Consider the following 57,671-nt stretch of genomic DNA (forward strand, 5'->3'; position numbering starts at 1 on the left):
ATGTCTAGTTCGCTTCAGGAAATCTGGCAAGACGCGATCGAAAACTTAAAACAAAATCCCCAGGTAGGCCAAGCAGATCTGGCATTTGTGCGCATGTCTAAACCCCTGACAACCTACGAAAATACCATCGTAATCGCTACTCCAAACGATTACTCAAAATCGATTCTAGAATCCCGTTTAGGCCCGTTTTTACGAAAATACCTGTCTAAAGCTACCTCTCGGGAAGTTATTTTGGCGGTTTCGGTCGATCCCTCGCTAGATAATGGAGAAACCATAAATCCCAATGAACAGCAAGTAGTTGCTCCCGCGCCAAAAACTCCCCAAAGTACCTCTGTAGAGAAAAGTGTCGTTTCCCCGCCTAAAAAACCTTTTGATTCTCGCCTTAACTCTAAATACACCTTTGAATCTTTCGTTATCGGCGGCTCAAATCGTTTCGCCCACGCCGCCGCGATTGCGGTAGCCGAAGCTCCGGCTAAGGCCTATAACCCGCTTTTTGTTTATGGAGGTTCGGGGCTAGGAAAAACCCATCTACTCCATGCCATTGGAAACTATGCGCTCAAACTTTATCCTCACATCAAGGTGCGTTATGTAAACTCCGAAGAGTTCACCAACGATTTCATTAACTCCGTATCGGAAGGCAACGCCCACGAGTTCCAACGCCGCTACCGCAATATCGATATCTTGATGATTGACGATATTCAGTTTTTACAGGGTAAAGAGCAAACCATTGAAGAATTTTTCCATACCTTCAACTCTTTACATAATGACAACAAGCAGGTAGTTATTACTTCCGATGTTCCTCCTAAAAAGCTGGAGGGATTCGAGGAGCGGCTGCGTTCTCGATTTGAATGGGGACTGTTAACCGATGTTCAGCCTCCGGATTTAGAAACTCGCATCGCAATTTTGCGGAATAAAATTCGCCAAGAGGGCGTGGGCGCCCCTCCGGAAGTCTTGTCCTATATTGCTTCACGTTTTACTATCAATATCCGCGAACTGGAAGGTGCGCTGCTTCGGGTTACCGCTTTCGCCTCGCTTACAAAGCAGCCCTTAACCTTGCAGCTAGCAGAGATGGTACTCAAAGATATTGTTTCTGACCCCAATGATCAAGAAATTACCCCCGCTTTGATTAAGGCTCAGACCGCCGGGTATTTTGAAACTACCGTTAACGACCTGTGCTCACCTTCGCGTTCACGTTCCCTTACTGAGGCTCGTCAGATCGCCATGTATTTATGTCGGGAATTAACCGAACTATCTTTACCTCAGATTGGCAAAGAATTCGGAGGACGGGATCACACTACGGTAATGCACGCCAACAAGAAGATTACCCAGCTGATGAAGTCTAAACCCCAGATTTTTGATCATGTAAACGAACTAACCAATCAAATTCGCCAAGCTGCGCGCCATGCAAAGTGATTTAAACAATAAAATCTCTCCAGATGTCACTAACCTTAAAGAAGATTTTGGTATTTATTTAACATTATTTTTAACTACTACTACCAGTAGAACTACAAAAATGTAGTTCTCATGATCACAGGTTGTAGCGGGTTTCTCCACACCTGTGAATAAACCTGTGAATAATTGGGGATTTTTTCAAAATTTCTGTGCATAGATCACTACATAATTCACCGTTAGCTCATTCATCCCCAATGCATCCCCAGTTGATCCCCCTGAAATTAACAAGCTCTATTTCCGTTATTACCTGCTGTTTTATCTAATAAAATCAGATATTCCAGGAAGTGATGACTGTGAGAAGAAAAAAATTAGAATCTAAAAAAATTACTAACAGTAACTTCTCACCTGAAACTAGAAAATCTGCCATTAACTATCAGATTGGTGCGGAACTGAGCTCTTACTAGGTTAACCTGTATCTATGACCGAAAAGCACTCCGCAGGAAACGCCGGATTAGGTGATCACGATTTTCCTTCCCGTAAGGAGCGCCGCCGACACGAAAAAGAACAAATACAGGCGCGGGCACAGGCCAATGTTACGCGTTCGGTGGCTCCGATAAATCCGGCGCGCTATGAAAATATCCCAAAAAAGACGGTATCCGGTAAAAAGGCTGCTTCCGGTCGGGGAGGAAATAGTAATATTTCTCCAGTCCCGTCCTCAGCAAAGTTAAAACCCGCAGGTAAACCAGCGAAGAGTGCTAGAAAAAATTCCGGTAAGCCGGTTAAAAAAAGTATGCCCCTAAAGAAGAATTCCGGGGTAAAGAAAGATCGCAAGCCAAGTAACTCGAGGCCAGGTAGCGGAAAAAATTCGAAAGTAACCAGGCCAGGAAAAAATCCAAAGAGAGTTGGTCTATGGGTAAAAAGAATTCTGGGAGTTCTTAGTGGACTGATTCTAGTAGGGATTATCGCCGGATGTTTGACTTTCTTGATTGCCTACTATCGTTTGGAAGTTCCTGAAGCTCAAAAATTTGCTAATGCCCAAGTAACCACGGTTTATTGGGGCGACAACGACACTATGATGGGTAAGTTTGCAGAACGAAACCGTACCATCGTGGATACTAAATCTTTCAAAAATTCCTATATCCGCGACGCCGTGGTAGCCAGTGAAGACCGCACTTTTTATGAAAATAGTGGAATTGACGTTAAAGGTATTGCGCGTGCCCTGTGGAATAACGTGCGCGGGCGACCCACTCAAGGTGCCTCTACCCTCACCCAACAATATGTAGAAAACTACTACACCGGGAAAAATACTGGGTACACCGGGAAATTTAAAGAAACCATTTTGGCGTTGAAAATAAATCGGCAAGTGCCGAAAGAAAAAATTATTAACGATTATTTAAACACTATCTATTTTGGTAGGGGAACCTATGGGATAGAAGCCGCAGCTAACGCCTACTTTGGCAAAAGCGCGAAAGATATGAATCTTTCAGAATCAGCACTGCTTGCGGGGATTATTCCTGCTCCCAATGCCTGGGATCCGCTAGTTAGTCCCGAGCAAGCTAAGTCGCGGTGGAATCGGGTATTGAATCTGATGGTTGCCGACAAAATGATTAAGCCCGAAGAAAGAAAGGCCGCAACTTTCCCGAAGGTACAAGAAAAAAAGCAGGAAGCTACCTACTTTAAGGGAACTACCGGGTACTTATTGCAGCATGTGCGGCAGGAGTTAATAACTGAAATTGGCTATACCGAAGACGAAATAGACCGCGCGGGAATTAAGGTTTACACCACTATTGATCCTGAAAAACAAAAAATGTTGGAGGACGCGGTAGCGACTCTTCCGGAAGATAGACCCCAGGGACTGCGAGTGGCAGCTAGTTCAATAGATACCGCCACCGGAGCAGTTATTGCGGAATATGGGGGAGAGGATTATCAAAAAATTCAGCGGAACGCAGTTACTCAAGATATTGCGCAAGCCGGATCTACTTTTAAGCCTTTTGCCCTGCTAGCTGCGCTAGAACACGGGCACAAATTAAATGAAACCATCAATGGATCGGGACCAATGAAAGTTGGTGATACCTCAATCAAAAACTATGGGGGAGCCTCCTATGGTCAAGTGAACCTGATTCAAGCTACAAAAATGTCCATTAATACCGCCTATGTGAGACTTAATAGTGAAATAGGGATGGATACCACTCGGCAGGTGGCTATTGCCGCTGGATATCCGAAGGATACCGCCGGTTTGGATCAAGATGCGCTAGTGGGCGTTTTAGGTTCAAGTTCTCCCCACAATATTGATATTGCTAATGCCTACACCACTTTCGCTACTGGCGGGATTCGCCGGCCAGCCCACATTGTTGCCAAAATTACCGATTCATCTGGAAATGTACTTTACGAGGCAGACACTACTGGAACCCGCCAGTTCGAAGAAGAAAATATTTCCGAACTTACCAAAGCGCTAGCTGCCGTTACTGAAAGTGGGGGAACCGGATCAACTGCAGGCAAACTGGGAAGGCCGGTAGCAGCGAAGACCGGATCCTCTAATGACAACCGATCAGCCCAATTTGTGGGATATGTACCGCAAATGGTGACCGCGGTTTCTATGTATCAAGTTGGGGAAGATGGATCTGAACAATCAATTACCCCCTTCGCGGGAGTCAGAGAAGTTACCGGCGGTACCCTACCAGCAAAAATTTGGTTGGCTTATATGAAAAATGCCGTTAAAGACTTACCGGCTGAACCTTTGTTTTCCTATAAATCCAAGGGAAATAGGATTAGTCCTAGAGAGAAAGCTACTCCGTACCAAACTGCAGAAGTACCTTCTCCGCCGCCGCCACCTACCACCTCGCGACCCCTGATTGTAACTAGCCAACCTCCAGAAAGTCCCTCTCCGGAAGAAAGTGAACAGCCTGAGCCGTAGATGGAGATTCCTTAAGAATCTGGGGTAAAGCAGTAAAAATTATTTTTACTACCAGGACCATGCGTGTGGAGGGAATTTTTTTAGGGTGAAATCCCAGAAAAAGAGGGGTTCATAACAAAGTTGCGGATCGGCTAGAAATAGCGCTTCTAACTAGGTTATCCTGTAATGCGACCTTCGGGTCGATAGCATATGCCCTCCTGCCACGGAAGGACCGTGGCCGTTAGACCAAAGGAGGTGGGTTAAGATGCGTAAATACGAGATGATGGTGATCCTGAATCCCGAAATCGACGAACGCACAGTAGCCCCGGCGTTAGAAAAGCTACTCAACGTAGTTTCTGCTAACGGGGGAAGTGTGGATGCGACCGATATTTGGGGCAAGCGTCGCCTCGCATATCAGATTGAAAAACATTCTGAGGGGATTTATGCGGTCATCGATATGACCACTACTCCGCAGATTGCTGAAGAGTTAACTCGGCAGCTGACGCTAAACGAATCAGTTTTGCGTACCAAGTTGCTGCGGCGCGATTAAGTTCTAGGAGAACAAAAATGGCTGGAGATACCCTGATAACGGTTATTGGGAATCTGACTGCAGATCCCGAACTGCGCTATACCGCGCAATCGGTGCCAGTGGCCTCGTTTACCGTGGCCTCCACTCCCCGAACCTATAACCGGGCATCCGGACAGTGGGAAGATGGCACCGCCATGTTCCTGCGCTGTTCTGCTTGGCGGGAAATGGCCGAAAATATCGCCGAATCTTTAACCAAAGGAATGCGGGTGATTGTTCGCGGCCGCTTGCAGCAACGCAATTGGGAGCGAGACGGACAAAACCGTTCTTCGCTAGAGCTGCAAGTCGATGAAATCGGGCCATCCTTGCGTTATGCGCAAGCCCAAGTTACCCGGATTCCGCGTGCAGGGGCAGGCGGATTCAACCAGGGAGGACAGGGCGGATTCGCCGGAGGCGCTCCAGCTGGCAATTTCAATCAAGGTGGGGGATTTAACCAAGGCGCTGCTGCAAACCTGGGTACAGGTTCGATGAGTGCGGCGCAACCGTCCGCGGATGACAATCCTTGGACTGCTCCTGCCACCAGCGATAACGATGGTAGTAACGAACCACCGTTCTAAAATTTCAGGATAAGACCCCTAGGGTCACACCATTAAGGAGTTAATATGGCGAAGAAAGTTCTTCGCGCGAAGCCGATAAAGAAAAAGGCTAACCCGCTACGTAATTTGCCGGTTGAAAAAATCGACTATAAAGACACCCCGTTCTTGCGGAAGTTTATTTCCGACCGCGGAAAGATTCGTTCGCGCCGGGTTACCGGAGTTAGCGTACAGCAACAGCGCGCCATCGCTAAAGCAGTTAAGAATGCCCGCGAAATGGCGTTGCTTCCCTACACAAGTTCTGGTCGCTGATAGGAGGGTCTAGTCATGGCAACAGCCAAAATTATTTTGAACATGGATGTACCGGGACTGGGTTCTTCCGGTGACGTGGTAACCGTAGCTCGCGGCTATGCCCGCAACTATCTGGTACCGCGGAAAATGGCGCACCCTTGGACTAAGGGAGCCCAAAAGCAGATCGACGAAATGATTCGCGCACGGCGCCGCCGGGAAATCTCTAATGTAGAGGATGCTCGGGCCGTACGGGATGCTATCGAAGCCCACGATACCGTGGTGATTTCTAAGCGTGCGGGTCATTCCGGCCGCCTCTTTGGAGCAGTATCTGCCCAAGATGTGGCGGCAGCGGTTAAAGAACAGATCGGGCAAACCGTTGATCGGCGCAAGGTTATTATCGAAAAACCGATTAAAGCGGTTGGAAAATATCAGATTCAAATCAATTTGCATGAAGATATTAGCGCCAAACTGTTTGTAAATGTTGAGGGCGGCAAGTAGCAGTAAGCTACTTTCTTAGCAGCACTTAGCTGATAAAAAGTCGGGCGGTCTTAGGAAAAAGACCGCCCGACTTTTTCATGTCTTGATAGGGGAGGATGTCAGATACCTTTTGTAATCGGCATCAGCAAAGGATCTAGTTTAAAGGAAAAGCTAAGAGTGCTTTAGCCAAGCGTCGCCGCGGATGCGCAGCCAAAGAGACGCGGTTCTGCCGCCCATAAAAACGATTCCGTAGGCGGCCCAAATACCAGCTAATGCGAGGGAACGGGCAGGTAAAAGGCGTACCAATAAAATCGCTGGCAGGTAGATAACAAAAACTATCGCCATCGCTGTGGCCAAGTATTTACTGTCATCAGCACCAATCAGGTAGCCGTCGTAAATGTAGGTGAGCGCAGCTAAAGGTTGTACTAGACCCACAACTATTAAGCCGGTGGTGGTAAGGGAAAGAACCTGAGGATCGGAAGTAAATAGCTGCGGTAAAAAGGGAGAACTAAGTGCAAGGAACAGCCCAATTAGAGCTCCAGACGCTAGTGCCCAACGGTTTAAGCGTCCGATTAGGGCGCGGATTCGGTGCTTGTCGCCCTCACCGAGAGCGTTCGCTAGTAGCGCCTGGGCGGAGATTGCTAGGGCATCTAGACCGAAAGCCCCCAGAACCCAGAGACTTTTTAGAATCTGGTAACCGGCCAAAGTGTCTGCCCCGAAACTAGCTGCCTGCCAAGTAGTTACCACGATGGAGGCTTGAAGAAAAAGGGAGCGGCAAACTAGGGGCACTCCGTGTAGACCCGAACGTAAAACTAGCTGGGGGTGGGGGCGAGCCGATACTCCCTCGACCCGGAGTTTCTTTACTATTACTGCCCACATCCAGGTGGCCATGAAAAACTGGCTGATCGCGGTGCCTGCCCCCGCTCCGGCCACCCCCCAGGAGCATCCAAAAATTAAAAATGCAGATAGAGGCACGTTGAGAAGCGCCCCCAGGGTGGTAACCACCAGGGGAGTGCGCGTATCTAAGAGTGCGCGTAAAACCCCGGTAGCAGCTAATACTGAAAGCATCGCTACTAGACCAGGGGCGGAAGCTATCAGGTAGAGGCGCGCAAAAGTGGCGACCGGTGGCTGCGGACTAAAAAGGCCCACTATTTGGGGGGAAAAAATAATCAGGATTACCGCAAGGACGGCTCCCAGGACGGCTCCTAGCCACATGCCTTGAATACCCAGGCGCAACCCCTCACCCTGTTTGCCAGCTCCGACTGCCCGTCCAGTGACTGCGGTGGTGGTGTAGGCCAAGAAAATGCAGATGCCTACGATCAAGGTTAAGATCGTCGAGCCGATGGCTAGACCCGCCAGTTCTAAAGTTCCCACATGGCCAACTAAAATAGAATCCGCCATGGTCAGCAGAGGTTCGGCCATTAGCGACCCCAAAGCGGGGAGCGCTAAAGAAAGAATCTGACGATTCAAGCTCTGCCTTGCCGGTTTATCCACGAATCCTCCCCCCATTTGTTATACACAGCCAAAGAAAAACTCTGTTAGTAGTTTCCCAGTTTGTTACCTGTTTTTAAACTTGCGGTTATTTATTACCCACAACGCTCGCGTAAATTTCCACAGGTTCTCAACAGCTTGTGCACTATCTAGGCTGGGTTTTCAACAAGTTCGTTTCTGTTTTCACTGTCGGTTTATGGCAAAATTAATCAGTTAATAAACGCGGACAGGAAGTTACGATGGCAGATTTTGATCGCACTCCTCCCCAGGATATAGCTGCTGAACAGTCGGTTTTGGGAGCAATGATGCTCTCTAAAGATGCAATCGCCGATGTGACTATGACTATCGGGGGCGAGGACTACTACCGTCCGGTACATCAAACCATTCATGAAGTTATCCTGGATTTGTTTGGTCGGGGCGAACCAGTAGATGCCGTCACTGTCGCTGGACAGCTAAAGCGTAATGGTGATTTAGAGAGAATCGGGGGCGCCCCCTACCTGCATCAACTAGTTTCGGGAGTTCCTACCGCCGCAAATGCCGGATTCTACGCTCGGATTGTGCGCGAGCGAGCGCAGCTGCGATCCCTGGTTCAGGCGGGCACCCGAGTGGTGCAGCTGGGGTATGCCGCCGATGGTGGGGATGTTGATGAACTAATTAACCAGGCGCAAAGCGAAATCTATGCGGTCAGTGAACGCGGTAATGCCGAGGATTATCGTCCAATTACCGAATTCCTGGACGAAACCGTTCATGAATTGCAAGAACTGCAAAAAAATGGGGGTTTCGCTTCCGGGGTGCCCACCGGTTTTTACCAGTTGGATAACCTCGCCCATGGATTGCACCCCGGTCAGCTGATAATCGTAGCTGCCCGCCCCGCCATGGGTAAATCAACTTTAGCCCTTGACTTCTGTCGCAACGCCGCCATCCATAACAACATGACTTCGGTAATTTTTAGCCTGGAAATGGATGGCACTGAAATTTCTCGCCGCATGATTTCCGCAGAATCCGGAGTTTCTATGTCCCGGATGAGCTCAGGGGATCTAGAGGATGCAGATTGGACCAAGATCGCGCAGGTACTTTCGCGGTGTTCAGAGGCTCCCCTCTATATAGATGACTCCCCGAATCTCACCTTGCCGGAAATTCGCTCTAAGTGCCGGCGCCTAAAACAACAAAATGATTTAAAACTAGTGGTTGTGGACTACCTGCAGTTAATGAGTTCGGGTAAACGGGTAGAATCCCGCCAACAGGAAGTGGCCGAGTTTTCCCGCTCGTTAAAACTATTGGCGAAAGAACTAGATATTCCAGTAGTGGCAGTTGCCCAGCTAAACCGGGGACCTGAGCAGCGAACTGACCGGAAGCCAATGCTTGCTGACCTGCGGGAATCTGGATCATTGGAGCAGGACGCGGATGTGGTAATGCTGTTACATCGCCCCGAGGCTTACAACCCGGAAGACCGCCCCGGAGAGGCCGATATTATCGTGGCTAAGCATCGTAACGGGCCGACTGCGACTATCCCGCTGACCTTCCTGGGGCGCCTGTCTAAGTTCGGTAACCCGGCTCGCGAATAGGGCTCGCGAGTCCCTGCGCAGCTTGCCTAGCGCCCTCCTCTAGTGTCCTGGAAGATGCAGGCGAGCGTGGAAAGAGCGCAACCATTTCGGAGCCCACCAGTTAGCCCGTCCGCAGATAGCCATAATCGCGGGTACGAGTCCCATACGCACTAAAGTGGCATCGAGAGCAACCGCTACCGCCAGGGTGAACCCGATTTGTTTAATCGCCTGGATACCTCCGGTGGTGAAACCTAAGAATACTACTAGCAAGATCAGGGCTGCGGAAGTAATGGTAGAAGCCGAATGGGTGAGTCCGTCGCGAACTGCCCGTTTATTATCCTCGGTTTCGTCCCAGATTTCTTTAACCCTGGAGACTAGGAACATTTCATAGTCCATTGACAAGCCAAAACCGAAACAAAACACGATCGCTACTACATAGGATTCCACCGCGCCGAGGGAAGTGAACCCGAGGAGTTTTTCCCCATGACCATATTGGAAAACCCAAACCGCAATCCCCAGAGATGACATCAAAGACACCATGTTTAATACCAGGGCTTGCAGAGGAAGCAATAGCGCCCCAGTCATTAAGAACAGCATTAAATAGGTGGTTAAGGCGACTGCGATAAACACATAGGGGGCATACTGCGCCAAAGTGTCTTGAAAATCTGTTTGCAGGGCTGCTTGACCGGTAACCCAAGTCTTAAAGGGGGCAGGCAAATCCCGTACCTGCTGCATTTCCTGTTTCACTTGCGCGGCAAAGGCATCTTTTTCCTGCGTGTAAACATCGACAGCAGCGTATTGTTCACCATCGATTTTCAGGTCTTCCGCGGGGCGAATTCGTTTCACGTGAGCAAGTGGTTTTAATTGCCTGTCTGCCCACTCTTGTAGCTGTTGGGGGGTGGTTTTGGCTACCACCCGGATTTGAGGGTTAGCCGAGTCCGGAAAACGATCCCACATATCCCAAAGCGCCCCAATCTCGGGGATGGATCGCGGCATTGATTCCACTGCAGAAGAACGCATTTCCAGATGATAAAGAGGAAGCGACATCACCACCAGAATCAGAGTGACTACTACTAGCACCGGCCAAGGACGGCGGGTTACAAAAGTGGAAACTTTACGGAAAACCGGGGAGGGGTCGTCCTCGCTGCGGGTCGTGGGCTTGCGTAAAATATGGCGACGCACCCAGTTTACCCAGGTGGCAACGGAGGAGGGCGCAGCTAGACTCGGTCCAAAAAGCATCATGAGTGCTGGTAGTAGGGTCATGTTGGAAATCATCGCCAACATAGTTACCGCTACTCCTCCTATCCCCATCAGACGCAGTAAAGGTAGCGGGAAAATACACAGCCCCAAAATCGCCATTGACACGATCAGTGCGGAAAAGAATACGGTAGCTCCCGCAGTGTCCATGGTTTTATTTAAAGCCTGCATATAGGGTTCGCGGGCGGTCTGTAGCTGAGTGCGGTAATCTTTGCGAGAGAGCATCCGCATTCCGGAAGCTTCTTCGCGACGTGACCCAACTAGAACTTGGATGACACGAGGATAAAAAATAAAGGTATCTTCTTTGCCGTGGATTCCCCGTTTATGCAGTTCAGTTCGGTAGCGAGAAACGATTAGCAGTCCGTAGTCAATCGATAATCCCAGCCCGAGGAAAGACACGATATTGACTACGAAAGATTCCACAGTGATCAGGTAGGTCAGTAACAAAATCAGGAACAAGGTAATGCCGATAGCGGCGCCCGCGCCGATCAGGGGCATGAGGGCGGCTAACATTCCTCCGAAAACTATCGCCATAATCAGCAGGGAAATCGGGATAGAAATTCCTTCTCCGCGCAGCATATCTGCTTTTACCTGACCATTAGCGGCATCTTGCAAACCGGTGTTGTCGACCAGATTTACTGTGGCGTCAATAGCGGAACCGGCAAAATAATCGGGGAGTTCATTTAAAACCGCGGCTACCTGGTCACGGGCATCGGGATCCACCTGGTCATACCCGTCTGCCTCTAGCTGTACATTAATCAGGAAAGTTTTATCGTCCTTCGCAACCATCTGTTTTAGCTGGCTGGACTGGATAGTATCCCACACTGGGGGCAGGTGGGCGGCAAACTCTTTTTTCACTTCCTGTTCGGCGCGCTGCCGTGCTTTTTCCACCTGACTTTGGCTCGCGCCCTTAGCTTTCGCGATTTGTTCAGCTTGCGCTCTGCCTTGCGCCAACGCCTGCTCTAGGGCTTTATCGGTCGCTTCCTGCGCCTCTTTTCCAGCCGGAAGTTGCGGGTCAAAAGTAATAAAAGGATCGGCGATCCCCTTCACTTTCTTTACCTTTAAAAGGTCGGCGTGTAAGGGGCGCAGTATTTTCGCTATCTGGTCGGCATTTTTTTCTAGGTTGTTGACTTCTACTACTGCAGTTACTGGATAGGTATCGCCATGGGCTTGCTCGTAAAGATCCTTCCCGATTGCTGAGGGCGAGGCGGGACTGGCCGGCTGGGGGGTGATTAAGCGTTCAAATAGGGGTTTGCCTCCCACACCAGAAAATACCGCTGTCATAGAAATTGCCACTGCGAGCAACCAAATAATTACGACGAAGCCGGGGTGTTTACCCCACCAAAAGCGCTTCATCCGATTCATAGCTTCAATTGTGCTGGTTTCGGCGCGCTAGTGCAGGCAAATCAGACAAAGATTTGGAATAAAGACGGATCATAAATATTTCCTTGAAGTAAGCGAGCTGTTTTTGCAGGTTATTGTGGCTTTAAATAGTTTTCTGCAAGCAGTACTTGGTTCGCACAGATATTTTGGGAATGTAAATGCTCCGGTTCTGCTCGGCCTGGAAACCTAAATTTACAGCCATTCGGGAGAGGGAACTACAAAGTCCTTTCCTCCCAGTTCCTTAATTTGCGCTATTAACAGGTCGGCGTCTTTAGATAATTTCTTTAAGCGAGTAGTAACTTTACGGTTACCGGGATCTCTGTCGGTAGTTTCCCAAGATTTTTGCCGCGCTTTTAAAGCCTCCTGGTTGCAGTAAACCAGCAGTTCCGCCGCCTCATCTAAAGAATAATTTTCTTCCTTTTCCTGTTTTGCTTTAGTTATTGCCAAAGCTAAGTTGTAGTTAACCTGGCACCCGGCCAAAGCCGTCTGGGGTTCAGTCAATCTTGCTTCCAGTAGGAACGGAACTTGCTTAGAGGAACGAGAAAGATAGGTGTTGGCTTCTACCAGGTTGCCGGCCTCTAGATAGCTGGTTCCCAGGTTGTAGTTGACCAGCCAACGATCAGCGACCAGCTGAGAGGCGGTTTGGCGCACCCGCAAAAGTTGCGCCTGCGAGATATTTCCTGCCCGGTCAGCGCGCAGCGCCTGCTGCTCTAAAAACCAGTTACGAGTTTGCAGACCGGAGGCCGCAATCAGGGAAACCACCACTAAAGTGACGGGAATAATCCACAGGCGAGAGCGTTTGGGTGGCTTTATTACCAGGTCGTGCCGGGCAGTTAAGGATTGTTGATGTGCAGATAACCGGATATCAACTTGGTAAAGCGCATCGTGAAAAGAAGGCACTTCGCTTAGAGAATGGTTGGCGGCAGCGCCTGGGTGCAGCAGCCGGGAAATCAGCGAGGCCATTTGCGGCCAGTCTGTGGCCATTAGCTGCTGGGGACGATAGTTAGCCCAACCGGCAGTACGGTAATACTGTTTAGCCAGGTTAGCTAAGATTTTTCCCAGGACAACTTGCCGAGTGTAGGGATCTAAACTGTGGTAGCGCCGATCAGCTTCTAGGGAAAGAAGACGTTGGCGATAGGCCTTTAACAGGCGACACAGATTTTCTTGGCGGCGGGTACTGAAAGTAAAAATTGGAGAGCGAGCGGCGCTTTGGTAAAAAACTATTGTCCAGACAACTAGCAGCACTGCTACCAATATCATTGCGGCGGAGCCTGCCAGCGCCATATAGGAATGCTCCATTAGGGGCTGGATAGGTAAGTTAGCTGATGCGTTTGGGAGCATAAGTCCCATCCCCGACCTCAGTTGTTTAGTGGCGGCTGCGGACCTTGCGGCGGGTTGGGCGGCATAAAGGATTGCTGCTGAGGCGCCTGGAATTGTGAAAACTGCTGACCGGATCCGTTTGGTGGCACCGGGGAGACTTGCCCCCTGTAATAAGGCTGTTGCGGATAACCGGCGGGAGGATATTGCCCCTGCTGGTAATACCCCGAATACGGGTTCGGCTGCGAGTTGTTTCTAAATACTTCGGTGAGATCAGTGACCGGTTGCCGGGAAATGGTCTGGTAGATTGCCAAGACGCAAGCCGCCAGTACTACCAGGGAAAATACCCAAGTTAATCCTCCGATTATCCAGTAAATCCAACCGACTTTTTCTAACTCGGAACCAAAAAGACTTCCATACAAGCTAGTTCCGTGATTGGCGCGGTTCTTTCCCAAGAAGCAAGCTGCGTCCTCAGAGGAAAGTCCAATGATGAAATTGGTGAGCCCGATAACTGCCGTAACCGCTAGTAAAACAAAGTAGGCGGGACGCGGCTTAATAACTGAACAAGCAGCCGCCCCTATCAAAAGCAACATTCCCACGGCATGAATAACCGGCGTGGTGGTGGCAGACAGTAATAGGAACAGACTGACGATCAGAATGGCACCCGCAGAGGCTGGTTCTTGGGCTTTGCTCGAAAGGATTGATCCCGTGATTATCCCTCCGATCAGCATCAGAACCACCAAGATACAAAAGATTAGTACGGTGGTTAGAGATGATCTATATCTAGAGATCATTAGGGTGATATCGATTAGTAAACAAAGCCAACCTGCACTGATTACCACGGTTGCAATCCAAGCGGCTGCTTTAGTGAACTTTCCTACCTGCCGCAGCCCAGAAAGCATAAAAGCCACTAGCAGGGCATGTCCGATACCTAGGAATAACCAACTGGTACCAATAGCTGCGTCTGCAGAAAATCTGGAAACAGCACTGATTATGTAACCAACTAGGATGAACAATACCGAAATAGGAATAAACCAAATTCGATTTTGCTTGATGCTGTTCAGCAGCCAAGACAAGTCAGTACCTTGCGGAGGCTGAGGCATGCCACTGGGGTAGCCCGATCCCGCAGGATACTGTGAGCCAGCGGGGTAGCCTGATCCACCCGGATAGCCTGCCGGGGGATAGGGGTATTGTTCATTGAATTCGTTACCGGCTTGCCCGGGGTAAGAATAGGGCGGATATCCTGCCGGGGGATTTTCTACTGGCGGATTTCCAGGTTGATAGGAATTATCAGGGAACGACATTTCTTCTCCCGGTCAGTTGGGTAAACAATCCAGTTAGCTTTGTAGATACAGAACCACTGCTACCAAGTTTAGGGTCAGCGCTAGATCCAAGCAATAATTCTGCAAGTCGCTCCCCAGGCAACAGGCATAATCTACAATTGCTAATGGAAAAGAAATACAGGGAGGTATCGCGATGACGCAGGCGGAGCGGCCGGTGCCCAGCGACCATGAACTGGAAGCTCTATTAGCCGATACGCGGGCGCTGCTTGCCGAAAAAGCCCGGTGGGAAGATGACCAAATAAATCGGGATCTGGATGTGCTTTTGCATCGGGTGCGGGGAGTAAAACGGGGATCTTATGCGCAAGCATTACGCAGCCGCGCCCAAAGCTGGCAAGCGCGCTCCCAAAAGAACGCCGGGAACGGGGATGAGCCCCCGGGTTTAGTTGTTTCCGGTTCGCTGCCGGATAATTTTGTAGGCGAGGACGCCGCTCCCGATCAACTGGCTGAACAGCTTGCGCGGGCGGAAGCTGAAATCAGCGAAGGGTCACCCCAGTCTGTAGATGAAAACGAAGTTGCAGGTGAGGGGGTATAGAAGCATCTTGCCCCAGCTATGAATAATTTGGAAAATAATTTTTACTATGAAGGGAAGCAAGGATGCTAGTACTGACCCGTCGACGCGGCGAAGAAATTGTAATTGGAGACCAAGTGGTGATCACGGTGGTGGAATCCCATAAAGATAATGTCCGTATCGGGATTGATGCCCCTCGTGAGCTCACTATTCGGCGCGGAGAACTTCTTGATGAAGCCGCCCGGGAGCGTCTAGGTTTACAAGGACCCGGGCCGGTTAATAAAACGGAAACTCCTGAGCAATAATTTTTTTATCTTTACCTACAGCGGGATAACATCCTATTAGCTGGACTTAGAGTGCGCCCCCATAGGGCACCGAGTACGCTAAAAATAAGTTATCCACTGTTAAAACGCGGATAAAAATGTATTGGCATTTGAAAAGCCAAAACAGTAAGGAGTAACTGTGCGAATTGGAGTTCCTAAAGAGCCCACGCCAGACCAAACTTTGGTCGCCGCCACTCCGGATACGGTAAAGAAACTCATCAAACTGGGATATGAAGTCCTGGTGGAACAGGGGGCGGGCGAAAAAGCCGCCTACCTGGATGAGCAGTACTTGACCGCCGGTGCGGAAATCGTGGACACTCAGGCGGCCTGGCAGGCCGATATTGTAACTGTCCTAGATACCCCCCCAACTAGCTATCTGGATCTGATTCGACCCGGAGCGCTACTAATAGCCCGGATGGCTCCTGCCCGGCATCCCGAAACCGTAGATGCACTGGTAGAGCGGGGACTTACCGGGTTCGCGATGGACACGGTTCCGCGAATCTCGAGGGCACAATCCATGGATGTGCTTTCCTCCATGTCGAATGTGTCTGGGTATCGTGCGGTTATCGAGGCGGCAGAAAGTTTCGGACGTCTCTTTACCGGACAGGTAACTGCCGCCGGGAAAATCCCGCCCGCCAAGGTTTATGTGATTGGGGTGGGGGTAGCTGGTCTAGCAGCTATCGGTACCGCCAACTCCATGGGGGCTCAGGTCAGCGCCACTGACGTGCGCAGCGAAACCGCTGAGCAGGCTGAGTCAGTGGGAGCCACCTTCGTTCCTATCCCGATCGCACAGGAAAAATCGGATGACGGCTACGCCAAAGAAATGAGCGCTGATCAAGCCGATGCGGCCACCAAACTCTACACTGAGCAGGCCGCTTGCCACGATATCGTGATTACCACCGCGAATATTCCCGGCCGCCGCTCTCCGCTGTTAATCACTAAAGAGGCAGTAGCCCGGATGGCTCCCGGTTCGGTAATCGTTGATATGGCAGCAGCTGGCGGCGGGAACTGCGAGCTGACCCGCCCCGGTGAAAAGGTGGTTACCGAAAATGGGGTGACCATTATTGGTTACACCGATTTGGCCGGACGCCTACCTGGGCAGTCATCCCAGCTGTACGGACAAAATATCGTTAACCTGTTTAAACTGATCACTCCGGAAAAAGACGGAAACTACGTCCTCGATATGGAAGACGAAGTAGTCCGGGGGATCACGGTCGCTAAGGGCGGAGAAAATATGTTCCCCCCGCCTGCGATCAAGGTGCACGCTGCTCCCGCCCCAGAGAAAACCGATTCGGTTGCTGACGCCGCCGAGACCGCTCGTAAAAAGGCGGAAGAAGCTGCCTCTAAGAAGCGTAAACGTCTACTGTGGGCAGCAGTAGGGATTGTTTTGGGACTGGCGCTGATTGCCGCCACCCCCAAGCCGCTGATCCCCTACTACTTTATTTTGATGCTGGCGATTGTGGTGGGGTTCTATGTGATTACCTCAGTTACCCACTCGCTGCACACCCCGTTAATGAGTGAAACAAACGCCATCTCCGGAATTATTCTGGTAGGAGCGATTTTGCAGGTAGGCAGCGCTAACCCCGTGGTGTCAGCGCTTAGCTTCCTGGCAATCTTGGTGGCTTCGATTAACATTTTTGGCGGCTTCTCGGTGACGCACCGAATGCTGGCCATGTTCCGCAAGGAGGAGAACTAAGAAATGAGTAATGTTCTATTTGCGGTAACTCCCACCCTGGTTGCCAGCGCTTCTAAGGGAGAATTTTGGATTAGCCGGGGACAAAACATTGCCTACCTGGTAGCGGCGCTGCTGTTCATTTTGGCACTCGCAGGTCTATCTAAGAACGAAACCGCCCTGCGCGGTAACCGTTTTGGGGCAATCGGAATGTGCCTGGCGGTAGTGGCTACCATTGCAGTGGCGTTGCACAACGCGGGCGGACCTGGATATCAATCCACCCTAGTAACCGCACTTTTGATTGCGGTAGCCATGATTGCGGGCGCGATTATCGGACTGTGGAGAGCCAAAACTATTCCTATGACCGGGATGCCGGAACTGGTAGCCATGCTGCACTCCTTCGTAGGTTTAGCGGCAGTGCTGGTTGGCTATAACACGTTTATCCATATGCCCGGAGAGTTTAAGAAAGCGGGTGTCGATGCGGCCACTGCGATTAACCCCGCTACGGTAGGTTTCCACCTCGGTGAAGTCGGGGTAGGGATTTTCATCGGTGCCGTTACCTTGACTGGCTCTATCGTCGCCTACTTGAAACTGTCTGGAAAAATCAATGGCGCACCCCTGACGCTGCCGGGACGCAATTGGCTGAACGCTATTGCCATTATCGTGTCCATCGTGCTCATCGGGGTGATGGTTCGCGGATCGCATCTCAGTGCCACCGCTATGACCTTGACCTGGATGCAATGGGTAGCGATTATCGCCATGACTGTAATCGCCCTGGTGTTGGGGCTGCACTTGGTGGCCGCCATCGGTGGCGGCGACATGCCGGTAGTAGTTTCGATGCTTAACTCTTACTCGGGTTGGGCAGCGGCGGCAGCAGGCTTCATGTTGGGCAACGACATGCTGATTATTGCCGGCGCCCTAGTAGGCTCCTCCGGTGCCTACCTGTCCTACATCATGTGTAAAGCCATGAACCGTTCGTTTATCTCCGTGATTTTGGGAGGATTCGGTTCTGATGGGGGACCGGCAAAAGGCGCAGATACCGATTACGGTGACTACACCGAAACCAGCGCAGCCGAGGTCGCCCAAGCGCTAAAGGACTCCTCCAGCGTGATTATTACCCCCGGTTACGGTATGGCGCAGGCACAAGCCCAGTTCCCAGTAGCGGATCTGACTGCCAAGCTGCGTGCTGCGGGAGTAAATGTGCGCTTCGGGATTCACCCGGTAGCCGGACGGATGCCCGGACATATGAACGTGCTGCTGGCAGAAGCCAAAGTACCCTATGACGTGGTGCTAGAAATGGATGAGATTAACGATGACTTCCCCGACACCGACATGGTTTTGGTGATCGGCGCAAATGACACCGTTAATCCCGATGCCACCAAGCCGGGCAGCCCAATCGCGGGAATGCCGGTACTGGAAGTGTGGAAAGCTCGCCAGGTAGTGGTGTTTAAGCGTTCGATGAATCCCGGTTATGCCGGGGTGCAAAATCCGCTGTTCTTTAACGAGAACACCGATATGCTTTTTGGCGACGCGAAAGCCTCGGTAGAAGAGATCGTGCGCAACCTCTAAACCGATTCCCAAAATCGGGTTCCATACCCAAAATTTCGGGGGCGGGGTCGAAATAGAACGAACCTATTTCGACCCCGCCCCCGTTTTTAAAGCTGCGAATGGGGGGTGCCGTACAGTCGGGCAGCACCCCCCATTACTCCGCATCTTTAAGAATTAGAATCCTTAGGCATCAAAATATTGCTGCCCTCAAGTTTTAACACCAGGTGATCAGCTTTAACTTCAGCACTTTTCAGCTGCAAACTTGCGGGTATGCCACTGATAGGGATATTTAATGCCGGCAAGAAATCCGGAAGTTGAATCCGGGCAGACAATAGCGACGGCAACTGGGTTTTAAGCGCGGTCGGTTTAACTACCAAAGTGGGAGAAACCCCATCTAGACCCCCACTTAGTTCGATTTGTCCGTCAGCGAGAATTTCTTGCCCCCACTTAGTAGTGGAGAAAGTAAGTTTGCCCTGGCTCAAACGCACTTTCACCTCAGGCGCCTTTTGCGCTACTAGGCGAGATAGCGCCTCCCCACTCAAATCCGCCTGAACTTTTAACCGCCCGATCTTATCGATATTAAGGCGACTAGGGCTAAGCTGCAGGTTGTTAAGCTGGGCGGTCACATTAGTTACCGGCAGCGCCCCGCCCTCGGAGGCAATATCGAAACGCGGAGTTGTTACTGCAACCTGATTGATATTCCCACTGATTATTGAGGTCAAGAAAGGTAAATCATTCACCTTGACCGTGGCGTTTTCAGCTCCCCGCCTCTCTAGCGCCTGAGTGGCTTCGTTTTCAGCCCACCAGCAAGTAACCCGGTCTAAAACCCCCAGTAACACCGCGAGCACTGCTACAACTATTAAAAATCGCTTCAGATTTTGCACTTGTTCAGTATAGAGCGTCAGCGATTATTACTAGGAAAAAGCGCTAAAAAGGTAGCAGCCAGGCAGTCTTGCCGGTGACTTCGCGAGGGAGAAAATTACTTATCGATTTCTGCCTGTAGTGGGCCCAGGAGTTCCCGCTTAGGGTTGGCGCCCAGAATACCGCGAACGATCTCCCCCTGATTGAACACCATGAACATAGGGATAGAGTTAATCCCGTATTTGGCAGCTAACTGGGGGTTCTCGTCGATATTAACTTTGGCGACTTTAGCTTTCCCGGCAACCTCGGCCGCAATCTCGTCTACTATCGGACCCATCTGACGGCAAGGCCCACACCAGGGTGCCCAAAAATCTACCAAAACCGGGAGTTCAGATTTTAGTACTTCCTGGTCAAAGTCTTTTTCGGTTACTTCTAGGGGTTTTGTCATCTTATATTTTCCTCTCTAAATGGTTAAGAATAATTCTGTCAGTCGGTTAGGGAACGTTCGGCATCAAGAGCAGCCCGGCATCCGGAACCGGCAGCGGTAATTGCTTGACGATAGGTGTGGTCGACCAGATCCCCGCAGGCGAACACGCCGGGAACATTGGTGGCGGTGCCAGGTAGGTTAACCTGCACATATCCGGATTCATCCAGATCTACCTGTCCTTTAACTAGCTGGGAGCGTGGTTCGTGACCGATCGCAACGAACACTCCGGTAGCGTCCAAAGTAGTTTCTTTGCCGTCTACAGTTGACTGCAAAGTCAGCGATTCAACTTTGTCTTCCCCATTAATTTGGGCAACAGTGCTGTTCCAAGCAAAATCGATCTTGGGGTTAGCTTCTGCCCGCTCGGCCATAATCTGGGAGGCACGCAACTGGTCGCGGCGGTGAATTATGGTTACCTTTTTCGCGAACTTAGTTAAGAACAGCGCTTCTTCCATCGCGGAGTCTCCTCCGCCCACCACTGCCAAGTGTTGGTCTTTGAAGAAAAAGCCGTCACAGGTGGCGCAATAGGAAACCCCCCGCCCAGATAGTTCTGCCTCGCCAGCAACGTTTAGTTTGCGATATTCCGAACCCATCGCCAAAATGACGCGACGTGCGGAGTATTCGCCCTCGGAGGTAACTACCCGCTTTTCTGCCCCCTCTAAGGAAAGCTGCAGAGCGTCCTCATAAATAAGCTCGCATCCAAAACGCTCAGCTTGAGAAAGCATGTTTGCCATCAAATCCGGACCTTGAATCCCCTCGGGAAAACCGGGAAAGTTCTCTACCTCAGTCGTGTTCATCAGAGCACCACCTGCGGTTACTTCCCCGGCAATCAGCAGCGGATTAAGCCCCGCACGGGCAGTATAGATGGCGGCCGTGTAGCCGGCCGGTCCTGAACCAATAATGATAATGTCACGTACCGACATAGAGCCTCCTAGATTTTGCCCTTTCCCGCAGTTACTTGCCCTATTTTCGCAGCTTAAAAGACCGCGCCGCAACCAGTTAACGCAGTAAGCGAAACCGGGAGCCTTACCGAGCTAAGAAACTGATATTTCGGAAATCTTTGCCCGATTCTTTCCAGAGTCATCAACCGGTAATTCGGGGAACCATAAAATCAGCGCATGGGCATTAGCCTTTGGATCCAGTTTGATATTAACCGTACTGTCAAAACTACTGGTAGCTAAGACTTTGCCGTCGCGAGGAAGCCCGGATTCAGCTAGGGTGCGCACCTCAATCTTGCCGCCCTTAGCGCTGGTTTTTAGCTTAATTTTGGAGATATCGGCCTGTTCCTTAAAAGTAACCAGTACCCCGAATCCACTACGGTCTCCAAAAACGGGGTTCACGAAGTAGCGAGATAACCAGAAGGTTCCTTCGTTACCATCGATCATCCGGTCAGCTAGCTCGGGATGCTCGGTATCGTTACCTTCGGCATCAATCGAGGCCACCCCGGCAATCTCCGCTGGTTTAGCAGCAATAGCCGGCTTAACTGGCTGTTTTATAGTTTGGGTTTGCGAAGGAGAAGGTTTCGCTACCGGCGGGGTGTGGTGTGGCCAAAAAACCAAAACTAGAATCGAGACCACCAGCAAGATAACCATTCCGGCTAGGCTGGAACGAATCACCCTCTGCGTGGCATTAACCGGCTCTAAATCCCGGGGAGAAAGCTCTGAAATTCGGCGTTCCCGGCGCTGTTCACGAAGTTGCTGTCGTTGGCGTCGCTTAGCTGCTTTTTCAGCGTCTCTAGCTTCTTTCCGCGCCAATTTGGCCTGCTGTTTCGCGGCTTTTTTAGGGTTTTTCGCAGTGGTTTTCTTTTTAGCTAAGTCCTTTGTCAGTGCTGACTCAACTTTGGGGGTAGCCCCCTGCTCTGGGGTACTTCCAGCCGAAACCCCAGTAGCTAGCGTCGGGATATGCCCCGCGTTATGCCCCTGTTTACCTGCACTTAGGCGCCCTAAGAAGTTTGGAGGCTGCGGGACGGCTCCTGCCCGGGCTTGCTCTGCACTTACCGCTTGCGGTACCCAAGCATCCGATCCTGCCTTTTCTTCCTGGGGATCAAGATTCATATCCTGCATTTCTGCAAGTGGAATTGCTTGAGTTCTGGCCGCCTCTTTGTAGGGGTGATCGCGATGACCCGGAAGTTTTGCTCCCGGAGGCAATACCCGTTTTATCGGGCGTTGGGAAGGCGAAACTTCCATAGCTAGTCGCTCAGTCCCAGAATCCTCTGGTTCCTTTTGTTCGCTCTTAGTGTTAGTTTCGCCTGCCGTTTCTTTAGAATCAGTTGTAGTTTCAGCCACGGAATCCGAATCGTCCTCATCGTTATCGGTTTTATCGGCAGGGCGTTCCTCACCTGGAAGCTGTTCTGGTTCTTTAAGGTGTCCCTCATCGGTACCAGTCTGGGTTTCGCTAAATGCTGAGGACATTTCTTCAGTGCCAGCGTCAGCTTTAGAATCCAAACCTGCAGTGTTTTCTTCCCTAGGGGACTCGCCGCTTAGCCACTCCTGGACTGCTAATAAATCGGCTGCCCCCAATTGCTCAGCGACTGCTTGGCAAAGCCGCGGGGAGGGCATCGCTGCTCCTGCGAGGGCAACCGCATCTAGGTCAACATCCTCGCCTTGGTGAAACTCAGAAGGTGGAAGTAGCTTGTCGCCAGTTTTTGCGCGCGCAAACTGGTCAGGTTTCCCGGTACATAGGAAGTACAACAGCTCCAATAGGTTTTGACCATCTTTTATTTGCGTCGCCTGCAAGTTGGTAGGTGCGTTTTGATCGGCAACATCCAGGCGAATAATCACCTTTCCTGCTGGTGAAAGCAAAATATGGTCGGGAGCCATAGCGCCATAGGCTAAATCTGCCTCATGCAGTTGCGTTAAGGCTTCGCTTATCTGAGAAATCAGGGAATGGATTACTTGCGGCGGCATTCCCGAGCCAACGATTTCGCTAAGGGGACGTGCCGGGGTTGCCTGCAGCAATACCGCCTCAACCGGATTGCTGCAGCTCCAAATAAACTCTTGGAGACCGCTAGCGTTAACCTGGCGCAAGCGTTGATAGTAGTCGCGAGTTTTTTCCCGTTCCCCCTGGAAAACTAGCAGTTCTGCGCTTTGACCATCCTCATCGCTGACCGTCCACACTTCTTTTTCTGGTAGAAAATCACCCGCGAGACGTTGCCCTAAGGTTAGGACCTGGAAACTTTCTTGACCAGGGAAACCTAAGGTCATCCCGGGTTGGAGATTAACGTAACCATCGGAGCTATAGCTGGCGGTTACCACCTGGGATTCGGGGTGCTTACTGGCCACTTGATCCTCATCTTCCTTGCTTAGTTCACTTGCAGGCGGCGAAAGCGATTCCTTGTCTGCCTTAGTTGGCTGCTGGCTTACAGTCTCGACGCGAGCCTCATCTTCCTTGTCCACCGGGTAGGGAGTGCCTTCCTCCGATTTTAGCCTGCTCGCTGCGGCCTCGTCACCTGCCATCTGCTTGTCGGAGCTAACTGCTATTTCTTCTTCGTAAGCCAAGAGGCGCGGTAGAGGTTTCCCGGGGCGAAGTTTCTTCCATATGGGGACCGCTAAAATCGCGAGGGCAGGGGAGCGCCAAACCAGCAGCAAACTCAAGTAAAGCACCGTCATCACCAGGCTAACCACGAGTACCCGTGCGAAAGCACCCGAAATGTGGGTTAATGCCGGGTCATGATCACCACCGGAAAGCGGACCCCAATAGTGCAATAGCAGCCAGCCGGCACACCCGGAACCAATTCCAGCCAATAGATTCGTCCAGAGGGAACGCCACATTTGGCGGGTAAAGTGTAAAGGCAAATGCTGAGTGTGCAGCCTCCACAAGGTCAGTCCTGCCCCGAATACGTATGAAAGCTGTTCGCCGGCTGCCGCTCCAATCACCCAGTATTTTGCCGGCAGTAACAGCACGGTTAATCCGCAAGCAACCAAGGTACATATCGTCATTGGGATCTGGACTAGGAAAGTGCTGCGAGCATCCGCAAAAGCCAGCAATAGGCGCTGCGAAAGATTGAAAGCCCCTAAGAAGGGGATGCCTAGAGCCATTACCGCTAAAACTTGTGCGAAGGTGATAACCGAAGCACTTGGGGTAGTAGGCATGATGACCTGCATGATTGGCAAAGCCAACACCACGATTAGCGCCGAACACAAAACCGTGATTAATGAAACTCCCTGCTGGGTGGTTAGGAATTGCTTACGTAGCTTAGAAATTTGCCCGACCGCCACCATGGCGCTCATCGAGGTAAATAGGGCGGTAACTACGGAGGTGACAATCATTGATTGGGGAATCATATACACCGTGTAGGCGGTGTTATAGGCGGTGGTAGTGGCAATAGTTACCTGATGTTTGACCGCAAAACCATTAGCGGCCGCTGCCACGTTAGACAAAGCTAAAAATCCGAGTTGCGCTACGCACAGAGCCGAAAAAGCCCACATAGCGGTACGGGAAACTTCCCCCAGACCATAACCACGAATACCCCAGACCAGACGCATTTTAAAGCCGGTGCGGCGCAGCGGAATCAGCAAAATTAATGCCTGAACCACAATCCCTAACGTAGAGATTCCTGCCAGCAACATTATCGGTTCCCCGGTCCACACGCTGGGATCGTGAGCCCAATCTGTTTCAGTGCCCAGTACCCGCCAGAAAACGAAAATTCCGGCAATGCCCACTACGTTGTTCACTACTGGAGCCCACATATAAGGACCGAAGGAACCTTTGGCGTTTAGGAACTGTCCCCACAGAGAATAAAGCCCATAGAAAAATATTTGCGGCAGCGACCAGTAGGAAAAGGTGATTGCCAGCTGTTTCCAACCGGGATCTAGTTTCGCGGCAAATAAGGTAACAAATAAAGGCGCGAGGGCGACACACACCAGGGTTAGCAGTAGGAGACCGGTAGTAAATAGGGTGAGCAACCGGTTAATGAATTCGTTAGAATTTTTTCGCTGCAGAGCCCGGACAATCTGCGGTACCAGCACTGCCGACAGGATTGAGGACGCCAGCAGATTATAAATAATGTTCGGGAGGTTATTGGCGGCCTGGAAAGCATCATTAGCCCCCAGGGAGCCAATCAGGGCAATAAGCAGTGCTGCCCGCACGAAGCCAAGCAGACGGGACATCATCGTGCCCGCCACCATGATTCCCGAGGCGCGGGCTACATTAATCTTTTTGATGCCCTTGATTTCCGGGTCAGTTTTTTCGTCCTCGCTGCTCACTTCCTCTTCCTTTACCCTATTGTCGCTTCATCCGGGTGCCACGGCGGAAATTAATAACCAGGCCAACTAGGAAAACCACCGCGGTAGTAGCAGTGAAACCTAAGAAAATACTATCTTCCCATCCGCTGCGAATCCGCAGGTTAATCCGTTGTTGGTCGCCCAGGACTAGATTACCCTGTTGCGGCAAAATCGCCACGTAAGCGCGGACATTGCCGTTTCTGACTGCAGTAACCGGAATCTTTACGGTTGTCGACCCTTTGGGTGCAAGATTCACCACTACCGAAGACTTTGCGCGCAGCCGGGAATCGGTAGGACGCAGTTGTAAACGTACGTTTACCTGCAGGGGAAGCCTATTTATCACCTTAATCGGTATTTGGGAGTTGGTAGCGATGAGATTTATTCGGGAAGAGGATTGAATTTGCACTGACCTAGAAACTATTTCTAGTTGTTTGCCCGCATTAGTAATTGCTTGGTTTCGTTCTGCAGCGGTCATCGCACGGGAAGTTGCAATCAATAGCTGCTGGTTAATCGGGGTAGTGATTCGCTCAGTCGATTGGGTGATCTGCTGCAATGACGACAGTAGCTGGTTTCTTTCCTGATTGAGTGCTTGGGTGCGATTCCGGTAGGAACTGCCGGCAACCCCAAGAGATGATGAGGGTGAAGAGGCTAAGGTATTAGCATTTTGTTTCTCGGCTAACTCCACTGAGGTAGACTCGGCTGCCAGTGCTTTGGCTAGGGGCAGGGGATTTACCCACGGGTCAGATAACACTTTTGCTAAACGTTTCTGGCTAATAGCATTTGCAGCGGCGCCATTAGGTAAAACTGCGTTTATGAGTCGCGGTTGGGCGGGGCGTTCGCTGGTTATGGCTGCCAGCAGCGCTCGCGCCAATTGGGTGTTAGTGAAAGCCTCCGCGAGGGAATCGTCTGCTAGCAGTCCCGATAAATCCCCATAATCTGCTAGCAGGGTGCGGTTCTTCTCCCCTAGGTGCAATTTTGCAAGCAGGTCAGGTTGATAGTTATAGTTTCTGGTTAACGCCAAGCGGTCAGCCCCGGTGAAAAACACGCAACCTGCGGTGAGCTGCGTAGATTTATCTTCACATATCGAATTCGCGCGGGTTATCCAGTGGGGATCCGCTAAGAAGATACTGCTAGGAGCCAGTTCTAGCTGTTTTCCTATAAGCGCGCCCACCTGGCGATTCCACTTTGCTGCCCTCGCAAGCCCGTCCTCATCTAACTGCACTAAATCAGGTGCCCCCCATAAATCTAGCGACAGACTAGCTCCCTTGCTTTGCGCAGTTTTTAGGGCGGTCAGCATCGCCGGATCCAGGCTGGCAGGCGCAGGTTTCTCGGGTAAAGGGACAAATCTGCCGGTGAGCAGGGGGGAGTCAGCTTGTAGCAGCGCCGGATCTACTACCCAGGTAATCCCGGTAGCAGAAACATTATTGAGGATTTTTAGATTTTCTTTAGCGGTTGACAAGGCTTTCGGCTTTGGAAGATTCCCGGGGTCACCGGCAGTCACATTCGTACCCGCACCCCCTGTGGCCAGCCATTTCGCCACTTCCGGGGAGGAGGCCGAAATCGGGGCAAACACCGCCAAATCAGTTTTCGCCTCCGACTTGGATGCCGGTGCATACAACAGTAGTGATCTTCCGGGAACAGAATCGGCTAATTTTACCTTATTTGTGCTGGCTAATGCCTGAATCCCTAAAGCGCCCAGCTTGTTTTGACTTGCGGTTGGCAAAACAGAAACCGGAATTTCAATCTGGAAAGATACCTTGTTACCTGCCTTGATATTGCCGATATTTTTCTTGCCTGCAAGATAGAACCGTCCCATCCCGCCAATGGAGTCCCCTTGGATCCAATCGCGGATACTAGCAGCACTGGTCACCAGGCGCGAACCTGCTAAAACCTGGACATTAACCTCACTTAGCGCGGAGTGCGAACTATTAGTGACCTGACCTTGCACCGTGATTTTTTCGTTTTCTGGGGCTGCATCCTCTTTATAAGACAGCGTGTCGGGGCTAATAGTAGAGATTGAGGTGGCGATTTTTCCTTCGTCACTACCTTCAGCGGTTTTTGCAATCGCTACCTGAGCGGGCAAACCAGGAAGAAGTAGTAAACACGCGCAGGTGATTATCGACGTTAAAATTTTTACCCCAAACCGCGAGGAAGCCACGCTAATCCTCTATTTCTAATAGCTCGAGAGCAGTGGCCACCACTTTGCGTTCATTGGGGTAAACCAGCACTTTGGAAACCATTTCCAGGGGCACCCAAGCGGCGGCTTCGGCTTCATGATCGGGATCATTGTCAACGGTAATAGTGCCGCCCGTGGCCTCTAACAGGTAGTGATGTACTACTTTATGAATGCGTCGGCCTGCCCCCGCGAACCAGTAATCAATAGAAATTAGAGGCGCAACTACTTTTCCTTTAATTCCGGTTTCTTCAAAAATTTCTCTCCGGGCGGCCTGCTGCGCGGTTTCCCCCTTCTCCAAATGCCCCTTCGGCAGGCACCACTCAATTTCCCCATTACGGTTACGACGTGCAATTAAAGCCACGAAAGCCTGGCGGTTTTCAACTTTTAATACCAACCCGCCGGCAGATGTTTCATCAACAATTGGTAAAGACCCGGAGCGGCGCGACCCTGCGCGGCGACGGCGACGATACGAATTGCGAACGGACATATCTTTAATGCTACCTTGCGCTCATAGTAGGGGCTAACAACTTGCCACTTGGAAGAGTGGTCTAGTTTCTGGCAATCTGGAAACAATGAACAAAAATCTGAAGTTAGCTACTGATCCCGCTGGCCTGCCCCCTACCCAAGTGCAGTTGCCGGAAAACGCGGCGGTCGCTCTAAAGAATATGCTGAGCGCCCTAGCACTTTTACCGGCGCAGATTAGCGAGCTCGCTGATTTATTTACCGCTGAAGGGGAAGAGCTTTCCCTGGTAGGCGGGCCGGTACGCGATGCCATGTGCGGAAAAAAACCCCACGATTGGGATCTGGCAACTTCGGCGCGCCCAGATACAACCGAACAGATTTTGAAAAACTGGGCGGGCAACGTTTGGACCATGGGAAAAGAGTTCGGAACTATTGGCGCTCATAAATCTGGTTTAACCGTAGAAGTAACCACCTATCGCAGCGATAAATATCAAAAAGATAGCCGGAAACCGGCAGTTCAGTTTGGGGATACTTTAGAGGGCGACCTGACTCGTCGCGATTTTACGGTCAACGCGATGGCGTTGCGGCTGCCGGACTTAACCTTAGTTGACCCCCATCAGGGGATTGCTGATCTAGTTGCGGGGCAGTTGCGCACCCCGGTCTCTCCCGAACAGTCTTTTGATGATGACCCGCTGCGAATGATGCGAGCCGCCCGATTTGCCTCCCAACTAGATTTAGACGTGAGCATGCCGGTGATGGCGGCGATGGAAAATATGGCGAGCCGCATCGAGATTGTTTCCCCCGAACGGGTGCGCGCCGAACTGGAAGCGTTAATGGTAGGGAAAAATCCGCGTAAGGGCCTGGAACTGATGGTTTATACCGGGCTGGCGGCAATGGTGCTACCGGAAGTGGCGAATCTGCGCGCTACTGTCGACGAACATGGCCGCCACAAGGATGTTTACGAACACACCCTGACCGTAGTTGACCAGGCGATTGCCTTGGAAACCGGTCCAGAGGGGGAGGTGCCACGTCCCGATTTTATTTTGCGTTTCGCCGCCCTTATGCATGACGTGGGTAAACCTGCCACTCGCCGTTTTGAAAGTAATGGAACAGTTTCTTTCCATCATCACGAAATCGTGGGGGCAAAACTTACCCGTAAACGGATGCGCGCCCTCCACTTCGATAAACAAACCATTAAAGACGTAACCCTGCTAGTTTCCCTACACCTGCGCTTCCACGGCTATGGAGAGCAGGCCTGGAGTGATTCGGCGGTGCGTCGCTACGTGTCCGATGCCGGAAATATGCTGACTCGTCTGCACCGCCTCACCCGCGCCGATTGCACTACTCGGAATCGGCGCCGCGCCGCCCGCCTAGAGCACGCCTATGACGACCTGGAAAAACGAATCGCCCAGCTGGCAGAAAAAGAGGAACTTTCCCGGATTCGCCCCGAACTAGACGGGGAAGAAATTATGCAGATCCTAAAGCTAAAACCGGGTCCGCAGGTCGGTAAAGCCTATAAATATATGTTGAATTTGCGTTTAGAAGAAGGCGAAATCGGTAAAGAGGCAGCGCGCGAGCGGCTGCTTGCTTGGTGGGAAAACCAGGCCGATTGATCAGACCCGAGAGATTACCGGTATTAGGGAGAATTGTTATCTGCACCGGGGCGCATCTATCTGGGCGAATTCGGTAAGCTAAGGACATGAATGCCGCCGCGCCCTACCCGGGTTTCTTTATCTCCTTCGAGGGAGGGGACTATACCGGGAAATCTACCCAGGTGAAACTGTTAATGCAGGCTTTAGCGGCACGCGGGGCGGCCGCGGTTGCCACTTTTGAACCAGGCGGTACCGGCTTGGGGCAGCGATTACGCCGGGAAGTTATGCATGGCGAAGACCTCGACCCCTATACCGAGGCGCTGCTTTATGCCGCAGATCGGGCTTGGCACGCGCAGAAGGTAATCAAACCGCATCTGCTAGCGGGCGAGGTGGTAGTTTCTGACCGCTATTTAGATTCCTCCTTGGCCTATCAGGGAATAGGACGAGGCCTAGGGTTAGAAAAAATCGAAGAAATCTCTCTTTGGGCTACCGGAAATCTGCTCCCTGACCTGACTATTTTGCTTGATGGGGATCCGGAAGTGCTAGTGGCGCGGCGTACCGACAGCCCCGACCGGATGGAGGCCGCAGGCCTCGCTTTTCACCAGTCAGTGCGCAAAGCGTTCTTGCAAATCGCCGAGCGCGATAAGCAGCGGATCAAAGTTTTGGATGCCACCGCGGATGTGGAAGAAATCCATCAGCAGGTTTTATCACTGGTAAGCGCGGCTTTTGCGGCGAGGGCGAAAGTGCAGGCTGGTCAATACCGGGACGGGAGCGGGTCGCAACTGGCAGATTTAGGTACTACCGGAACCGATACCTCGGACGGCGATAGCAGGCAGGCTGGGTTGCAGCAGTTATGAGCGTTTGGGATCAGATCGTGGGGCAAAAAGCGGCGGTAGCGGTTTTCGAGGCCGCAGCCCGGGCCGCGCGGAGCCTGCGGGAAACGGGCAGTGATGATGCTGCTTTAGCTCGACAAATGGCGCATGCCTGGTTGATTACCGGCCCTGCCGGGGCAGGACGTTCCGTAGCGGCCCTGGCTTTTGCAGCGGCTTTGCAATGCGAAGATCCGCAAACACCCGGGTGCGGACAATGCCCCGAGTGTAAGCGCGTCCTCAAAGGCACCCATCCGGACGTGAAAGTGGTGACCACCGAACGCCTAATCATCAAGATCGAGGAAATCGCCTCCCTGGTGACTTTGGCGCAGCAGGCGCCTGCCGGGGGAAAATGGCGGGTGATTTTGATGGAGGACGCCGATCGGATGGTGGAACGCAGCTCGAATCTGCTGCTGAAAGCGATCGAAGAACCACCCCCGCGCACCGTGTGGCTACTTTGTACCACCCAACCCGGCGACGTGTTACCTACTATTCGTTCTAGGTGTCGCCACCTCAGCTTAGTTACTCCCAGTGTGGAGGAAGTGGCGCAGTTACTGATTGAACGGGAGGGGATCGCTCCCGAAACTGCTCGCCAGGCGGCTGCTCTGTCCCAATCCCATATTGGGGTGGCGAAATCTTTAGCTCGCGATCCGGCGGAACTGGACCGCCGCCGCAAGATCTTACTTGCTGCCACTACTACCTCCAGTGTGGGTGAGGCCGCGATGCTGGCGCAACAACTGGTGGAGGCGGCGAAAACCGATGCTAGCGAACGGGCGGCACAAAAGGATCAAGAGGAGCTGACAAGGCTGCGACGCTCTCTGGGATATGACCAGGAAGGAGCCCGATTACCGGCAGCTTTAAAAGCCCAGGAAACTGCCTTAAAAGCAGATCAAAAACGGCGCGCTACTCGCTATCTGCGCGACAGTCTTGACCGGGTGCTACTCAATCTTTTGGGTTTTTATCGCGATGTTTATCTTTTGCAATCGGGCGCTACGGTTCCGGTAATTAACGTTGATTTAGAGGAAACCCTGGGCAAGTTGGCGCAAGGATCTTCTGCTGCCCGCACATTGGCGCGCATCGATGCGATTCGGACAGCCAGGAAGCGCCTGGGAGCAAACGTGACCCCGTTGCTTACTATGGAAGCAATGATGATGGATTTGAGGCTCTAATCTATGGTTAAACGAAAGCTATTCGCGCTGCTAGCAACGGTCTTTGCGCTTTGCCTGACGCTATCTGCGTGTAGTGTCGGGGTTAAATCTGAGGTTAAAGTAGATCCTTCCGCTTCCTCAAAAACCAATTCTTTAGAAGGGGAGGACGCTGCCATTCCCGCGGGACTGGAAAGCTATTATCAGCAGAAAATTTCTTGGGCACCCTGCGCGGAAAATGACCTCAAAGATTATCAATGCGGGCAGGTAAAAGTTCCTTTAGATTACACCGACACTAAGAAGGAAGATATTGAGTTGGCGCTGGCACGCAGCCGAGCTACCGGGAAAAAATTGGGGAGCTTGCTGATTAACCCTGGCGGACCTGGTGGATCGGGCGTTGACCTGCTAGGAAACTCTGCTGATATGTTTTCTCCGGAGGTGTTTTCTGGCTTCGATGTAGTGGGCTTTGATCCCCGGGGAGTTTCTCGCTCGCATCCTTTGGAATGCACTACGGATGCCCAAAAGGATGAATCTTTAGCCGAGAGCCTGGATCTTGGTACTGAAGCTGGTCGGGAACGTTCGGTTGCGGATATGAAAGAGTTTGCTCAGCGGTGCCGGGAAAAAAGCGGGGACTTGGCACGGTATGTAGATACGGTTTCGGCGGCGCGAGATTTAGATATTTTGCGGGCGGTCCTTGGGGATAAGAAACTTTCCTACCTGGGATATTCCTATGGATCCTTCCTGGGAATAACCTATGCGCAGCTATTCCCGAAGAATGTGGGGCGCCTGGTGTTGGATGGGATTTTGGACGGATCCTATTCTTTTGGGCAGGTGTCTTTGGCACAGGCTCAAGGTTTTGAAGAGGCATTCGGCAACTTTGCTTCCTGGTGCGCGCGGGAAGGAAAGAACTGCCCTTGGGACACTAAAGAAGCTGGTCTAAAGCGTTTGAAAGAATTTTTTAAAGCCGCCGATGCCTCCCCAATCCCTACCAAAGATTCTGCCCGCCCCCTAAATGGTGCCTTAGCGTTTGGAGCGGCGATCGGGATGCTCTATTACGAAACTCTCTACCCCTCACTGCTAGAGGGACTACAAGCAGCGTTTAAGGGCGACGGCGCGCCCCTGTTAAAGGTTTCGGATTTATTTAATGAACGCGGGGCTGATGGGAAATTTAAAGATAATTCCCAGGACGCTTTCATAGCGATTAACGGCGCTGACTATCCGGTGCAAGGAGACAAAAAAGAGTGGGATCAACGCGGGAAGAAGATTTTGCGCGACTTCCCGATCATGGGTTCTTCGATGGCTTATGGAGAGTATGCATTGGCGGCGTGGCCGTGGCCAGCTACCGCGAAACGAGAAAAAGTAAAGATTGAGGGGGTACAGCCCATTTTGTTAGTGGGTAATACTGGGGATCCGGCGACTCCCTATGCGATGGCGCAATCCGTGCATAAGCAAATCCCTAACTCCCGGCTATTGACTTGGAAATCCTATTCCCATACCGCCTACGGTTTAGGATCTGACTGCGTGCAAGAAACCGTAGATAAATACCTGTTGGGCGGGATTCTTCCAGATAGTGACGTTACCTGTAATGATTAAGGGCGGAGATTTTAGAGGATGAGCAGGGAAAATCCAGGGGCGAGGCACCCGGCAGCTCTGCTTATAGCCGATGGCGTCGCCATTTTTGTCGGGGGCATGGCGGGAACTTTGGCGCGCTGGGGTTTAGACACCTGGACGCTGGCGATTTCTAATAACTATTTCACCTGGTCGGCGCTAACTTTCGGGGTAATCCTAGCGAACCTGGTGGGGGCATTCTTGCTGGGGTATTTCAAAACCCGTGCTAATCGTAAAGGAACCCGTCTCCACCGCCTGGGCACGCGAGTAAAACTGGGAATCACTACCGGGTTTTTAGGTGCCTTCACTACTTTTTCGGCTTTTGGAATCGCTGCTATTAGCGGGGGAAAAACCCCGTTGACCAGTGATTTTTGGGCATTAAACGGAAAGTTCTACGTCGCGGCTGCTTTGGCTTTAATCCTGCTGGTAGTGGGAGTAGTCTTCGCGGGGCTGGGGTATCGCCTAGCAACTAGGGACACCCCGGGAGGGCGTGCTAAAAGCGGGCGCGGGCAGGCAAGATGATGGGCGGAATCGGTTTTGCGCTGGCGTTAGGGGCGAGCGGAGGAGTGGGCGCGCTTTGCCGCTGGGGGTTGGATGTGACCTGGTTAAAGATAGAAAAACGGCATCCTGCCGGGGGAATCGCCTTGGTAAATGTGCTGGCCTGCCTGCTGGGGGGACTGCTAGTTGCCGCCGTACTCAGCGGAAATCTGGAGGCTAATAGTCGTGTATTCACCCTTTTAGCGACCGGTTTTCTCGGTGGATTTTCTACTTTCTCCACTTTCGTTCTCGATATTTTTTCGGTCACCGAACGTGGAAACTGGCGTCGCGCCTGGGGAGCGCTATTTTTGGTGTGGGCACTCTCGCTACTCGCGGCGGCAACAGGACTAGCTTTAGGAGTCTGGCTTTTCTAACTTTTAAGGATGCCCAGCGATTTTTCCTGGCTGCGATCCCGGGTTTTATGTGACATCCGCCGGAATCTCGGCAGGTGATTTTTAGATTTGCCGAGGGTCTGCCTACAATATTGGAGTTACGCGGGGTGTGGCGCAGCTTGGTAGCGCGCTTCGTTCGGGACGAAGAGGTCGCAGGTTCAAATCCTGTCACCCCGACGAGCGAGACCGAGAGGGAAAGAAACGTCAGTTTCTTTCCCTTTTGTGTTGAGCGAGGAAGGGGCCGTAGGCGACCAGCCGAATACCCCGACGAGCGAGACCGAGAGGGAAAGAAACGTCAGTTTCTTTCCCTTTTGTGTTGAGCGAGGAAGGGGCCGTAGGCGACCAGCCGAATACCCCGACGAGCGAGACCGAAAGGGAGAGGGCGTTAGTTTTTCTCCCTTTTAGTGTGAGTGAGGATGGGGTCGTAGGCGTCCTAGTATTTTGATACCGGCTAATCATCAGAATCTAGAACCTGGTATTTTAGCCTAGAGATACATTAGACGTCACCTGTGATAGTGGCGGGCAGAGACAATACAGGACGGACGGTTTCCTATGAGCGAATCTTTAGGCGAAACCCCAACTAAACAGGCAGCGGTAATACCGGACGATATCCAGGAAAGCGCGAAAGTAAACTTCCCGGTTTTCCTAGGATCATCAATCGGTATCTTAGCCATCGCGCTTTGGGCGCTGGTATCTCCCACTAGCGCCGCCGATGTGCTGGGGGTGGCGGTCGCGGCCATCTCTAAATGGTTCGGTTGGTTCTACATCGTGCTAGCCGCCATCATTCTAGTTTTCGTGTTTTTCCTGGGGTTCTCTCGCTACGGGGAAACCCGCCTGGGACCGCCTAACTCTCGTCCCGAGTTTTCCACTTTCACCTGGGCGTCGATGCTATTTGCCGCCGGTATCGGCACCGATATCCTATTTTTCTCGGTAGCCGGCCCGGTTAGCCAATATATGCAGCCTCCCGTGGGGAAAGGGGAGACTATCCAGGCCGCCAGGGAAGCCACGGTCTGGACACTTTTCCACTACGGCATCACCGGATGGGGAATGTATGCCCTAATGGGGATGGCGTTGGGATATTTCGCCTATCGCCGTAAGAAACCGCTCTCGGTACGCTCCGCCCTCCACCCGATTTTCGGTGAAAAACTTGACGGTCCGCTGGGGCATACCATTGATGGAGCCGCCATCCTGGGTACCATCTTTGGGGTGGCGACCACCCTAGGAATCGGGGTGGTGCAACTCAATGTTGGTTTGCAAATCCTCTTCGGAATCGACCAAGGAATCCCTGCACAGGTAGGGCTGGTGATCCTAGCGGTAGCCATGGCTACCGCCTCGGCCACTACCGGAATCCATAAAGGAATCCGTTTTCTCAGCCAACTCAACGTAGTACTAGCATTATTCCTGGCAGGCTCGGTTTTCATCACCGGCAGAACAGATTTTCTGCTCAACGCCATCGTGATGAACATCGGGGATTTTGTCTGGTCGTTCCCGCGTCGCGCCCTCGAAACTTTTGCTTATTCTGACGTAAGCGCCTGGATGTCGGCTTGGACGCTGTTCTTCTGGGCGTGGTGGGTAGCTTGGGCATCCTTTGTGGGAATGTTCCTGGCGCGGATTTCCAGAGGGCGCACCCTGCGGGAATTCGTAGTCGGAACCATGCTGATTCCCTTCTCCTACGTCCTTATGTGGGTAGCTATTTTCGGTAACGCCGCCATTGACCTGATTCGTAGCGGAGATAAAGCCTTTGCTGATGCCACCCTAAAAGCTCCGGAAATGGGCTTTTACTTGCTGTTGCAGCAGTGTCCGGCAGCGGTTTTCATTATGGGTTTAGCCACTTTCGTGGGGTTGCTTTTTTATGTAACCTCCGCGGACTCGGGTGCCCTCATCATGGCGAACCTGTCCTCATTCTTACCGACAGTGCGCTCCGATGCCCCCGGCTGGCTACGAATTTTTTGGGCGGCGGTAACCGGGCTGTTAACTATCGGAATGCTGGTGGTAGGGGGTATCCCGGCGCTACAAAACGCCACTATCATCATGGGATTGCCGTTCTCACTGGTGATGATCCTAGTGATGATTGGACTGGCCAGAGCCCTAAAACAGGATCGGCGTGCCCGGCAGTTGCGGGCCCACTCTGCCCGCAATATTTTGGCGGGAACTGGTTCTATCGCCGGCCGGTTAGAGGCTAATTGGCGTGACCGAATCACACGAACTTTCGGGCAGGTAACCCCCCTAGAAGCCCATGCCTACCTGGATAAAGTGGCAGAGCCGGCTCTGCGTGACTTTGCCGCAGAACTTAACAAACAGGGGATTCCCGCTGAGGTTGTTCGCTCAGATGATGATCCTCTCGAACAAATCGACACCCAAACCCGTATCTATGATCGTCTAAAACTTACGGCATTTACCGGGCGTGACCAGTTTGTTTATCGGATTTTAGCGGTAGATACCGCGAATACTATTTTTGCAGGTTCTGCCCCCAGTACTCCTCGTTCTACCCGTCTGGAAGTGCATCTGCCTGATAATGATCAAGATTATGACGTGATGGGTTATTCTCGCAGCGCGATTATCCATGATGCCTTCGATCATTTTGACCGCTACCAGGATTATTGGCGAATTAACGACGTCTAAATAGGGGCGGGAACCCCATAAATCTGCCTAAGTATTCCCTATTGCCTAGAAGAGTTTTCCGGTAAGCTGCAAGTAGAGACAAGGTTTTGAGGCATCAATTGGGGCTTTGGCTACTGTTGGCGCTTTCGGATCCGGCAATCCGTTAACTACTTTTGACGTTGACTGCCGTCAGGATTTTAGGGAGGAAAATAGATGACTATTCCGGTACCGTTTCACAGATTGGCGGAGGCTATTGCCTGTTTCAACTCGGCTTCCTTGATTACTTTGCCCTACGGGGCGCACGTAAAAGTCCATACCGTGGATCCCCTATTAGAGGACGGGAGGCTAGTAATTAAGAACGCGAAGGATTCGGCACTGCGTAACGGAGCCGCCAACCCGAATGTTACTTTGATTTGGCAAAGTCCCTATCCCCATGGCTGGAGCCTAATAGTTGACGGTCAGGCCTGGGCAAACGGGCCCGATTTAATGATCGAGTACGAAACCGGAATCCTTACTCGCCCCGGCTACCACAACGACGGTCCCCAGTGGGTTTGGCAAGATGGGGAGCGCCCCGCCCAGTAGTTAGCTAAGGGCTTTTACGGGTTCAAAAGAACGCAGCCGCAGGCTGTTTCCAACTACAAACGCCGAAGAACAAGCCATCGCGGCTCCGGCAAGCATCGGGTTAAGTAACCCCAAAGCGGCCAGGGGAATTGCTGCGATGTTATAGGCAAACGCCCAAAACAGGTTACCTTTAATGATTTTTAGGGTGCGCCGCGAAAGTCGAATCGCATCTACCGCGGCCAGTAAATCTGGGCGCATCAAAGTAATATCGGCAGCTTGAATCGCCACATCGGTTCCGCTGCCCATCGCGATTCCTAAATCTGCCTGGGCGAGAGCTGCCGCATCGTTCACCCCATCGCCAATCATCGCCACGGTAGCGCCCCGCCCTTGTTTGCGGAAGACTGCTACCACTTTATCTTTGGGTTTTACCTCCGCGATTACTTCTGTAATCCCCACTTGCTGTCCGACTTGCCGAGCCACATTTTCTGTGTCCCCCGTGAGCAGCACCGGGGTTATCCCTAGCTCTTTGAAGAGGGTGATTGCCTGGGGGCTGGTTTCTTTAACCTGGTCGGCAATCCCGATAACTCCTTCCACCTGGCCATCCAAGGCCACCAGCACCATAGTTTCGCCGCGTTCAGTATTTTCAGTAACCACTTCCTCGAGCGCGGGGGAAATTACGGCGCCCTCCTCGCTAATAAACTTACGGTTCCCGGCCAGTACTAGCTGCCCATCAACGGTGCCGCGCACCCCGCCACCCGGATAGCTTTGAAAATCTGGTGGCACCTGAGTGCTGGCGAGCACGATTCCTTTAGAGGCAGCTGCCCGGGTGATTGCCCCGGCAATGGGATGTTCGCTGCCGCCCTCCAAGGTGGCAGCCACTTTTAGCACCCCAACATTATCTGGGGGAAAAATACTGACCAGTTCCATGTTTCCGCTGGTAACGGTGCCGGTTTTATCGAGGATCACCGTGTCTACTTGCCGGGTAGACTCCAGAATCTCCGCGCCCTTAATCAAGATTCCCAGGCTGGCTCCCCGACCGGTTCCCACCAGCAGGGCAGTGGGAGTAGCGAGCCCCAGGGCGCAAGGGCAAGCAATAATCAGTACTGCAACCGCGCAGGTAAAGGCAGTAACCGGGGTGCCAACTATTAACCAGATAAGTAAAGTAAGCACAGATATCGCGATCACTACCGGTACGAAAACTGCGGAAATCCGATCAGCCAGACGCTGAATCGGAGCTTTGCCGGCCTGCGCCTGTTCTACTAGTCGGGTAATCTGAGCCAGTTGCGTCTGAGAACCCACCCGGGTGGCGCGAACTACCAGGCGGCCATAGGTGTTGATAGTCGCTCCGGTAACCGGGTCTCCTACCCCCACCTCTACTGGCACTGATTCCCCAGTTAGCAAGGAGTTATCTACTGCGCTGACCCCGGAAACCACGACTCCATCGGTAGCGATTTTTTCGCCCGGCAAGGCGATAAATTCTTCGCCCTCGCCCAACTCTTGGATCGGAATCTGTATCTCTTGACCTGCTCGCAGCGCGGTAACCTCTTTCACCCCCATTTCAGCGAGGGCGCGTAGAGCGTCCCCGGCACGCACCTTGGCGCGTTTCTCAAAATAACGTCCACCCAGGATAAAAAGAGTTACCCCGGAACAAACTTCCAGGTAGATGTGGCCGGCAGCCTCCCCGGGGCGCGCGAGTAACTGAAAATCATGGGTCATGCCTACCCGGCCGGCCTCTCCTAAGAAAAGAGCGTAAAGCGACCAAATAAAGGCAGCGAGAGTACCTAGCGAAATCAGGGTGTCCATAGTGGTGGTGGCGCGCCGCGCATTCGCAAAGGCCGCGCGATGGAAGGGGTAAGCACCCCACAGCACCACCGGAATCGTCAGCGCCAGGGACAACCATTGCCAATAGGGGAACTGTAGGGGCGGAATCATCGCCAACACAATCACGGGTGCCGCCAAAATCGCGCAAATAATCAGGCGACGGCGTAGCGCCGTTAGTTCCTCCGCGCTGGTCCTCGGGTTTTCTTGCCCGTCCTCGTTTCCTAAATCTTCCCCCGTAAACGCGCTATAACCCGCTTTTTCCACGGTTTTTATAAAATCTTTTACGCCAAAATCACCGCTTTGGGAAATCGTGGCTTTCTCAGTCGCATAGTTAACGGCGGCACTGACTCCCGGCATTTTGTTGAGGGCTTTTTCGATATGTGCCGCACACGCCGCGCAGCTCATCCCCCCGATTCTTAGTTCCAAGTTATCGGTATTCTCGCTGCTACTTTCCACTGCTTACCTCCTGCGCCCTATCCTAACTGGTTCTTAGATGCCTGCGAAGAGACTTTTCCCCAGGGTGAAAAACCATATGATTTCGCAAATAATAATTGCTTGAGCCAGAAAAATCTGGTGAAGAGGCGGAAAAATACTTGAAACAGAAAAGTAGGTAGCGGAGCCGCTAATCGGACTTGAACCGATGACCTACGCTTTACGAGAGCGTTGCTCTACCAACTGAGCTATAGCGGCAAATGCCTAAGGCACCGTGTCAGTCTATCTAGCCTGACACGTGCTTTCCAAACTTTTCGACCAGGTAGAGCGGTTATTTTCGCCACGCTCGAGGGGCCGGCAGGGCGGGGAACCAGAAATAAAAATGTTAGAGCTGGCGAATAGTTTGTTTTATCATCGCAATCATGCCGGCGCGCACTGAAAGCGAATCTACTCCCGCCTGTACCAGTTTGCCTGCCCACGCCGGGTCAGAAGCCATATCTCCACACACGCACACCTCAATCGGCTTCTCAGCGCCATGCGCTATCCGTACTACCTCGCGAATCATCTCTACCACGGTTTCCCGCACCTCATCGGCCAGCTCTGCTACCTGCGAATTTCCACGATCGGCGGCCGCAACATATTGGCAAAGATCATTAGTGCCCACCGTTACAAAGTCCACTGCCGAGACGAACTCTGCCATCCGGAGGGCGGCAGAAGGGGTTTCCAACATTATCCCCAGTTGTAGAGGGATTTCGGTTGGGCGGGCGTCCCATTCAATACCGAAAGTATCGACGGTGATTTCCTCTAACAGGGAGCGTACCCAGTCCACTTGCCGCACATGATTAACCATAGGAATCATCACTCGCAGGGGTTTACCCAGCCCGGCGGCCTCTAAGGTTTGGTTGGCGTCAATAACCGCCCCCAACTGTTCGCGAACCAAGTGCGGAAACTTGCGAAGTAAACGTACCCCGCGCACCCCCAGGGACGGGTTCGGTTCCGGTGGTTGCTTCGCGAATGGTAGCGGCTTATCTGCCCCGATATCCCAAAGCCGAATAGTGGTTTGCCCTAGTTTGCGGGCAAGCCCGGTGTACACTTTCGCTTGTTGCTTTCGGGAAGGCGCCACCTGGTAACCGGCAAATAAGGTTTCGGTGCGTAACAGGCCGCACCCTTCGGCACCTTTAACTGTCCCGGGAGCGATCGACACGTTAACCAATACCGGAACCTGTCTGCCTGCAGAAGTAACTGCGGGCTCCTCCAGCAAATCTAAGGCTTTGCTGGCGATGGCGACCCGCTCGCGAGCTAGCTCCATCCAGTGGGCAAACACCCTGGCCTTGGGGTTAACTTCCAAATGTTTAGTGCGCGGGTCAAAAATAATGGTGTCCCCATCGTGAACTCCCCATTTCAGACCGGCATACACTGGAATCCCTCGCGAGGCCGCCACTATAGCACCGTGACCGGTAGCGCCCCCGCTGCGGGTAACTACCCCCTCAATCTCCGGAGGCAAACTGGCCGCCAAGGGTGCATCTAGTTCGTCAACCACCAGCACCGCCGGGGTGGAATGTCTCTTAATCAACTCATCGAGATTATCAAGTTCCTGCCCGATTAACGCTTTCTTCAGTAGCCGCGATACTGCATTGAAGTCGGCAGCCCGCTGCGCTAGGTAGGGATCATCGAGTTTACGCATCCTATTAGCTGCCGCCCCGTAGGCTTTATCTACCGCAACGAAGGCGTTGGCGCCGCCCGCGATATCCTCGGCAATCTCTGCCCGCAATTCGGGGTCATCTACCAGTCCAATCTGCATTTTTATAATCGAATCTGATCCCAGGGAAGATAGATAGGCTTTAACCGCCTTCCGCGCATTTTTTACCGCCTCGCCCTCATTGGGGCTCACTTGATAAAACTCGGCGTCATCTTGCCCGCCTAGTAGCATCGCGTATCCGATAGCAATCTGGTCACCGTTGCGAGCGGGATTCCGCGGGGCAGAAGCTTTCGTAGACAGTCGCAGAGAAATACCGTTAACTGCATTTTCTTTCTTCCCCCAGGAGGGGTCGGCAATCGCGGGCGGGTCGAGTGCTAATAGCCCCTGACGAATAACGGCAAAAATCTGCTGGGCATGTGGATCTGTGGTGCACAGTTCCAGGTTTTCGCCCTCGCCGACCCCTAGGGCACTTACCTGGGTGAGTGAGGCGGCGTTAACTGTGCGGAAAGCTCCACCTTTGCGCGCATAAACTGCGCCTTTATCCCCAATGGCTTCGGCGATGGCGGCAGCGGGGCGGGCATGCATTCCGTGGGGATCAATAATTTTTAGGACGAGGATGGCGGCATCCGGGTCGGAAAAAGGATTTATCCCCGAACCGGCAGGGGCAGAAAATGGTATAGATCCTGCCTCGCCCTCCAAGCTGGATTCCTCCTGGGCGCTAAGCTGGTCAATTTTTTCCGCTAAAGCTGCCCTAGCTTGGGCGGCAACCTCCCTAAGGCTGGCGCCCCCAGCTGCGCTCACCAGGGCTGCCACCAGTCCTTCCACCAGCGGGGCAGAGGAGATTAGGCAGCGTTCAGCGAGGTCAGGATCTACCAGCTCTAATGCCATCTGCGAACTGAGTAACGCAGAACCTAGATCAACCAAAATCAGCACACCCTCGGGGTTGTCGGCTGCTTCAATAGCTGCGCTGATTTGCTGGGTATCAGTTCCCAGATCCAGTTTGTCGCCGTCGCGGATACCGGCTGCCACCAGTACTTTAGGGGTAGTTTTGGTGCTGACCATCTGCATCGCCAACTCTTTGGCGGCAGTAGCTAGCGCAAAAGAATGAGACACCAAAACCAAGGAAATCATGCCTACTCCTTATAACCGGGTCGATCCCAACTACCGCATGTATGTCCTCATTGTGTCACGTACCACTTTTTGACGCTAGCGTTTTTTCCGGCTGTGCGGGGCGGATGCGCGCTCTCTTTGCTTTTTTTGTTTCGCTTTAAGCGCCGTTAGCTCGGCTGACATTTCATCAATATTTGCACGCACCAACTCACCCATCTTGACGGCTCCGGTCATATTGGGGTGGGTCTGATCGACATGTAACCATTCGGGATGTTGGGAAACTGCTTGATTCCAGTCAATCAGTTTTACATTGGCATATTGGTTAGCGATATCGGCTAGTATCTGATTTGATTCCGGGACAAAGGTGGAAGGAGAATACAGGTTTACCAGCAGAATCATCCGGTCAGGTCCCAGTTGCTTGATTGCTTGATGTACCAGCTCTGCGTCGTAGACTCCCGCATTAGTACCGTAACTGATCACCACAGTCCGCCGGATTTCTCCGGCCGCTAGTCCCTCCGAGATGATTTCAGAGGCGATTCCCCACTGTCGGTTAGGTTTGGCTAAAAAGTTGATTCCAGGCATAGCCTTATCGAAGCCCCCACTGGCGGCAGAGATAATGGAATCTCCAATGGCGGTGATCTCTTCCCCACTGGGGTTAGAAGTATCCAAGTTCTTTGATAACACGAGACGGTCATCTTCCGGGGTCGGCTCCGGTTCGGGGGTGGTGGGTTTAGGAGTCGGGGTTTTCTTCGTTTCTTCTTTATCCTGTTTCTGCGCTTGTTCAATGGCGAGTTGGGTTTGTGATTTTGAGGGCGCTTTCGCAATCGCCAAACCAGTAACCCCGGTCAGCGCTAAAGCAAGCAGAACCGCTACTACCTGGATGAGGCGCTGCCAAATGGGTGCTTGCGGACGGGAAAATGCTTTCCGGAAACCGCGTTTGCGCACTGGAGTTTCTAAGAAACGATAGGAAAGTTCGCATATCAGCACGGTTATTAGTACACACAGGACAGATCTGACCCAGTAGAGCGCAGATTCTACGGCAGTGGGGTACAGGGCGCCGGCGATTATCAGAATCGGCCAATGCCACAGGTAAAGACCATAAGAACGAGTACCTATATATTTAAGAAGCCGCAGTTCCCCCAGGCGTGCTAACAGACTGCCTGGCTTGAGGATGCACCAAATCAGGAGCGCTACCACTAGGCTGCAGCCAGCAATTCCCTCCCTAAAGGTATAGGGGGAGGCATCTGTTAATAGGAGCATGGCGGCGATGAGGGCTGCTAGGCAGATAAACCCGAGGAGCTGTACCAAAAACTTCCGGAATTTACCGCTGGATTTGGCAGCTGAATCCGGATTTTGTACCAAGTCTCTGCTGCTCCAAAGGAACGCAACGCAAATTCCTAGAGCTAGGCCAAATAGGTGGGTGTCAGTTCCATAATAGACGCGGGTGGTGTTATCCGGATCGAATAGGTATCCCATGAGGAAAGCGCTGGTTCCTGCCATGGCTACCGGGATTAGCATCCGCATCCAGCGTCGCTTAAACAGGGTGACACAAGCTAGAAAGATTAGCGGCCAAAATAGGTAGAACTGTTCTTCGATTGCCAGTGACCAAAAATTCTTGAAAAGAATCGGGGTGGTGGCGGCGAAATAGGAACTGCCGTGAGCGATTTCCAGCCAGTTGGTGGAAAAAGTTAATGCTCCCAGTACCTGGCGCCCTATCCCCACTAGTAGGTCTCGGTTAACTAAAAAGGCGGCGGGGACAACCGTGATTATTAGTACTAATAGGGCAGGCAGGAGGCGGCGGGCACGGCGCAACCAGAAATGCCCCAGGGAAACTTTCCCGGTTTTTGACAGTTCCCGCAGTAGCAGCGTGGTTATCAGGAAACCGGAGAGTACGAAGAAAATATCGACCCCTAAGAATCCGCCGGGAAAACCGCTGGGGTGGAGGTGATAGGTGATGACTGAAATTACCGCGAGGGCGCGCAAGCCATCTAGTCCGGGGATGTAGTGAGATTTAGGTTTGGCAGGGGGGTGCTTAACTGCAGGCTGGTGAGCAGGGGGAATGTGAGTAGCTGCAGGTTTGCCGGCAGGCAATGGAGGATGGTGAACCGAGGGCGTGTTGACGGGGTGCTTAGCAGCAGGCTGGTGAACAGGGGGAATATGGGAAGCTAGCGGTTTGCGCGCAGGCAATGGAGGATGGTGAACAGGGGGAATATGGGCAGCGGGAGGTTTGCCGGCAGGAAATTTGGCAACCGGGATAGCAGTGCTCCGATGATTCTTGTTAAATACGGGATTAGTTTCTGGTGATTCCACAGGACGCCCTCTATCTTCTGTCTGATTAGGCTGTCTAGTTTTTTCCTTGTGCCGGTTGCCTCTAAATAGCAATAGTGCTGCTGGTGAAATAATTATCGAGAGCGCAATAGCGACTTTAGCAATTCTGTTCTTGCGGTTAGTTCTGTGCTTAATCAAAATAAACAACTACCCTAGGCTCGTACTTATTTCCCATGCTCACTGCAGCTAATCTAGCACTATTGAACTTTCCAGCTATCAAGGGGGTTAATAGCTGATTTATCAGACAAGAGCGAGCCATTGGTTTTTGAAGATTAATGCACACTGTTTAGGGCTACCTAGGTTTTCGTTTGCTGGTTATATCTTTGGTCGCAAAATTCGTCATGACTCTCCCTGTTCTCCCAGTTAAAATGAGATTTGAAGAAATTTTTATTTGTGAGGATGCTCCGGGGCTTTTAGGGGAGCCAGCAGCGCGAATCCTGTCCCCAGCAGCAAAGTGATTCCCAGAACTCCGAAATGTTGAGAGCTAGCTCCTGCCGGCACGAAAAGTTTCCCAATCCACACGAACAGGGCAAATAAGGTGGGGGACATGAAAGAAACTGCGCGTCCGGTGGTGGCGTAAAGCCCGAAAAGTTCGCCCTCGCGTCCCTTGGGAATAATCCGGGCAAGGAAGGAGCGGGAGGCCGACTGGACCGGGCCGACGAAAATGCAAAGTAAGAGCCCAAAGGACCAGAAGATCTTAGCGCCGCCATTATGGGCGAAGAAGAGGATTAATCCCAGGGTGGTCATACACCCTAGGGAAAAGATCATTACTTTTTTCGGGCCGAAGAAGTCATCGGCTGCCCCACAAGCTATGGTGGCAATTCCCGCCACCACGTTAGCGACAATTGCGAAAATCATTACCTGTCCGCCATTTAATCCGAACACAGTAGAGGCCAGGATGGCTCCATAGGTAAACACCCCGGCGAGGCCATCCCGGAAAATCGCGGAGGCAATCAGGAAACGTAAAATCTCGGGTGCGGTTTTAGCTAGCCGTTTAATGGTTTCCCACAGCTCGATATAGGCGGCTTTAACTCCCGCTAGTCCCCCGACCGGTTCTTGATCTTGACTGTCTACCCCCGCCATGGTCACCGGATGGAGTTTCCCATCCGCGCCCCGCCGGCGCCCCGGCAGAGCCACAATCACTGGGATCGAAAATACTGCGAACCAAATGGTCGCAAACACCATGGCAATCCGAATATTCAGGAAGTTCTCACCGGTAACCCCGAACCAACCCACCTCGGGCGAGATGAAACCGATATAGAGCACCCCGAGCAAAATAATGCCACCCAAATACCCCATACCCCAGCCGATACCGGAGACTTTCCCCATGTTTGCTTTAGTGGAAACCCGTGCCAACATGGCGTTATAGTTCACTGACGCGAACTCGAAGAAGATATTTCCAAAAGATAGTAGTGCTACCCCCAGCCAGAGCGCTCCGGTTTTTCCTAAGGGGGAAGTGGGGTAGACCGCGAACATTAGTGCCATACAGATGGTGACCAGGGCAGAAAACAGTGCCAACATCCGGGTGCCGCGACCTTTATGGTCGGCGCGCTGCCCGGAAACTGGCGCTACCAGGGCAATCACCAGCCCCGCAAAGGCTAGACCAATCGATAAATCAGTGGTGGCCTGGTTGCCGGGGGCAAATAAATCTTTGGTGGTCAGGTAGACAGTGAAAACGAAAGTCGTGGCCACGGCGTTGAAGGCAGCCGAACCCCAATCCCAAAGCGACCAGGCTAAAATTTTGCCCTTAGTACGATCGTGGTCTTCTGCTGGTAGATGTTGCTGGTTATCACCGGTGTCAGCCATAATTTTACTGCCTCATTCTCGATTTGGATTCTGCGCTAACCAAGTGGCTAGCTGCAAATCCAAGGGATAAGTGATTTTCAATGCTTGCCTAGACCCGGCCACGAAGTATTGTTGGTAGCCCAGACGCGCCACCAACATGGCATCATCTAGGGCTCCGTCCCCGGCTTGGTCTTCTTCGTGTCCTTGCTGGTGGGCCGCAAAAATAACGTTTCCCGCAAATCCTTGCGGGGTTTGCACGCAGCGTAGGTGGGCGCGGTCGGGGGTGGCACCGGCCGGGGTAATCTCGACCTCTTGGCGGGTAAAACTCTCACCCGCGACCTCCCGCACAGTATCAACTAACTCGGTGGCAGGAACTACCGCAGGGCATCCCGATGCGACTGCGGCACAAACTCGCTGGAACTGCTGTAAGGGGGTGAGGGCGCGCGCGGCATCATGAATCAAAACAATAGCTTCCGGGTCATCTGCGGTTACCTGCCCGGCACCCCTATCAAAACTTAGTAATCCTTGTAGACCCTGGTAGACAGAGTTTTGGCGAGTGGTGCCGCCAGCGATAACTTTCCACGGGTAGGACAGAGCAGCACCTTGGGCAACCTGGGCAAAAGTTTCTAGGTAATCCTGGGGAGCAGTAATCACCACTCCCGCCAAACCTTGTAGAGGTTCGAGGGCGCGCAGGGCATGGTGCAATAGCGGGCTGCCCGCCAATTTCACCAGCGCTTTCGGTTCGGGATTACCTAGGCGAGTTCCAGAACCGGCAGCCGTTACGACGCAGTAGATGCTGCGTCCCATAACCAGTCCTTTAGCCCTTACTTATTGTTGACCCGGTCGTATTCTACCTGGGCTTCTTCCATGATTTTGTCGAGGCGATCGGAGGCGGCTTCTTCGTCCTCTTCCTTAGCTAGAGCCAGTTCGGAGATCAGGATTGCTCGCGCTTTAGCCAACATCCGTTTTTCACCCGCAGACAGCCCGCGTTCATTGTCACGGAAAGTTAAATCTCGAACTACTTCTGAGACTTTCAAAATGTCTCCGGTAGCAATCTTTTCGCCGTTGGCCTTGTAGCGACGCGACCAGTTCGAGGGCTCTTCGATATGAGGTTCTTGCAGTACGGCAAGAACTTCTTTGAGTCCTTCCTCGTCCACCACATCGCGAACCCCAACCATATCCACATTTGCTGCCGGCACCTGGATGGTCATATCTCCATTAGTAACCCGCAGCATCAGGTAGGTGGTGTCTTCACCTTTGAGTTTGCGGGTAGTGATATTTTCGATCACCGCGGCACCGTGATGGGGGTAAACAACGGTCTGGCCGATTTCAAATGTCATAAGTTACAGGCTCCCAAATACAAATTTTCCGGATACCATTCTACCGCAAATCGGCTTTACCTGCTAAAGAGGCTCATTTTTCGCGTCGGGCAGGAGAAAATTGCTTGTGCCTGAGATCTTGTGTGGGGTTATTGCCAGCTTGGTTTTTGGCTTTTCCCGGCTTTTCTCTACTAATGTTCCCGGTAGATTTCTCCAGCTATTTATTCGCGGAAAGCTCGGAAATAGTGATGATAGCGGCCTCAGGGGGGCAGGCCAGACGCACCGGCGTGAACTTGGAGGTTCCTAAGCCTCGGGAAATATGCACTGTGGTTTGCCCCGCTGCGACCGGGTCTGAAATCCCCGCCTGATTCCTGAGCGCCTGCAGGTCAACTGGGGGATAGGTTTTCCCTCGTCGCATCCGAGGCGCCGGATTTGGCACGGTGCCTATTCGCCAGGAACGGACTCCTCCCGAATAGGAAAGGGGTAAATCGGTGTTGTTCACTAAAGCCCCGAAGCCTGGCAGGCAAACCTGACCTCCGTGGGTATGTCCCGCCAGCACCAGGTCGGCTCCGCAAGCCGCATATTGGTCGAGGACGCGCGCGTAGGGGGCATGGGTGAGGGCGAGACGTAAATCAGCTTTACTCCAGGTATCCGGTGTCCGTATCGCTTCGTCACGCCCGATATGGGGATCATCGGTCCCTGAAAGCGCCACGGTTAAATCCTGTGTTGCTCGCCCCTGTCGCGCGGGAGAAGTCACCGCCAAGGAGGCCACTTGATTATTAAGATCCTGCCAGCCTCCCGAGGTTAAGAAATTCTGGAATTCTGCAGTTGGCAGGTCGGGAACGTTGCGTAACTTTGGTTTTTTCTCGGGGAAAAAATAGTGCAACGGCACTTTGAACTGTCCCGAGTAGTAGTCATTGGAACCAAACACAAAGGCTCCCGGAAACTTTAGTAAGGGAGTGAGGGCGCGCTGCAGCATTTTTAATCCCGAAGAATCACAAAAGTTATCCCCGGTCAAAGCCACAAAATCAATCTCGGTGAACTCGGCTAGGGAAGCCACATATTCAGCTAGCCACTCACTTCGCGACCAAAAATGCAGGTCGGACAGGTGTAATATTCGCAGTTGCCAGGCAGTTCGTACCTGCTGTTTAGCTATCGCAGCGGCAGATTCCTGGCCAATAGGTGACTGCTGCGACTCACAGCGTCGGTCACCTAGATCCGGTAGGTTTCCTCCTACACCCAAAGTCTCTTGTGCTTTTAATCCAGGAATCCCGGGGGATTTCAGTAGCTGATAACGGCGCAATTGCGGGCGGCGTGCCTCCAAAAAAGGATAGACCGCCGCAGATAAAGCCAATGCTCCTAGGGCGCTGCGCTTCCTCAAACCTAATTTTCCCCTTCGTAGAAGGTTTCCGTGATTTCGGTGACGCCAGGGCTGGGGGATTGTGCTCCCTCCTGGGGTTCCTTCTTCTGCGGGCGCCGCGGTCCTTGGTTAATATTCTTGCCTCCCCCGAGATTGACCTGGGGGAAGCTGGCAGCAGGTAGCGGTTGTACCGCTTTCGCCATATATTCCTTAAAGGTCATGGCCGGAACGGTATTGCCGTAAAGCACCCCGTAGTAACTGCCGTTAATTCTCATGCCTACCAAATGGCGGTTTCCGCCCTGCGAATAACCCACCCACACCGCGGTAGCCAGATTGGGGGTTGCTCCTACTGTCCAGGCGGCTTTGGGGCCGTCAGTAGTTCCCGTTTTAGCCATTACTTGTCGGCCAATACTTACCCGACCTCCATAGCTATTGGCGGTAGAAACTAGCACCTGAGCGGTCTTATTAGCCACTTCTTCATCGATAGTACGTTTACATTTCCCGGAAGGAACTTTTAAGTTCTTACCCTCAGAATTGGTGACCTTTTCGAGAGCAATCGGAGTACAACGGTTTCCTCCGGAAGCAATAGTGCCGAAGGCGTTAGCCATATTCAAAGGCGGAATTGAAGCGGCACCAATAATGAAGGAAGGTCCGAAATCTTCTTTTCCATTGGGATCTCCGGTAACCGCCCCCATTCTCTGACCCATCTTGTAAATATCGCAAAGATTCAGGTTAACGGCCATTCCCGCGTAGGTGGTGTTTAAAGATTTCTCGGTACCTTCAACTACGGAAGTGGCGTAGTTATTTCCCCCGGTAGCATTCTTTAAATCCCAGGGCCCGGCCTTTACCGGGCAGTTCCCGGAAATTTTCCATTCACTGGCGTTGTAGTGGGTGCGTCCTCCCACTACCGAATAGGCCGAATAGCCGTTATCAAACCAGGTGGCCAAGGTTACTGGTTTATAGGATGACCCCGGCTGGAAGCCTGCGCCCCCGCCATGGGCTTTATCCACCCCAAAAGAGGTTTCAGTTGCCCGCGGATGCTCCTCGTCTGGATTCCCATAAGGGGTGTTTTGTGCTAAGGCACGGACTTTACCCGTACCAGGCTCGATGGAAGCAATAGCCACCGACAAGCCGGAGGAATCATTCTCAGGAATCCGGTTAAAGGCGGTATCGGTAGCTGCCTCCTGCATATCGGAGTCCATTGTGGTGTAAATCTTGAGGCCTCCGCGTAGCAACAGCCGGGCGCGATCATTAACCGACTTTCCAAAAGCCGGATTGTTGTAAATTTCATTGACCGCAAAAGCACAGAAATAGGAAGCCTTTCCAGCAGCCGCACATCCTTGACGGAACTGAGAAACTTTCAGCATATCTGCGATTTTTACTGCCTTAGCTTCCTCATATTGCTTATAGGTAATCATCCGTTCCCGCAACATAGCCTTTAGTACCTGGTCACGCCGATTCTTACCGGCTTCGGGATGTACCGTGGGGTCATATTTTGCCGGGGACTGGGTCATTCCGGCCAGCAGCGCGCCCTCGCCAATCGTTAGGTCTTTCGCGCCCTTAGAAAAATAGTAACGGCTGGCAGATTCCACCCCATAAACCGAAGCCCCATAGGGAGCGATATTTAAGTACCCCTCTAAGATCTGGTCTTTGGAAAGTTTCTTTTCGATAGCAAGGGCATCTTTGGCTTCCCGCATTTTCCGGGCAATGCTCTGCTCGCGAGCTTTGCGAACCTCATTCATATCCCCCGAGCGCAACCCCTTATCAATCAAGGTGTTTTTAACTAGCTGCTGGGTGAGGGTCGAGGCGCCTTGGGTATCGCGACCAGCCAAGTTATTGACAATGGCGCGTGCCATCCCTTCCAGATCTACCCCCCGGTGTTCATAGAAGCGGTGATCTTCGATGGCAATGGTCCCCTTTTGTACCCAGGGGGACATATCTTTAAGTTTGACTACGATCCGGTTCTCCGCGTAAAAACGGGCGATTTCTTTGCCGTCGTGGGAATAAAGAACGGATTGTTGGGAAGGCTGGGTGGGTTTAAACTCGCTGGGAATCTCGGTCATTGCGCTCATCCCTACCCGCGCTGTTAGCCCGGCCATGCCCACCACAGGTAGGGACAGCCCGGCCAGCAGTACTGCTGCCAGTGCGATTAGAGCCGCCATCGCCGTCAGGGTGCGGCGTAGCTGCTGGCGCGGCAGATAACGATCGGTGCCTTTATGCATATTCCTACCCTACTTTGCCTGACCTCATTTCGGCACCTTCGGGGGCTGTTGGTAAGCAGATTGTGGGCAATCACCTCCTGGCGGCCTAGCTAAAATTTCTTTTGGTTTTCATTTTGTATTTTTAGCAAAATGTAGGTACGGTCACATATGTGGGCAATGTCGCCGCAAGAGTTCAAGGAGTGAACAATGAGTTTTAGCCAGGACGAGACGTGGGCTGCGCGGGCTCTGTGTGCTAGCCAAGAACCAGATGCGCTGTTTGTGCAGGGTGCGGCGCAAAGACAAGTGCGCACCCGCTGTTTTGCCTGCCCGGTACGTCTAGAATGCCTGGCTGATGCTCTGCAATCGGAAGCCAACTATGGGGTGTGGGGCGGTCTTACTGAGCGGGAACGCCGGGCGATGCTGCGCTATTACGATGAGGTCACCGACTGGTGGGAGTGGCTACATAATTCTTCTGATGAACTTGCTGCCGAGCTTCGCCAACCCACCACCCCGAACGTTTTGGCGCGGGTGCGTTAGGTACCGCGCTGCCGCTAGACTGAAGCCATGACTAAATGGGAATATGCGACGATTCCGTTACTGTCGCACAATACGAAAGCAATTCTTGATAATTGGGGCGAGGACGGCTGGGAACTGGTCAGCGTAATCGCCGGCCCGAACGGTTGGGAAAACCCGGTTGCCTATTTGAAGCGTCCGCGTGGTGAATAAGGTTAATCATATGTCGCAGGTTTCTGACCGCTTGATTGAAGCGGGATTATCTTTACCTCCGGTAGCAACACCGGTAGCCGCTTATACTCCCGCGATTGCTATCAAGAGCGAGGGCGGATTAGTGGTGCGCACCTCCGGGCAGATTCCGGTAGTGGACGGGAATCTAGTAGCAACTGGTCTAGTAGGGGCGGAAGTTAGCCCCCAAGACGCCTATCAGGCTGCCCAGGTATGTGCCCTCAATGCCCTGGCCGCCGCGGCCGAGGTAGCGGGCGGGCTAGATCAGCTAGAGCGGGTATTAAAAGTTACCGTGTTCGTAGCTTCTACCCCCACTTTTACCGGCCAGGCGGCGGTAGCAAACGGAGCTTCGGATACTTTCGGGAAACTATTTGACCAGCCCCATATCCGCTCGGCAGTGGGGGTAGCTTCGCTGCCGCTAGGAGCCCCTTGTGAGGTAGAGGTAGAGTTCCTGGCTCGCGCGTAAAACCTGCGGTTACCTGGTTAGTTAGTTTTCTGAGCGCTGACAGTGGCGGCGCGTCGCGCCGACCAGTAGACGATGCCGGTAAAGATCGCGGTCCCAAGGGTGCAAATAAGTTGCACGGACAGTGCATGTTCGGCGGTGAGGGCAGCGATGGCGAATCCGTTCAACACGCAAAGCACCGCGGTAGCCCCCAGCAGGGGAGCGGCCGCCCGGTGCGCCTGGAGCCAAGTGTTATCGCTGGTAGTGGTGGCGGCATTGACGATCCCCCAGCGAGAGCCGCGGGGCAGATGTTGGCGATGAAATAAAATCAGTCCCGCTCCCAGGTAGGCTGCCAGCAGCAGGTAGCAGATGCCAATCACCAAAGCCATCATTTATTCATTCCCTTTCTCCGGCGGATTCAGTTCAAACTTTAACGGATTTTCTCGGCGCTTCAGGGCGTCAGCTAGGGCAAAGAGGAAAGCGATGATGATGAAGGCGATTACTGCGGACATTCCGTAGCTAAAGGCGCCGGTATAGGCTTGCCTTGCTGGCTCGCTCCCGGGATGAGCGTCTACGGTGCCGAGGCGCAGGTAAAAAGCCAAAGTGGCGCCGGCCAGTCCAATCGCTCCTCCTACTCGCTGCGCGGTTTGAGAAATTCCTCCGGCAGCTCCGGCGTTACCGGGCGGTATTGAAAGTAGCGAGAATGCTTGGGCGGGAGAAAAGAAAATTCCCGACCCTAAACCCGAACAGAACATAGAGGCTATTAGCAGGTAGGGAATACTTTTGGGGGAGGCAAGATGGGTTATTAGTACCGTGCCAGTCAAAGAAACAATCACTAGGGCGCAAGCGATTACTAAAATCCAGCGCCCCCACTTTATGGCCAGGCGCGAAGATTGGGCGGAGGAAATCGCCGAACCCAGCGCTAAAGGAATCTGTAAAAGCCCAGCTACCAGGGGACTTATTCCTAAGCCTTGCTGCAGATAGAGGGTGTAAATAATAAATAGTGCCGTCCAGCCCGCACAGAAAGCGGTTAGTAAAATCGTGCCCACCATATAGGAGGGATCTAGGCGCAGAGAACGGGGCATTACTACCGGAATCTTGCGGTTTTCCCGGAAGTTTTCCAGCGCCCAAAATCCCAGAAAACCCAGGGCTCCGCCTGGCAGTAACAGCCAGCGCCAGTTTCCAAGTCCCCCACTATGCATAGTGGCATCGATAAAGGGATACATCACCGCTAAAAACGCGGCCGCCAGCAGGAAGATTCCGGGTAGATCTAAGCGGGTGTCGCTGGCGGTGCGGGCAGGGTCAGGGGCAATAGTGCGGTAGGTGACGAAAATAATTACCGCGCAGATGGGAATATTGATTAAGAATGCGGCTCGCCAGCCAAGATTGGTGCCCAGCAGGGCGATTAGTACCCCGCCCATAGTGGGGCCGATGGCGGTGGCAATCCCGATAATCATTCCGAAAGATCCGTAGGCGCGGGCGCGTTCTTGTCCGCGGAAAAGTATTTGGATCAGCCCGAATACCTGGGGACTGATGATGGCGGCGCCGACGCCTGCGAGCAGGCGCATCAGGATTAAAGTTAGGGGGTTCATCGCAAGCCCGGCCCCTAATGAGGAAACCGCAAACACTGCTACCCCGATTACAAACAGGCGACGATGCCCCCAGGTGTCGCCCATTCTGCCGGCAGGAATCAGCGCTAAGCCAAAAAACAGGGTGTAACCAGCCATAATCCATTGCACATCGTTGCTGGTTAGCCCCAGCGCCTTGGTCATGGAAGGGATAGAAACATTGAGCATTGACACTGCCAGTAAGGTCAGGGCCGCCGCTGAAAGCAAAGTATAAAGCGCGCGGTAACGTTGACGCTGGTCTGGCTGTGGATTGCTCATCGGTTATAGCCTAAGGGGTGGCGGGGCGAAAGCGTTAGTACATTCAGGGTGCAGTCAACCCAACCCCAGTTAGGAACTTTGGGAGGTCGGTTTGGGAAGAAAAATTTCTGCGGAGGACGGGCAGGCAGCTTTAGCCGCTTGGATTAGGGGAAATGCTAGCCGGGCAGATCAAGGCATGGCAGTGCGTTACAGCTTGCAGATTTTAGCCCAGCGTCATCCCGGTCAGGCAGTTGAGGTGCGGGTGCCACCTTTTGGGGCAGTCCAAATCGGCACCGGAACTGTGCATCGGCGGGGAACCCCTCCGGCGGTAGTAGAGATGAAAACCGATACTTGGCTTGCTTTAGCTAGTGGCAGTTTGACCTGGGAAAATGCGGTGAGTGGCAAACAGATTAACGCTACCGGGGTGGGTTCAGATTTAACTGCTTATTTGCCGGTATTTTCTCCGTTGCCACCGCTTTCCTAGGTTTAGTTAGCTTTCGAAAGAGGTTATCGCGCCGCGATTCGCCAATGGGGGAAACTAGGCCTCCGCATAGAAACTACCCGTAGCATAGAATATGGTTACTAAAAGGAACAGCTCTCAGCAATGGATAGGAGCGATTTGAAAATGTCAGATCCGCAGCAACCCGTACCTTCAACACCGGGTTATCATCCCGCACCGGGAACTCCGCCTGCTCACCGGCCAGCTCCGGGCGTACCGGCGACTCCCGGTTACCACTCGAATAATAAAACCGCAGGCGAGGGGGCGACTTGGGTATCTGTGAGCCAGCCAGGGGAAGATACTGCTAAATCGGATGCCGCTAAGGCACCCTCCGGTGCGTCCTCTGGTTCGGACCGTGCGGTTCCCTCCTATACTCCCCCCACCTCAAATACTGAGAAGGGCACGGAAAGTAAGAACGCTGCCCCCGTGCAGACAAAAGCTACCTCGACCCGCCCGAGCTTGGGGAATCTGGTATCAAAGCTTTCTGACCAGGTACAAGCCTTAGTTAAGGGCGAGATTGAACTAGCGAAAGTCAAGGCCGCCAATATGGCGAAGCGTTCCGGGGCGGGAATCGCGCTGCTAGTAGTAGCTGGGGTGCTTGCTCTCTATATGCTGGGATTCCTGTTTGGAGCTGCCGCTGATGCCTTCGCCCTAGTGGTGCCGATGTGGGCAGCGAAACTGATTGTTGCCGGCATACTTTTGGTGCTATTGGCGATTTTCGCACTGGTGGGCAAGGCTTCGCTGAAAAAGGGATTGTCTGATAAACCAGATCCCCAAGCGGGAATAAAAGAAGATATTGAGGCGGTAAAGAAAGGCTTGGAATAAGATGGAACAACGCAGCGAAAGTCAGATTAAGGCGGATCTCGAGGCCGCGCGGGCAGACCTGAGCGGCACTGTTGAGGAACTTTCCGACTATTTTTCGCCGAAAGCCAATGTTCAGCGGGCGAAAGCGGATGCCCAGCAAAAGGTACGTTCCTTAGCAGATAAGGCTCAAGACACGGTCGAGCAAGCCAGTGAGGGTAAGCCGGAGGCAATTAAGAAGGTAGCAGCGGTGGCCGGGGGTGCACTCTTGCTGGGGGCACTGCTAGTGCGCCGGATGTTAAAGTAATCCTAAAGCAAAGCTATGTGAAGCGGATGATTTTTCCCGTGACTTCGTGTGCCGTGGAACTCAACCGTGGATTTGAATGGTCATAACGCCCGCAATGCGGTATCTTTTTATACAGAACATTTAAGGAAAGTTTTAGGGTGCGCCCGGCGTGCCCGTGATTATAGTGGAGGGGGTCACGCCATGGGGCGCGGCCGTCAAAAGGCTAAACAGACAAAAGTAGCGCGCAAGCTAAAGTATTACAGTCCCGAGACGGACTATGAGGCACTGCAGCGAGAGTTGCAGGCTAAACAGCGCGATGAAGCCGCCGATGACAGCGGTGATGATTTGGAAGATTGGCGCGACTATATTCCGTCCGCTACCGACGACGACTGGTTTAAGTAGCTGCCGGCTTGGACGCTGCTGCTAGCAAATTCAGGGTTGGTGGCACCGCAGACTTCTAAACCGTCAGCGTCAGAATCCGACAAATATCCTAATGACAAAGAATAGCGGGCTATCGCTGATATCCGGATATAAGCACTGATTAGTGGACTAATCCTCAGAAGAGATCGCCTCTAGGATTGGCATCCTGCGGGCGCGGCGTGCCGGCAGTAGCGCTGCCAAAGTTCCTACCAGCACCGCTAACAGACAAATCCAACCTAGCGAAGCCCAGGGCACCTCAATAATGCTGATTCCCTGATCCGCAAGGTAGCGACACACAAACACGGCTAGCGATACTCCGCCGCCTATCCCTAAAAGCGTACCCGCCAGGGTAATCAGCACCGCCTCCACCGTGATCATCAGAGACAGCCCCAGGGAAGAAAGCCCCACGGTGCGGATTAGCCCCAGTTCTCTAAAGCGTTGCTGCACCGACAACGAGAGGGTATTCATGATTCCTAAAGCCGCGATTATCAGGGATAACGCTAGCAGAGCGTAGAGGACGGCCAGGACTTGATCTACGGTAGCAGCCACTTTATCCGCCGCTTGTTTTTGGGTTTGCACCACCATAAAGGGGTTATCGGCAATCGCCTTTTTCACTTGACGCTGCACTTTATTCAGGTCAGCCCCAGTTTCAAGCTTAATGCCGGCACTGGCAGTAATATCGGCTGCTTCCGGGCCTAGCTGGGTGGCGAGGGCGCGCGGTATCACTACATCCAAGAACAGGAATCCGGTGTCGATAGTGGCTGCGACGGTAACTGTTTCTTGCCCCCGCAGCCCGTTCATCTGAAAAGTATCTCCGGGAGCGAGCCCTTGAGATTTCGCCCAAGAGCGGGAAACCAGCGCGCGGGGAGCCTGGGGTGACTGCGAGAAATAGTCCTTAGCCGACCCGATAACCGCACTCACCTTTCCATAGCGATTGAACTGGGGATAGGTCACTTGGGTCATGGTTTCCTGCGGATTTTTTCCGGGAACCGTAACTCTAAACAGTCCCATTCCGGCCAGGGGGTCAACCCGGCTCACCCCGGAAACCTTAGCGACTTTATCTAAAAGGCTGGGGGGAATGGAAACTACTTTCGGATCCGGGGAAATCATTAAATCTACGTTTATCTGCTGCGCTACCGCCGATTGGGTAGAGGCTTTGGTCGAGGCCGCCAGGGTCGCTCCCACTGCTACCAGGGCAACCCCGATCATCAGGGCTGCGGCAGTGTTAGCGGTTTGTCGCACGTTGGCAGTCAGGGTGCGCATCGCCAGGCGGGCATGAGGGCGCAGCCACCAAATAAGTCCCGCTAAGGCTCTCACGACTATCGCCGCTAAGGGAGTAACTAAAATCAGCATGGCCAACAAGAATAGTGCGGCGCCAATCCCTAGTCCCAGGCCGCTTTGCCCACCATTAGCAGAGGCCCAGATCAAAAGTCCCACCGCGACTGCGAGTACTACTGCTCCGATAATCGCGCGCGGCCATACCGGCTTTTGGGT

At 52.7% G+C, this 57,671-nt stretch carries 47 protein-coding genes and 2 tRNA genes (1 of these 49 running past the window's edge); 27 read left to right on the forward strand and 22 right to left on the reverse strand.

All coding sequences use genetic code 11. The features are described from left to right. From dnaA to rplI, 6 genes are all read left to right on the forward strand, one after another. The gene (gene dnaA / locus KO216_RS00005; protein WP_215522233.1) at window positions 1-1,413 is read left to right on the forward strand and encodes a chromosomal replication initiator protein DnaA; all 1,413 of its coding nucleotides are present in this window, start codon (window positions 1-3) and stop codon (window positions 1,411-1,413) included. A gap of 457 nt (window positions 1,414-1,870) precedes the next feature. Then, window positions 1,871-4,306, forward strand: a complete 2,436-nt coding sequence (locus tag KO216_RS00010; RefSeq protein ID WP_215522234.1) for a transglycosylase domain-containing protein — start codon at window positions 1,871-1,873, stop codon at window positions 4,304-4,306. Between the two features lie 244 nt (window positions 4,307-4,550). Beyond that, entirely contained in the window at window positions 4,551-4,835 is a 285-nt protein-coding gene (gene rpsF, locus KO216_RS00015; RefSeq protein ID WP_215522235.1) for a 30S ribosomal protein S6, read from the forward strand. Window positions 4,836-4,852: 17 nt separating this feature from the next. Further along, a complete protein-coding gene (locus KO216_RS00020; protein ID WP_215522236.1) occupies window positions 4,853-5,428 on the forward strand; it encodes a single-stranded DNA-binding protein in 576 nt (191 codons plus the stop codon). Between the two features lie 45 nt (window positions 5,429-5,473). Further along, window positions 5,474-5,716: a 30S ribosomal protein S18 gene (gene rpsR / locus KO216_RS00025; RefSeq protein WP_215522237.1), complete on the forward strand. Its 243-nt coding sequence runs from the start codon at window positions 5,474-5,476 to the stop codon at window positions 5,714-5,716. Window positions 5,717-5,731: 15 nt separating this feature from the next. Next, window positions 5,732-6,193, forward strand: a complete 462-nt coding sequence (gene rplI, locus KO216_RS00030; protein WP_215522238.1) for a 50S ribosomal protein L9 — start codon at window positions 5,732-5,734, stop codon at window positions 6,191-6,193. A gap of 150 nt (window positions 6,194-6,343) precedes the next feature. Here the strand turns inward: rplI and KO216_RS00035 are convergent, their stop codons facing one another. Continuing rightward, window positions 6,344-7,666, reverse strand: a complete 1,323-nt coding sequence (locus KO216_RS00035; protein ID WP_215522239.1) for an MATE family efflux transporter — start codon at window positions 7,664-7,666, stop codon at window positions 6,344-6,346. Between the two features lie 236 nt (window positions 7,667-7,902). On the opposite strand from KO216_RS00035, the gene dnaB reads away from it, so the two are divergent. Next, window positions 7,903-9,228: a replicative DNA helicase gene (gene dnaB / locus KO216_RS00040; RefSeq protein WP_215522240.1), complete on the forward strand. Its 1,326-nt coding sequence runs from the start codon at window positions 7,903-7,905 to the stop codon at window positions 9,226-9,228. A 39-nt stretch (window positions 9,229-9,267) separates the two neighbouring features. Here the strand turns inward: dnaB and KO216_RS00045 are convergent, their stop codons facing one another. The 3 genes from KO216_RS00045 to KO216_RS00055 all read right to left on the reverse strand — a co-directional run bounded on the left by KO216_RS00045 (window position 9,268) and on the right by KO216_RS00055 (window position 14,468). Continuing rightward, a complete protein-coding gene (locus tag KO216_RS00045; protein ID WP_215522241.1) occupies window positions 9,268-11,829 on the reverse strand; it encodes an MMPL family transporter in 2,562 nt (853 codons plus the stop codon). Window positions 11,830-12,039: 210 nt separating this feature from the next. Beyond that, on the reverse strand, window positions 12,040-13,188 hold the full coding sequence (locus tag KO216_RS00050) for a hypothetical protein (RefSeq protein WP_309547314.1): 1,149 nt from the start codon (window positions 13,186-13,188) through the stop codon (window positions 12,040-12,042). 17 nt (window positions 13,189-13,205) lie between these two features. Further along, window positions 13,206-14,468, reverse strand: a complete 1,263-nt coding sequence (locus KO216_RS00055; protein ID WP_215522243.1) for a DUF3824 domain-containing protein — start codon at window positions 14,466-14,468, stop codon at window positions 13,206-13,208. Window positions 14,469-14,640: 172 nt separating this feature from the next. On the opposite strand from KO216_RS00055, the gene KO216_RS00060 reads away from it, so the two are divergent. From KO216_RS00060 to pntB, 4 genes are all read left to right on the forward strand, one after another. Continuing rightward, window positions 14,641-15,039 (forward strand): hypothetical protein, encoded by a 399-nt coding sequence (locus KO216_RS00060; protein WP_215522244.1) that lies wholly within the window; start codon window positions 14,641-14,643, stop codon window positions 15,037-15,039. A gap of 62 nt (window positions 15,040-15,101) precedes the next feature. Then, on the forward strand, window positions 15,102-15,320 hold the full coding sequence (locus KO216_RS00065) for a carbon storage regulator (RefSeq protein ID WP_215522245.1): 219 nt from the start codon (window positions 15,102-15,104) through the stop codon (window positions 15,318-15,320). Between the two features lie 157 nt (window positions 15,321-15,477). Continuing rightward, window positions 15,478-17,034, forward strand: a complete 1,557-nt coding sequence (locus KO216_RS00070) for a Re/Si-specific NAD(P)(+) transhydrogenase subunit alpha (protein ID WP_215522246.1) — start codon at window positions 15,478-15,480, stop codon at window positions 17,032-17,034. Between the two features lie 3 nt (window positions 17,035-17,037). After that, complete coding sequence (gene pntB, locus KO216_RS00075; protein WP_215522247.1) at window positions 17,038-18,579, forward strand: Re/Si-specific NAD(P)(+) transhydrogenase subunit beta; 1,542 nt, start codon at window positions 17,038-17,040, stop codon at window positions 18,577-18,579. A gap of 146 nt (window positions 18,580-18,725) precedes the next feature. On the opposite strand, the gene KO216_RS00080 is transcribed toward pntB, so the two are convergent. From KO216_RS00080 to KO216_RS00105, 6 genes are all read right to left on the reverse strand, one after another. Continuing rightward, complete coding sequence (locus KO216_RS00080; RefSeq protein WP_215522248.1) at window positions 18,726-19,442, reverse strand: LmeA family phospholipid-binding protein; 717 nt, start codon at window positions 19,440-19,442, stop codon at window positions 18,726-18,728. 95 nt (window positions 19,443-19,537) lie between these two features. Beyond that, entirely contained in the window at window positions 19,538-19,867 is a 330-nt protein-coding gene (trxA, locus tag KO216_RS00085) for a thioredoxin (protein WP_215522249.1), read from the reverse strand. 38 nt (window positions 19,868-19,905) lie between these two features. Beyond that, window positions 19,906-20,826 carry a thioredoxin-disulfide reductase gene (gene trxB / locus KO216_RS00090; RefSeq protein WP_215522250.1) on the reverse strand — a complete coding sequence of 307 codons (921 nt, stop codon included), beginning with the start codon at window positions 20,824-20,826 and terminating at the stop codon, window positions 19,906-19,908. A 111-nt stretch (window positions 20,827-20,937) separates the two neighbouring features. Beyond that, window positions 20,938-25,107 carry a lipid II flippase MurJ gene (locus KO216_RS00095; protein ID WP_215522251.1) on the reverse strand — a complete coding sequence of 1,390 codons (4,170 nt, stop codon included), beginning with the start codon at window positions 25,105-25,107 and terminating at the stop codon, window positions 20,938-20,940. A gap of 16 nt (window positions 25,108-25,123) precedes the next feature. Continuing rightward, window positions 25,124-27,283: a DUF6049 family protein gene (locus KO216_RS00100; RefSeq protein ID WP_215522252.1), complete on the reverse strand. Its 2,160-nt coding sequence runs from the start codon at window positions 27,281-27,283 to the stop codon at window positions 25,124-25,126. Between the two features lies 1 nt (window position 27,284). Then, window positions 27,285-27,788 carry an NUDIX hydrolase gene (locus tag KO216_RS00105; protein ID WP_215522253.1) on the reverse strand — a complete coding sequence of 168 codons (504 nt, stop codon included), beginning with the start codon at window positions 27,786-27,788 and terminating at the stop codon, window positions 27,285-27,287. Window positions 27,789-27,966: 178 nt separating this feature from the next. Here KO216_RS00105 and KO216_RS00110 point away from each other — a divergent pair, with 178 nt between their 5' ends. The 9 genes from KO216_RS00110 to KO216_RS00150 all read left to right on the forward strand — a co-directional run bounded on the left by KO216_RS00110 (window position 27,967) and on the right by KO216_RS00150 (window position 37,089). Beyond that, entirely contained in the window at window positions 27,967-29,376 is a 1,410-nt protein-coding gene (locus KO216_RS00110; RefSeq protein WP_251452052.1) for a CCA tRNA nucleotidyltransferase, read from the forward strand. Window positions 29,377-29,462: 86 nt separating this feature from the next. Continuing rightward, window positions 29,463-30,212, forward strand: coding sequence for a dTMP kinase (tmk, locus tag KO216_RS00115; RefSeq protein ID WP_215522255.1), 750 nt, complete (start codon window positions 29,463-29,465; stop codon window positions 30,210-30,212). Continuing rightward, window positions 30,209-31,393, forward strand: a complete 1,185-nt coding sequence (locus KO216_RS00120) for a DNA polymerase III subunit delta' (RefSeq protein ID WP_215522256.1) — start codon at window positions 30,209-30,211, stop codon at window positions 31,391-31,393. The genes tmk and KO216_RS00120 overlap by 4 nt, the downstream gene beginning before the upstream one ends. A gap of 3 nt (window positions 31,394-31,396) precedes the next feature. Continuing rightward, complete coding sequence (locus tag KO216_RS00125) at window positions 31,397-32,962, forward strand: alpha/beta hydrolase (protein ID WP_215522257.1); 1,566 nt, start codon at window positions 31,397-31,399, stop codon at window positions 32,960-32,962. Between the two features lie 18 nt (window positions 32,963-32,980). Continuing rightward, window positions 32,981-33,499 (forward strand): fluoride efflux transporter FluC, encoded by a 519-nt coding sequence (locus KO216_RS00130; protein ID WP_215522258.1) that lies wholly within the window; start codon window positions 32,981-32,983, stop codon window positions 33,497-33,499. Then, a complete protein-coding gene (locus tag KO216_RS00135; protein ID WP_215522259.1) occupies window positions 33,499-33,888 on the forward strand; it encodes a fluoride efflux transporter FluC in 390 nt (129 codons plus the stop codon). Before KO216_RS00130 ends, KO216_RS00135 begins: the two co-directional genes overlap by 1 nt. Before the next feature lie 121 nt (window positions 33,889-34,009). Then, window positions 34,010-34,083: transfer RNA gene (locus KO216_RS00140), tRNA-Pro, on the forward strand. 375 nt (window positions 34,084-34,458) lie between these two features. Beyond that, window positions 34,459-36,528, forward strand: coding sequence for a choline BCCT transporter BetT (gene betT, locus KO216_RS00145; RefSeq protein ID WP_215522260.1), 2,070 nt, complete (start codon window positions 34,459-34,461; stop codon window positions 36,526-36,528). 192 nt (window positions 36,529-36,720) lie between these two features. Further along, window positions 36,721-37,089, forward strand: a complete 369-nt coding sequence (locus KO216_RS00150; RefSeq protein WP_215522261.1) for a hypothetical protein — start codon at window positions 36,721-36,723, stop codon at window positions 37,087-37,089. Here KO216_RS00150 and KO216_RS00155 read toward each other — a convergent pair whose 3' ends face one another. The 9 genes from KO216_RS00155 to KO216_RS00195 all read right to left on the reverse strand — a co-directional run bounded on the left by KO216_RS00155 (window position 37,090) and on the right by KO216_RS00195 (window position 51,144). Then, window positions 37,090-39,345: a heavy metal translocating P-type ATPase gene (locus tag KO216_RS00155; protein ID WP_309547315.1), complete on the reverse strand. Its 2,256-nt coding sequence runs from the start codon at window positions 39,343-39,345 to the stop codon at window positions 37,090-37,092. Between the two features lie 161 nt (window positions 39,346-39,506). Beyond that, a tRNA-Thr gene (locus tag KO216_RS00160) sits at window positions 39,507-39,579 on the reverse strand. A gap of 127 nt (window positions 39,580-39,706) precedes the next feature. Then, window positions 39,707-42,151, reverse strand: a complete 2,445-nt coding sequence (dhaM, locus tag KO216_RS00165; RefSeq protein WP_215522262.1) for a dihydroxyacetone kinase phosphoryl donor subunit DhaM — start codon at window positions 42,149-42,151, stop codon at window positions 39,707-39,709. A 75-nt stretch (window positions 42,152-42,226) separates the two neighbouring features. Then, window positions 42,227-44,440 (reverse strand): acyltransferase family protein, encoded by a 2,214-nt coding sequence (locus KO216_RS00170; RefSeq protein WP_215522263.1) that lies wholly within the window; start codon window positions 44,438-44,440, stop codon window positions 42,227-42,229. 405 nt (window positions 44,441-44,845) lie between these two features. Further along, window positions 44,846-46,264 carry an MFS transporter gene (locus KO216_RS00175; RefSeq protein ID WP_215522264.1) on the reverse strand — a complete coding sequence of 473 codons (1,419 nt, stop codon included), beginning with the start codon at window positions 46,262-46,264 and terminating at the stop codon, window positions 44,846-44,848. Between the two features lie 12 nt (window positions 46,265-46,276). After that, window positions 46,277-47,050 carry an IspD/TarI family cytidylyltransferase gene (locus KO216_RS00180; RefSeq protein ID WP_215522265.1) on the reverse strand — a complete coding sequence of 258 codons (774 nt, stop codon included), beginning with the start codon at window positions 47,048-47,050 and terminating at the stop codon, window positions 46,277-46,279. 17 nt (window positions 47,051-47,067) lie between these two features. Further along, complete coding sequence (locus KO216_RS00185) at window positions 47,068-47,583, reverse strand: CarD family transcriptional regulator (protein WP_215522266.1); 516 nt, start codon at window positions 47,581-47,583, stop codon at window positions 47,068-47,070. 196 nt (window positions 47,584-47,779) lie between these two features. After that, on the reverse strand, window positions 47,780-48,943 hold the full coding sequence (locus KO216_RS00190; RefSeq protein WP_215522267.1) for a metallophosphoesterase: 1,164 nt from the start codon (window positions 48,941-48,943) through the stop codon (window positions 47,780-47,782). 2 nt (window positions 48,944-48,945) lie between these two features. Further along, complete coding sequence (locus tag KO216_RS00195; protein ID WP_215522268.1) at window positions 48,946-51,144, reverse strand: transglycosylase domain-containing protein; 2,199 nt, start codon at window positions 51,142-51,144, stop codon at window positions 48,946-48,948. Window positions 51,145-51,330: 186 nt separating this feature from the next. Here KO216_RS00195 and KO216_RS00200 point away from each other — a divergent pair, with 186 nt between their 5' ends. Genes KO216_RS00200 through KO216_RS00210 form a run of 3 tightly spaced genes read left to right on the forward strand, consistent with a single transcriptional unit; the run spans window position 51,331 to window position 52,330 of the window. Continuing rightward, complete coding sequence (locus KO216_RS00200) at window positions 51,331-51,660, forward strand: WhiB family transcriptional regulator (protein WP_215522269.1); 330 nt, start codon at window positions 51,331-51,333, stop codon at window positions 51,658-51,660. Between the two features lie 27 nt (window positions 51,661-51,687). Next, window positions 51,688-51,849 carry a Sp36 family protein gene (gene sp36 / locus KO216_RS00205; RefSeq protein WP_022864469.1) on the forward strand — a complete coding sequence of 54 codons (162 nt, stop codon included), beginning with the start codon at window positions 51,688-51,690 and terminating at the stop codon, window positions 51,847-51,849. 10 nt (window positions 51,850-51,859) lie between these two features. Further along, a complete protein-coding gene (locus tag KO216_RS00210; protein ID WP_215523980.1) occupies window positions 51,860-52,330 on the forward strand; it encodes a RidA family protein in 471 nt (156 codons plus the stop codon). A 17-nt stretch (window positions 52,331-52,347) separates the two neighbouring features. Here the strand turns inward: KO216_RS00210 and KO216_RS00215 are convergent, their stop codons facing one another. Together KO216_RS00215 and KO216_RS00220 are read right to left on the reverse strand one after the other, a co-directional pair. Beyond that, window positions 52,348-52,695 (reverse strand): hypothetical protein, encoded by a 348-nt coding sequence (locus KO216_RS00215; RefSeq protein WP_215522270.1) that lies wholly within the window; start codon window positions 52,693-52,695, stop codon window positions 52,348-52,350. Window positions 52,696-52,698: 3 nt separating this feature from the next. Next, window positions 52,699-54,192, reverse strand: coding sequence for an MFS transporter (locus KO216_RS00220; protein ID WP_215522271.1), 1,494 nt, complete (start codon window positions 54,190-54,192; stop codon window positions 52,699-52,701). Window positions 54,193-54,283: 91 nt separating this feature from the next. Between KO216_RS00220 and KO216_RS00225 the strand changes: the two genes are divergently transcribed. From KO216_RS00225 to KO216_RS09625, 4 genes are all read left to right on the forward strand, one after another. Then, complete coding sequence (locus tag KO216_RS00225) at window positions 54,284-54,655, forward strand: sterol carrier family protein (RefSeq protein ID WP_251451687.1); 372 nt, start codon at window positions 54,284-54,286, stop codon at window positions 54,653-54,655. Window positions 54,656-54,796: 141 nt separating this feature from the next. Beyond that, a complete protein-coding gene (locus KO216_RS00230) occupies window positions 54,797-55,495 on the forward strand; it encodes a phage holin family protein (RefSeq protein WP_215522272.1) in 699 nt (232 codons plus the stop codon). A 1-nt stretch (window position 55,496) separates the two neighbouring features. After that, the gene (locus tag KO216_RS00235) at window positions 55,497-55,778 is read left to right on the forward strand and encodes a DUF3618 domain-containing protein (RefSeq protein ID WP_215522273.1); all 282 of its coding nucleotides are present in this window, start codon (window positions 55,497-55,499) and stop codon (window positions 55,776-55,778) included. 66 nt (window positions 55,779-55,844) lie between these two features. After that, window positions 55,845-56,159: a DUF3073 domain-containing protein gene (locus tag KO216_RS09625; protein ID WP_374047488.1), complete on the forward strand. Its 315-nt coding sequence runs from the start codon at window positions 55,845-55,847 to the stop codon at window positions 56,157-56,159. 147 nt (window positions 56,160-56,306) lie between these two features. Here the strand turns inward: KO216_RS09625 and KO216_RS00245 are convergent, their stop codons facing one another. Then, on the reverse strand, window positions 56,307-57,671 hold the 3' portion of the coding sequence (locus tag KO216_RS00245; protein WP_215522274.1) for an ABC transporter permease. It continues 1,185 nt past the right edge of the window; 1,365 of the gene's 2,550 nt are visible here — the last part of the coding sequence; its start codon lies beyond the right edge, outside the window — the gene reads right to left on this strand; its stop codon occupies window positions 56,307-56,309.

It is taken from the genome of Varibaculum prostatecancerukia (genome assembly GCF_943169825.2).
Lineage (GTDB): Bacteria > Actinomycetota > Actinomycetes > Actinomycetales > Actinomycetaceae > Varibaculum > Varibaculum prostatecancerukia.

Bases quoted from the DNA above. Each gene is read 5' to 3' on its own strand.
- KO216_RS00045 (WP_215522241.1), bottom strand. From the start codon at position 11,829: ATGAATCGGATGAAGCGCTTTTGGTGGGGTAAACACCCCGGCTTCGTC.
- trxA (WP_215522249.1), bottom strand. From the start codon at position 19,867: ATGACAAAACCCCTAGAAGTAACCGAAAAAGACTTTGACCAGGAAGTA.
- dnaA (WP_215522233.1), top strand. From the start codon at position 1: ATGTCTAGTTCGCTTCAGGAAATCTGGCAAGACGCGATCGAAAACTTA.
- KO216_RS00220 (WP_215522271.1), bottom strand. From the start codon at position 54,192: ATGAGCAATCCACAGCCAGACCAGCGTCAACGTTACCGCGCGCTTTAT.
- betT (WP_215522260.1), top strand. From the start codon at position 34,459: ATGAGCGAATCTTTAGGCGAAACCCCAACTAAACAGGCAGCGGTAATA.
- KO216_RS00055 (WP_215522243.1), bottom strand. From the start codon at position 14,468: ATGTCGTTCCCTGATAATTCCTATCAACCTGGAAATCCGCCAGTAGAA.
- KO216_RS00010 (WP_215522234.1), top strand. From the start codon at position 1,871: ATGACCGAAAAGCACTCCGCAGGAAACGCCGGATTAGGTGATCACGAT.
- KO216_RS00135 (WP_215522259.1), top strand. From the start codon at position 33,499: ATGGGCGGAATCGGTTTTGCGCTGGCGTTAGGGGCGAGCGGAGGAGTG.
- KO216_RS00110 (WP_251452052.1), top strand. From the start codon at position 27,967: ATGCTGAGCGCCCTAGCACTTTTACCGGCGCAGATTAGCGAGCTCGCT.
- sp36 (WP_022864469.1), top strand. From the start codon at position 51,688: ATGACTAAATGGGAATATGCGACGATTCCGTTACTGTCGCACAATACG.
- rplI (WP_215522238.1), top strand. From the start codon at position 5,732: ATGGCAACAGCCAAAATTATTTTGAACATGGATGTACCGGGACTGGGT.
- KO216_RS00125 (WP_215522257.1), top strand. From the start codon at position 31,397: ATGGTTAAACGAAAGCTATTCGCGCTGCTAGCAACGGTCTTTGCGCTT.
- trxB (WP_215522250.1), bottom strand. From the start codon at position 20,826: ATGTCGGTACGTGACATTATCATTATTGGTTCAGGACCGGCCGGCTAC.
- dnaB (WP_215522240.1), top strand. From the start codon at position 7,903: ATGGCAGATTTTGATCGCACTCCTCCCCAGGATATAGCTGCTGAACAG.
- dhaM (WP_215522262.1), bottom strand. From the start codon at position 42,151: ATGATTTCCTTGGTTTTGGTGTCTCATTCTTTTGCGCTAGCTACTGCC.
- KO216_RS00200 (WP_215522269.1), top strand. From the start codon at position 51,331: ATGAGTTTTAGCCAGGACGAGACGTGGGCTGCGCGGGCTCTGTGTGCT.
- KO216_RS00060 (WP_215522244.1), top strand. From the start codon at position 14,641: ATGACGCAGGCGGAGCGGCCGGTGCCCAGCGACCATGAACTGGAAGCT.
- rpsR (WP_215522237.1), top strand. From the start codon at position 5,474: ATGGCGAAGAAAGTTCTTCGCGCGAAGCCGATAAAGAAAAAGGCTAAC.
- KO216_RS00105 (WP_215522253.1), bottom strand. From the start codon at position 27,788: ATGTCCGTTCGCAATTCGTATCGTCGCCGTCGCCGCGCAGGGTCGCGC.
- KO216_RS00185 (WP_215522266.1), bottom strand. From the start codon at position 47,583: ATGACATTTGAAATCGGCCAGACCGTTGTTTACCCCCATCACGGTGCC.
- KO216_RS00180 (WP_215522265.1), bottom strand. From the start codon at position 47,050: ATGGGACGCAGCATCTACTGCGTCGTAACGGCTGCCGGTTCTGGAACT.
- KO216_RS00150 (WP_215522261.1), top strand. From the start codon at position 36,721: ATGACTATTCCGGTACCGTTTCACAGATTGGCGGAGGCTATTGCCTGT.
- KO216_RS00195 (WP_215522268.1), bottom strand. From the start codon at position 51,144: ATGCATAAAGGCACCGATCGTTATCTGCCGCGCCAGCAGCTACGCCGC.
- KO216_RS00230 (WP_215522272.1), top strand. From the start codon at position 54,797: ATGTCAGATCCGCAGCAACCCGTACCTTCAACACCGGGTTATCATCCC.
- KO216_RS00120 (WP_215522256.1), top strand. From the start codon at position 30,209: ATGAGCGTTTGGGATCAGATCGTGGGGCAAAAAGCGGCGGTAGCGGTT.
- rpsF (WP_215522235.1), top strand. From the start codon at position 4,551: ATGCGTAAATACGAGATGATGGTGATCCTGAATCCCGAAATCGACGAA.
- KO216_RS00175 (WP_215522264.1), bottom strand. From the start codon at position 46,264: ATGGCTGACACCGGTGATAACCAGCAACATCTACCAGCAGAAGACCAC.
- tmk (WP_215522255.1), top strand. From the start codon at position 29,463: ATGAATGCCGCCGCGCCCTACCCGGGTTTCTTTATCTCCTTCGAGGGA.
- KO216_RS00130 (WP_215522258.1), top strand. From the start codon at position 32,981: ATGAGCAGGGAAAATCCAGGGGCGAGGCACCCGGCAGCTCTGCTTATA.
- KO216_RS00235 (WP_215522273.1), top strand. From the start codon at position 55,497: ATGGAACAACGCAGCGAAAGTCAGATTAAGGCGGATCTCGAGGCCGCG.
- KO216_RS00065 (WP_215522245.1), top strand. From the start codon at position 15,102: ATGCTAGTACTGACCCGTCGACGCGGCGAAGAAATTGTAATTGGAGAC.
- KO216_RS00215 (WP_215522270.1), bottom strand. From the start codon at position 52,695: ATGGCTTTGGTGATTGGCATCTGCTACCTGCTGCTGGCAGCCTACCTG.
- KO216_RS00210 (WP_215523980.1), top strand. From the start codon at position 51,860: ATGTCGCAGGTTTCTGACCGCTTGATTGAAGCGGGATTATCTTTACCT.
- KO216_RS00050 (WP_309547314.1), bottom strand. From the start codon at position 13,188: ATGCTCCCAAACGCATCAGCTAACTTACCTATCCAGCCCCTAATGGAG.
- pntB (WP_215522247.1), top strand. From the start codon at position 17,038: ATGAGTAATGTTCTATTTGCGGTAACTCCCACCCTGGTTGCCAGCGCT.
- KO216_RS00020 (WP_215522236.1), top strand. From the start codon at position 4,853: ATGGCTGGAGATACCCTGATAACGGTTATTGGGAATCTGACTGCAGAT.